Below are 47939 nucleotides of genomic sequence, written 5' to 3' on the forward strand. Positions count from 1 at the left end.
ACGACGCTTCCATCTGGTTCGCGAGCTCGAGGACCTCCTCGCCCGCAGCCGTCAGGCGGTAGCCCGAAGGCAGCTTTTCGAACATCTGCGCCCCGAGGCGTTCCTCAAGTTGAGCGATGCGTCGCAGCACGGTCGAGTGATACACGCCGAGGCGCTCGGCGGCAGCCCGCACCGAGCCGCCGCGCGCGGCGGCAAGAAAGTAGCGAACGTCATCCCAGTCAATCATGGTGCATTCCCGCGCCGCCAGCTGCGCCTTCCGAAGCCCATTCTAGCACGCCGAGCTGTAATGTGCGCGACTGTTGCGGCGTTCAATCGTCTGACTGGATCGTTTTCGCACCACCGATGTGCACGATTCCGCACTCACCGCCCGACTTCGGCGATCCCATGTTCAGGCTCTCGGGTTGACCCACCGTACAGCCAAAGACCCGAGATGGCGAAACGAAGGACGCACGACATGAACAGACTGAATGGAAAGACCGCCGTGATCACCGGCGGCGCTACCGGCATCGGCCGCGCCGCTGCAAAGCGCTTCATCGAGGAAGGCGCCTTCGTCTTCATCTTCGGCCGCCGGCAGCAAGCGCTCGACGCCGCTGTGGCGGACCTCGGGCCCAATGCCCGCGCGGTGAAAGGCTCGGTCTCGGATGAGGCCGACCTCGACCGGCTCTACGCTGCGGTGAAGGCCGAACGCGGAAGCCTCGACATCGTCTTCGCCAATGCCGGGGCTGGAGGCCCGCTTCCGCTCGGCCAGATCACCGCCGAGCACATTGACGAAGCCTTCGACACCAATGTGAAGGGTACGATCTTCACGGTCCAGAAGGCGCTGCCGCTGATGGGCCCGGGCGGTTCGATCATCGTGACCGGATCGAGCGCCGGCACCACGGGCGCCCCAGGGTTCACTGCCTACAGCGCGAGCAAGGCGGCAGTGCGCAACCTCGCGCGGACCTGGGCGGAGGACCTGAAGGGGACCGGCATCCGCGTAAACGTGCTGTCGCCCGGGGCGACGGCGACCGAACTCGCGAAGGAAGCGCTGGGCGAGGAAGGACAGAAGGTCTTCGCCTCGATGACTCCGCTCCAGCGCATGGCCGATCCGGCGGAAATTGGGGCGGTGGCTGCCTTTCTCGCGTCGTCGGACAGCAGCTTCATGACTGCCAGCGAGGTCGCCGTCGATGGCGGCCTGGCGCAACTCTGACGCCGGCGCGTTCCCGCACCTGGCCCCGCACAACGAAGGATAGAAGATCATGGAAAAGCTACAAGGTAAGATCGCTGTCATCACCGGCGGAAGCAGCGGGATCGGGTTGGCGACAGCCAAGCGCTTCGTTGAAGAAGGCGCGCACGTCGTGATCACCGGGCGACGAGAGAAAGAACTGAAGGAGGCCGCAGCCTTCATCGAGAGAAACGTTACGACGGTCGCAGGCGACGTGTCGCGCTTGGAGGATCTGGACCGGGTCTATGCCGTCGTGAAAGAGAAACACGGCCACATCGACATTCTCTTCGCGAACGCAGGCGCAGGGACAATCGCACCGCTCGCGGCAGCGACTGAGGCCCATTTTGACCAAACCTTCGATGTGAATGTGAAGGGGTTGTTTTTCACGGTACAGAAGGCGCTTCCACTATTCAGTGACGGCGGTTCGATCATCCTGACCTCTTCGGTCTCCAACGTGTTGGGGCTGCCAGGGTTCAGCGCCTACGCAGCGAGTAAAGCGGCGGTGCGAAACTTCGCGCGCGCTTGGACACTGGAGCTGAAAGATCGCAAAATTCGCGTGAATTCAATGAGTCCCGGACCAATCGAGACCCCGGCATTGGCGACAACGACGGGCCTTACCCCCGAGCAAGCCGAGCAAGCGGCCGCCCAGTTTGCTTCACAGATCCCAATGGGTCGCAGGGGCAAGCCAGAGGAAATCGCGGCTGCCGTCACGTTCCTTGCATCTGACGAAAGCTCTTACATCACCGGCGTAGATTTCGCCGTTGATGGAGGCATGGCCCAGGTCTGACCTCGGCATCACACAAGATCGGAGAAACATCATGAGCTACACAATTATCGGCTTCGGCAATGTTGGCCGAGCCCTCGCCAAGGCATTTGCTCGCAAGGGCATCGAGGTATCCGTCGCGACCACGCGCGACCCGGAAAGCTTTGCCGCGGACGCGGCCGCGATCGGGCCTACGATCATCCCCAAAAAGCTGGCGGACGCGGTCAAGGCGGACATTATCTTTTTGGCAGTCCGTTTCGAGTCCCATCCGGATGTCGCGAAGGCGCTGTCCACCTGGAAGGGGAAGACCATCGTCGATGTGACCAATGCCTACGGCGTACCCCCTGAGAAGCTGGGAGGACAGCCTTCTTCCAAGTTCATCGCGCAGGCTTTCCCCGGTGGACGACTGGTCAAGGGCTTCAACCATTTGGGCGCTGCCACCCTTGAGCAAGATCCAGCAGTGCATGGCGGCAGGAGAGTCGTGTTCCTGGCGAGCGACGATGACGCTGCCGCAGCGGAGATTGGTACGCTCGCGGAAAATCTCGGCTTCTCGCCGATCAAACTTGGCGGGCTTTCGGAAGGTGGGCTGCTGGTCCAGGCGCGCGGAAATAGCTGGGGTCATCTGATCTTTAAGGACCTGGTCAAGTTCGACCGATGAACACGACGTGCCCACCGGCAGGGTCACGATGCACGGACCGGACCGAGCGTGATCCGGTCCGTGCGAAATAGGGAAATTCCCATGACTATCGAGAAGACCATCCAGACCGTGAGGGACTTCTTCGCCGCGATCGGCCGGGTTTGGTCGTCGGCTCCGCGAGGGGAAAGATCAAGGCCACGAACAAGACGTTCGAGGACGACTGGATCTTCGCCATCACGGTCCGGGACGGCAGATTGACCAACATCCGGGAATACGTCGACACACAAGCACTGGCACGCGCCTCGCAGATGGACGCGTCCGGATCGGCGTAGCGCTTGCCGTCTGCGGCCATCGAATGGGGTGGACGGCGGATCAGCCGTGGATCGCCCCTCGCACGCTGGCGCTCGTCGAATGCTCAAACGAAAGGAGATCTCGATGTACGACCAATCCAAGCTATCCGAGTTGATCCGGTTCGCACGCGCGGATGCGGGCTTCACCGTCATCGACGTCTACCCGGGCGACGGCGACTGGACCCGCGTCTTCTCAGACATCGTGGGACCCCAAGGACGTGTCTACAGCTTCGTGCCGGCCGAAGTCGCCCACTTCAAGGACGATCCGGTCGGCCGCATGCGGACGCTCGCGAAGGAGCCGGGCCGAGAGAACGTCGAAGCCGTCTCGGCGGACCTTGTGGCGATGCCGGAGGTCACGCAGCCAGCGGATGTTATATGGCTGCATCTGTTCTATCACGATCTCCACACCGCTCTGATTCAAGCCGGGGGCGCGACGGCGGCCGACTTCAATCAAGCCGTCTACGAGCGGCTGAAGCCCGGTGGTTCCTACGTTATCGTGGACCACGCCGCCGCCGTTGGGGCCGGCACGAGCGAGGCACAGTCGCTACATCGGATCGAGCCTGCATCCGTTCGCGAGGAGGTGGAGGCGGCCGGTTTCATCCTGGACGCGGAAAGCACCATGCTGGCGAACAAGGACGATCCGCACTCGAGCAAGGTGTTCGATCCTTCGATCAAGGGCAAGACCGATCGCTTCGCCTTTCGGTTCCTGAGGCCCTGACAGTGAGTCATCCGCCCCACAGTGGCTCAGCTCCCGCAAGCGTGAAAGCGTTGCCCTTTCCACACGAGGGCCTTGGCTGTCCGTTCTCTTGAGCAAAGGTGCTGGTGTAACGCAGCCCTACTGAAGAGGAGAAAATTAGTGTCAACGCGGATCGGAGAAGATTGTGAGCTATGCGATTGCAGGATTCGGTAAGGCAGGCCAAGCCTCGCGGCAGATCTGCGGGTCGCCTAGTCTAGAGTCTATCGGCGCTATCGGCGACCTAGGATCCTTCACTCCCACTCGATTGTTTCTAACCCAAGTAGGTCATTGATCTATCTCGGTTTTTCTTATTTGTGACGCGCAACGCCGACCTATAGGCCGCCAAAATGTTACGCTTTTGATTTTAAAGCGAAAATCGCCGCAAAAAATATTTTGAGGTTGCACCAACTATCGGGACCAATCGGGCGATTTTTTGCTCCTGGCGGAGTCCGAGGGCGGCACCATAGAGTTTCGAAAGTACCGTCACCACTCCAACAAAGGTATTTTTCGTTGGAAATCAATGATCACGGGCAGGCTCATAGACGCGGCCATTTTATTGTTTTTTATGGACAATAATCAGAAACTTTCCCGCTGGCCGGATGCGCGACAGCGGTAGGCTTCGGCTGCGGTAGGGGCGCTTCAGTTCGATTTGGTGTCGAATTCGACCTTGCATCGCTGGCCGGCGGGCAAACGGTTGCCGGCATTGGGCAGCATGATGCGCACGCCGAACGTCCTGCTGGCAGCGTCCAGCACCCTGTCGATCACCTGAACCGTGCCGACCTGGACTTCATCGCGCGGCTCGCTGACGGTCACCTTGACGGCGAGGCCAACGCTGAACTTGCTGTATTCGCTGTCGGCGACGAAGGCTTCTACGCTCAACGGGTCGAGCTGTGCGATCGTGGCCAGTTTCCCGTTCTGGTCGAGGTATTCCCCGGCATATAGCTTGCGCTCCATCACAATGCCGTCGATCGGGCTGAAGATAACCTTCTGGCCCAGCACCGTTTTTGCTCGAGCGAGTTCGAGTTCGAGAATGCGCTTGCGCGTTTCGGCGAGGGCCACTTCGCGCTTGGAAACCTCCATTTGCGCGACCGCTTCCTCGACGGCATCCTTCGAGGCGACGTTCAGACTGGCCAACCGCTTGGAGCGGTCCATGCGGCTTAAGGCCAGTTGATAGCGTGCCTGCTGAGCCTCGATTTCTGACGTGTTGGCCGCCTGTTCGGACATCAAGTCAACCGTTGACAGCTCGGTGCTGGCATTCATCCGGGCCAGGATTTGACCCTTCTTGACGATGTCGCCACGATCGATCAGTACCTCCTCCAGAAGGCCAGGTACAGGGCTGCCTACACCCACCACGATCGAAGGGTTGACGACGCAATCGAACGCCGCTGCATGAGTTGCGCCAGCCAGAAACACGGTGCCTATGGAGAAGATAGCTCGCAGCATTTAACGTGGCTCCCTGCCCGCCGCGGCCTCTCCAGCCGCCAGCCCAAGTCTATTCGGATTTGCCGGAGAAGGCGAGCAGCACACCCAGCCGCCGGTCCTGATCGAGAAGGTCCTTGCGCTCCGATGCGTGCGCGCGTTCGGCGCGCATCTGCGCCACCCGAAACAGCGCAAGCGCGGCGCGGCGCCTGAACCAGCCTTGACGCCGGCTGGCCCACTCGACAAGGCGTGGCGGCGCGAGATCGAGGATCGGATCCTCCAGCGAAAGAATGGCCCGCGTTGACCCCCGGTCTCCCTTGCGCGCCGTCCGCCCCTCCATCTGCCGGTCGATCCGACGGGCATCATGGCGCTCGCTCAGCACGACATGAAGCCCACCCATTGCCAGCGCCTCTGGATCGACCTTGATGTCCACGCCGCGCCCGGCCATGTTGGTTGCGACCGTCACCGTTCCGACACGACCCGCGCCCGCAATGACATTCGCCTCGTCCGCGCTCTGTTCGGCATTCAGCACGGCATGCTCGATGCGGGCGCGGTCGAGACACGCGCTGAGTTCCTGCGACGCCGAGACCGAACGCGTGCCGATCAGTACCGGCCGTCCGAGGGTCCGCATCGTCTCAACCTCCTGCACGATGCGGTTCCATTTCTCCTCGCGCGTCGCACATACAATTGGCGCGAGCTTCGCGCGCCGGGGCGGCACATGGGTCGGCACGGCGAGAACCGACAGCCCGTAGACGGCGCCCAGTTCGCCTTTGACCTCGTAGGCTGTGCCGGACATGCCGGCGAGGCGCAGATAGCGACGAAAGAAGCGCTGATAGGTGATCCGCGCGGCGGTGCGTTTGCGCGGCGTCACCTTGCAGCCCTCCTTGAATTCGATCAACTGATGAAGGCCATCGCTCCAGGTGCGGTCGGCCATGATGCGTCCGGTGAATTCGTCGACGATCTGGACTGTCTCGTCGGCGACCAGATAGTGTTCGCCGCGTCGGAAAAGCAGCAAGGCGGAGAGTGCTTGCCTGGCCGATTCCTCGCGTCGGATGCGGTTGCGCCAGAATCCGTCGGCCGCCTCAGCGCGCGTCCAGAGCCTGTCCTTGCCTGCTTCCGTCAATTCGATACGGCGCCGGTCCGGCAACAGCAAATAGTCGACATCCTGCTGAAGGTCCTCGACCAGACGAAACGTCTTTTCCGCCCAGTCGCGTTCGTCGACGGAGTTGCTTTCCTGGGAGATGATCAGTGGCGTACGCGCCTCATCGACCAGCGCGCTGTCGGCTTCGTCGACGATTGCCAGGTGCAGACCGCGCATGACCGTTTGCGAATTCTCATTGCCGACCTGGCCGAAGCCGCTGAGCTTGCGGTGCAGCAGCCCGGTTCTTTGGCCAAGCGCCATGCGATCGCGCAGGTAGTCGAACGTAACCTCTTTGTTGCTCGCATAGACAATGTCCGACGCATAGATTCGTGGCCGCCCTGCCCTGTCGCCACTCTGGATCAGGCCCGTGGTCAGGCCGAGAAAGTCATAGACGGGCTTGAGCGTCGCAAGGTCGCGTTCCGCCAGATAGTCGTTCACGGTTATGACGTGAACCGGCGTGCCAGCCAGCGCCGCTGCCGATGCGGCGAGACCGGCGGTGATCGTCTTTCCTTCGCCGGTCGCCATTTCCGCCACCCGCCCGTCAAGCATTGCGAGGCCGCCCAGAATTTGAACGTTGTGGTGGCGCAGTCCGAGCTTGCGCCAGGATATCTCGCGCACGATCGCGAAGCATCGTTCGATGTTCGCCTGGGTGAGGCCGCCGCGACGCATCACCCCGCGGAACGCCGCGACCCGCTCGAGAAGCTCAACTTCGGTTATGGCCGCATAGTCACGCCCCAGGACCTCGATGCGAGGCAGTGCGCGATACATCCGCCTGAGCCTCGCTCGCTCCCGTAGCGGCGAGGTCACGCCGACCAGCCACTGATCCAGCCAGTCGAGGAATTTCGGCGCCGGGTCTTCCCGCTCGGCGCCGAGATCGAGGGCGGGAAGCAAGACGCCGGCCGGTTGCCCGGCCGCAGTCAAGCTCCTACTCCACTACGCTCGAGTGATATCCCGGTCGTCACCTGGTCAAGCCTGCTGCCCACTATCCTCGGCCTCGGCCTGCAGCCCGGCATCCGCGCTTCGTCCACCGCCTTTGTGCGCCGGCGATTTGCCGTTTTCCCGTTTCGCTTTGGCGACCTCTGGTGCCGGTTCCGGTTTGTCCTCCACATCCAGGGCCGGGGCAGGCATCCGCTCCAGCATGTTGGCGAAGTGCCGCAAGGAGTGGAGGTGAAGATAGGTGCACTCCAATTCGTCATTTCCGAACAAGGCTTGCAGGTCGGCGACATCGATCGCCTTCAGCTTCTCCCGGTCGACCGTCATGAAGCCGGCCAGAGAATGGCGCTCGCCGCTGTTCAAATTGAACTGCGCCTGCATCGGCTGCAGCAACCCGAGCGACTTCAGACGATCGCAATATTGCTTGGTGCGCTGAAAGCGCGATTGATAATCCTGAAGGAAGCCAAGCACCTCTTTCAGGTAGCGCGTCTGCTGTCCGTCGCTGTCGAACAGGCGCTCGCCGCGGCCCTCCCGGTTGATGCCTTCAAAGCTCTCGTCGATGTTGAGGATGAACGTTCGGCCGCCGGCATCGGAAGAGAAAACAAACGGATAGCGCCGAACGAACGCCGGAACATACTTGCCGCTCCAGTTGCCGGCATCGTCGACATAAAGGTTTTCGGTCTGCTTCACGCCGAGAATGACCGCAGGCATGATCGAGTGTTCGGTGCCCGCGAAAACGATCGGGTACTCCGCCGCTGCCTGCGCGAATTCGACAGCCGTCACCGGTACCGAATTCACGTTTCGGGCGAAGCTGTAGGAGTGACCCGCCTTGATTGAAACATCTCTGTGGCGGTCTGAGGTCACCGGCTTTGCGTCTTGGTAGAAAAGAAGTTGAACAGTCATGAGAACTCTCCTCGAGGTTAAAAACGCCAATCGTCATTTCTACAGTATATATCGGCACTGAATCCGGAGTGTTGTCTTTCATTTATTTGTATAAGTAAATAATTATCGAATTTTTTGGTGCACTCATCAGGCGATCTAGTTAACTTAATCCAAATATTAACTCCTCCGGTAGCGCAGGTCATACCTTGTAGACCCGCAGGAAAACCTGTCTGATCCAGCGATAGGTCCGTTCGTAAAGTGGGACATTGCCGTGAAAAAAACGGACGTAGATTCGCCCGCCGATGCGGTCGATCTTGCTTGGATTGGCCAGCGCCAGTTCCAGATGCATCAAATTGGCAAGCACCCGCTTCTGCGCATGATCGGTCGGATCGAGTGAGAACTGGCCACCGCCCACCGTGCTCAATGCGGCGTTCGGCAAAGTCGCGGTCAACGACGGCACTTCGCGTATGATCTTGGCGGAATGGGAAACCGACAGGTCTTCGACGAAGCGCACGTCGACGAACTCCGTATGGTTGCGAACCAGGTCGGCGTCGCCCTCCGGGATCACGGCGCGCAATGTCGGCTGGTCGAACCGCGTCACATAGGCCAGCGTCTCGCCACGGCGCACAAACTTGCCTTCGAGATCATTTGAAGAGGGAACGATCAGCGTTCCACTTGCCTGAGCCCGGACTGTCAGCGCCTCGGCACGGTCGCGGGCCAGGACCAGGTCGGCGCGCGCCAGCCTGAGTTCTTCGGCCACCACTTTGGCGTTGACCTTGTCCAAGACGTCGAGCTTTTCGAGGCGGCGCTCAAGCTCCCCGACCCTCAAATCCAGCAGGACGGTCCGCGCCTCCAGCATAGGGTCTTCCAGCCGCAAGATCGGGGCGCCTCGCTCAATCCGGGCGCCGGGCGTCGCGACAATTTCCGCCACAACGCCATCGACACCGGCATTGACGACGCCGTCGCCCGGCAGCCAGACGACTCCCTGCGCGGCGGTCGCGTAGGGTAGCGGGATGACAAAGAACGGCAAGGCTACCAGTGCGAGGCTGGCTGCAACGACGGCGAAGGCCCTCCCCCTCGTTTTTCTCAGGGATGGGCTCGTGAACAGGAACCACAATTGGCGCGCCAGCGGCACGCCAACCATCAGCACCAGCGCCCACCCAGCCATCATCATGCCGACGACAAAGTAACGCTGGCTGACCAACGTGACGATCGCCACCATGACGCCGATCCGGTAGAAGAATGACGAGACGCCGTAACTGAACAGCCAGAACTCTTCGCCCTGTGCGGTTGCCGGCGTTTCGGCGCTTTCGATACCGAACAGATAGTGCTGAACCAGATAGCCGAGATATTTGGTCGCGCGCTGACCAAGGTTCGGTATCTCGAGAATGTCGCTCAGGACGTAATAGCCGTCGAAGCGCAGCAGTGGATTGCCATTGAACAGCAAGGTCGAGACGCCGCCGATGAGCATCACGTTGAATGCGAAGGCGCGCACCAATCCGGCCTCGGCGTTCAGCCAGACGATCAGCGCCAGACAGGCCAACAACCCCTCGACGACAATGCCTGCCGCACCCACCAGGGCGCGCTGCCACTTGTCCCGGAATGCCAGGCTCTCCGACGCGTCGACGTAGGGCACCGGCATGAATACGAGCAGCATCACGCCGATCTCGTGCACTTCGCCGCCCCAACGTTTGACGGCGTAGGCATGCCCCAGTTCATGCAAGGTCTTGATAAAGGGGTAGGCGATCAGGATCAGGACAATATTCTCGGCCGAGAGAACCCTGTCAGTCACGTCGCCGGTCAGCGCCTGCCAATTCATCGCAGCAAGGAAAATCGAATAGCCAACCAGCGCGAGGAAAGCGATGCCGCCCAACCAGGATAGGAACGGCCGCACCAGCGGATAGGTCGCGTTCAGGAACTCGTTCGGATCGAACAGCCCGACGCGAATAGCCAGCGGATTTGCGAATTTCGACAGAAGTTTACGGTTGTGCTGTTTGCTGGCGCGGTCGGCGATTTCCTCAATGTCGGGTGGAATGTCGCCAAACAGCACATCCGAGGCGTGAAGCTGCCCCAAAAGGCGGATCACCGCGTCCTGAGTTATGATCTTTTCGTGGAGGCGTTCGCAGGCGCTGTCCCACACTTCTTGCATGGTCCGCCGGCCGGTCATCAGGCTGATGATAAAATAGGCCTCCGGCGTGAAGCGATGGAAGCGGCCTGAGGTCCGATCCTGCATTACATACCAGACCTGGTTACGGAAGATCGTGCGGTGGATGCTCACTTGGCTCCGCAGCCGCGGCTTCAATTGCGCGACGCGATACCAAGACGAACTGAAATAGCTCCCGTCCATGGTCAGCCCGCCCAGCGCCAGAGGGTCAGGCGCAGCCAGTCGATCATCTTCTGGGTGTAGACGAAGAACAGCAGCCGTTCATCCACATGGGTCTTGCTGACGCCCTCCATGCCGGGGCGCAGCCGCTCGAGGGATCCGGCGAGCGAAGCTTCGACCATGAACGAGTTGCGGCCGTTGCCCTGTCGCGAGACAGACGTAATCTGTTCGATCTTGTATGGCAGCGGTTCCCTCGGCAACGCGCTGACCCGCAACTGGCCGGTTTGGCCGATCTTGATGTCGTCGATGTCGCTTTCGTCGACTTCCAGGACAACGCGGTAAGAATCGAGCGGCGCGATGTGAAACAATTCCTGGCCACGCTCGACCGCCGCGCCGACCGACTGCGACAGATCGCCGGAGACAATGAATCCATCAAACGGCGCCACCAGCCGGGTGCGCCGCAGCTGTTCGTCAATCAGCGACAGCTGCGCGTCCGCCTGCTTGATCTGAGCCTCGATGATCTGGCTTTCGGCACGCTCGCCACGCGCCAGCGCGCGGTCAAATTCCGTTTCCTTCTGAGCCTTGGTGGTGACCAGCCGCAGCCGCTCGAAATTCAGATCCTGATCGTCAAGCTGCGCCAGCACCTGATCCTTGCGCACCGTTTCGCCTGCCTTGGCGAATTCCGACAGGACATAGCCGCTGAATGGGGCAACGATGGTTCGCTGCACCGAACCTCGAATGACAGCAGGCGCAGTTACCGCATAGGGCGAAGTGGCGACGCTCAGATAGGCCGCTATCGCCACCGCGGCCAGCGTCGCAATCTTGCGCCCGATAAAGCGCGGGCCAAGCAGCCTCTTGATCTGGATCCAGCCCGCTTCGATCGCCTTGGTGAAGATCGTCCGGTCGTTACGGCGTTTCTCCTCGAGCACCGGTCCGACCACGGCCGCGACTGCATCGCAAAGATAGATCGTCTCCTGGTCAAAGCTCGCGTCGGCGGGCCGCAGGAAGGTGAGCGCGCCCGTCATCGTGCCGTTGCTCTGCAGCGGCACGGTCAGGGCAGCGCCGTTCTTGTACTGGCGTGTCAAGGCTTCGTGCGCGATGCTGACTCGATATTCCTGACCCTGGCGCGGTGGCGCGACGACCACGGCGCGCTGGTCGATTGCCTCGTCCATCGCCGCCGCGATGTCGCGCATGAAGCTGACCTTGCCGTCGAATGCCGCCGAATGCGACACCGCCGCAACGCGCGTCCAGCGCCGGCGCATCACGCCGACGGCGACCGGGTCGCAGTTCAGCCGCATGGCAAGTTCGGTGACGAGGGCGGTGCAAGCGCCCTTGTACCGCTTCTTCTCGATCACCGCCGCCAACATATCGAACGCAAAGCGGCTGCGCTGCGCGGCCTGTTCGCTCTGATCGCTCATGCCACGGCGCAGATGCACCTCCACCCAGCCGCAAGCCCACTGGATCTTGCGCATGATGTCGGTGAAGGCAGCGTCGTTTCGCTTCACGGCAACGGCACAGGCTCCGAACAGATGCCCGTCGATGAGGATGGGTGACGCGATGATCTGTGTGTTGTCCGCCGGACCCGATACACTGACGCCCTGACGCTTTCCCGTGGCCATCTCGGCGGCGGCGAGAAGTCCACTGACCGGCGACTGTGAGTTCGGCCATGCAGCGGCCAGCACATAAGGCCCGGTATCGGCTTCCCCGAGCACCAGGGCTGCTGCCGAGGCATCGGCAATCTGGCGGCACAGAAGGCCCAGCCATGCACCGATGAACTCATCCGACGTTCCGGCCGCACGGAAGCGTGTCCACAGCGCCTGGTCCAGAACACTGTAGCTGACGATGCCGGCATCATCCAGCATCCTGTGGGTATCACCTTCAAGGATGCTATCGGCCATGGACACCCGTTTCGAAGCGGCGCGCGCAGTTCGCGAAATGTGTGAACTGCGCCGCCATCATTGTCTCATCGCACTCCAAACAGACTGGACAGGCGCGACAGCAAACCCTTGCGGTTGCTCCATTCGGCGAGACCATTGAGGTCGTCCGAAGTTGCGTCGCCATCGTCCTGATCCGCGTCGGGCGCTGCATCGTGCGGACGGTCCTGCTGCCGACCTTGTGCGGCAACAAAGGTTCCGCTGGCCTCGTCAAACACCCAGTTGAGCGGGCCGCTTGGCTGCAGGCCGGAAGGAGCCCCGGTCAGCACGATATCGTCGGTCTTGGCACTTGCATCGGCGTCAGACCTGGAATGCGCCGCCGCCGCACTGCGGGAAGGTCTTGCGCTCGGTATCGTCGAGACCTCACCAACCGCTTCGGCCGGCGCGATACCAGCGCTCTGGAGTAATCCATGCTCCTGCGCGCCGACAAAGACGCCCAGGCCATCATGGAAGAGCTGCGTGTCAGTCAGCTGACCGGCAGATCCGGCCTTCGGCAGTCGGCGCTCGCCGGCGGCCAACTCAGCCGACATCACGCCCGCCTCGCCCTCATCGTGATCCAAGCCCGCCTGATGACCGATTTCGTGGATCAGCACCGACAGAAGGTCCATCCGTCCATCGGCGGCGCCGCCCGGCAACGCCGTCAGGTGCCCGGAGGCATCGAGCTGGAATTCGCTGCTGTCGAGAGGCGACAGGTCGACGAACCAGCCCTGTCCGGCCGCGTTGCGGTCGATCAGCACCGCGCCGAACACCGATTGTGCCAGCGCCGAGCCAGGCAGATCGGTGATCTGGACATCCAGGTTCGACAGCTTGGCAAGTTGTGCCGCGTCGAGTTGGCCGCTGCCCGACCAGATCGCCACCGCCTGCGCCAGCATCGTCTTGGCCTGATCGATGCCGACCGCCGTTGCCGTGTCCGCAGCCTGGCCGAGCGAAGCGAGCGCCAGCTGATTGGAGCTGGTGCTGAACGCCGACGCGTTGGTGCGAATCTGCAGCCGGTCGAAAGACGCCCCTGCATTGCCTGTCACCAGACCGAACTCGCCATCGGCAACGGCTGCATTGAAGCCATAACTGCCGACGAATGCGCCGTTGACGGCGATCGAAAGGGCAGCACCCCGTATGGTCAACTGGACGTCATAGTCCGTCGTTGAACTCAGCGTGCGCGCGAAGCTCTGATCGATCACCGTGCCGCCCTTCGACGTCACGTGTCCGACCAAAACCTTCTGGCCGACCACATCCAGGGTGACGAACTTGTAGTTGTTGGCGCCGTAGTAGTCGAAGACGATGCCACCGGTTCCGGCGGTCTTCAACCTCGCCGTCAGTTCCAGATAGGCGTCCGCCCCGATCGCCGGGCCGACATCCAGCAGATTGGTGCCGGCGCCGGCTGCCGCATTGAGCCTGCCGCCCGAGAGCGTCCAGCCTTGAGCCGCGGTCTTCGACATCGGATAGGTCGGCGGCCCGTTGAACTCGGCTGCGTAATCGAGCGTGATCTGCGGCGGCAAGACCTGGACACGGAAGTTGTCCACCGTACCCTTCGAGCCGCTGTTGCCGACACCGACGAGGCCCTTGTTCAGCGCCACCGGCTGGCCATCGACGATGCGCGGCGCGAAGGTGTAGCTGAACCAATTCACGCCGGCCACGGTCAAACTCACGTTCGTGCCGTTGACTGCGAGCAGGACATCGTAAGCCTGGTTCGCTTTGAGTTGCACCGGCTTGTTGGACTTGACCAACTGATGCCAGCCGCTGGCGTCGCGGTAACCCATCTCGATCTGATCGTTCGAGATGTTGATGCCGGCATATTTGAAATCCGTCGGCGAATAATAGTCGAAGATGATGTAGGAGTTGGCCTTCCAGCCGCCGGTCGGCTTGTCGGCCGTCAAGGTCGCCGCGATCTCGTAGTAGATCGGCGTATAGGCGTCGAGATAGAGAACCGCGGCTGCCTGATCCCAGGTGCTTGCCGACTGAACGGTGAGCTTGCCGCTGGTGATGGCGAAATTGCCCTCGTCGACTGCCACGACCTTAGCATTGCCATCGTTGAAGTCAGCCGTGCGCAGCACGTCTCGCTTGCCGCCCGGGATGTTGCCGGCCTGGGGATCCGTCGGACCGCCGGTCTGATCCTGCCAGAAGCCATGATCCTTCTGGGTGATCAGGCCGATTTCACCTTCCACGCCGCCCATGAACATATGGACGTGGCTGTACTTGTCGTCTCCGTTGATGCTGCCAGTGTCAGCGGTGCGGGTGATGTCGACGCCGTCGCTGAATGCCTGCGCATAGAGGAAGTCGAACAGTTGCGGCGGCACCTGGCGGCTTACTGTCGCAATACCGAACGGTGCGAACGGCACCAGGTAGCTGTTGTACTCCCCGACCCAATCGATCAGGCGATCGCCACCGGTGTTGCCGATCAGGATGTCGAGCCCGGCCCCACCGAAAACGCGGTCCTCGTACATTGGGTGCGTCTCCGGCTGGTCGTTCAGCCAGTTGTTGGTCGAGAGTACATCGTCGGCGTTCATGAGGTCGTTGCCCCAGCCGCCATAGATATGGTCGCGGCCGGTGCCACCAACGATCCAGTCATTGCCCAGGTCACCGAAGACCGCATCGTTGCCATCGGTATTGCGTTGCGCAAACGCCGTCGGTGTGCCGTTCGGCGCAAAAGCGATCGCACCGTTGACCAGCGGCCCTTCATTGTCGACGAGGTTGAGGAAATACTGGCGCGTGGTAGGTGCCGGGCCGGCCTTCCATACCGAACCATCGTCGTTGAACATGATTGTCCGGCGCGGATCGTACTCGTCATAGAGGAAGAACTCGCCGAGCCGGCTCTGCACAGGCTTCGGTGCGTTCCACGGATCGCTGTCGGGACCGAACCGCAGCACGTCGCCAGGGTTCCATGGCCGCGAGAAGTCGGTGCGCACGATGCCGACGACATTGCCCGCCGCATCGAAGCGCTGCGTGTAGGAATCTGGCAGAGCTTCGCCGCCGCCGACCGCATCGTCGCCGGAACCGCCATGGATGAAGTCGTCACCCAGGCCGCCGAAAATGATATCGTCGACGACATTGGCGTCGAACAGCGGATTGTCGCCGCCCTGCGCGTTCGGCGTCAGATTGTAAGGGGTCAGGTCGACCGCCTTCTTCATCTTGCCGCCGACATTGATCGTCTCCGTCTGCACCTGTCCGGGCGTGTAGATGAACTCGTTGAGCACATCGCCCTGGCTGGTGCGCGTATCCGGATCGGTCGCCAGCAATGGCAGCACGCCGAACAGGCTTTCGCCGTAGGTCGCGCTGTTGCGGCTGGTGAAGATGCGGCCGTCGTCACCCAGGATGCCGTCCTCACCGGTACCACCTGAGATCCAGTCATTGCCCCAGCCGCCGATCAGATCGTCGTTCTCGGCATCGCCGAAGATCCGGTCATGGCCGCCGCCGCCATAGGCGGTGTCGTCCCCGGTCTCGCCATGGAACTCGTCATGGCCACCGATGTCCTGCTTGGCCCATAGGCCGAACTCGTTGCGATAGGCAGGATTGTTCGGGTTGGTTTTGGAGAACAGGTCTGGACGGAAGTCCGGGCCGCCCGGCGTGTAGTCGAGCAGATGGATGCCACGCACGACGAGGCGTTCGCCACCGGCACGCGCCGGGTCGTTCACGTCGTAATTGTACTGGACATAAAGCTGCTGCCCAACCGTGCCGTTCGGATTGATGTCGGTGTGATTGACGCCGACGATCCGCACGATGTTGCCGTTGTCACCGATCATGGAGTCGGCATCGCGAGCAAAGCGCGAATTGGCGAGCGTGCCGTCATTTGGCAAATTGTCGTCATTGCGGTCGATCTCGATGCCGGCGCCGCCGAAAATGTAATCGTCTCCGTCAGGCCGCGTATTCGGATCCGTGAGGCTGAAGAAGGACGAGGAACCGCCGATCAGATCATCCTGGCCGAGGCCGCCGAATATCTGGTCGTCGCCGCCACCGCCTTCGATATAATCTTGGCCGTCTGTCGCCGCCGCGAAGGAGGCGATCACCGTGAGCGGACCGATCGGATCGGTGACGCCGCCGGATGTGCGCGATGCGCCGACATGCGAGGTGCCGGCAAAGGCAAGCTCGATGCCGCCATCGCCCTGCACGACGTCATGGCCGAGCTGACCGAACAGTTCGTCATGGCCTTCGCTGCCGGCGATGTAGTCGTTGCCGAAGCTGCCGACGCCGGCCGTACCCTCGTCGAAGGCGAAAGTGTGCAGCGCCGCGTAATCGACCGAGTACTCGCTCCACCACGGAGCACCGTCCGGATCGCGATACCGCCGCGCGATGCCGTCGACCAGCAGCAGGCCGCTGTTGTCAGCATTGACCGTGCCGAGGCCGGCCGGCATCGGCCGGTCTGTACGGCTGTACATCAACGTTCCGGCCAGCGTCTGGAAGCGCAGGCTGAACGTGTCATCAAGCAGATCGCCGTCAGCGCCGCCCTGGCGCGACAGGTAGACGTTGTCGCCAAAGACGCGGTCGTCCTGCTGGTCGCCATCGAGCAGATCATGCCCGGCGCCGCCGACGATGACGTCACGGTCGAGGCCGCCGAACACAACGTCGTCGCCGCCATTCTGCAGTTCGGCCGATTTGATGCCGGTGACCAACACCAGCTCGGTCGTCTGGATACGCTGCTTCAAGGTCGACGGCAGGTTCGGATCGTCGACGAACATTTCTATCACACCATGATCGGCGAAGATGATGTCGTCGAAGTCGCCGAGCACGCCGGCAGCCGCGACCGAACTCGGCCCATAGCCGAGATGTGAGGCGCCATCGCCGAAGATCACGTCGTCGCCTGCATTCATCAGGTCACGAACCGACGACTTGACCGGCTTGATCGTCGTGCCGTTGGTGTCGGCATTCGGATTGGCCGAAGGCAACGGACTGTTGTCGACCGTGTCGATGAACAGCTGGCGCGTGAAGATGTTCACGTTGACGCCGCTATCGCCATAGATGTGATCCACGCCGCGATTGCCGATGATCAGGTCATCGCCGGAACCGCCGGCGAGGTGATCGCCAGCCTGGCTGCCGTAGATCGTATCGTTGCCCGCACCGCCATAGATCGTCAGGCCGACGCTCGGCAGGTTTGCCGACGGCGTGCCGGCGAACAAGGCGCTGGCGTCGATGATGTCGTTGCCGGCGAGCTTGTAGGGATTGGCGAGCGGGAACACCCACTCGTCATCCTCGTTCTCGCCGTCCTGCAGTTGCGGGAACGGATCGAACGGCTTCTCGCCGAATTCCATACCCAAGACATTGTGCGCCTGGCCGGAATACCAGATTCCGTCCTGGCTGGTGTCGCCATAGATGACCAGTGGCGAGTTCGGCCCGGCGCCGCCGGTGACGATAATATGGTCGCCACCGACACGCGTGCCACCGTCCAGCGTTATGTCGACACCGGCGACGGTCATCGCAACACCGGCTTTCGGCGTCAGCGCAACACTCTGCAGCGTTATCACGCTCGCAGTGAGCGCCTGGATGGTGAACGTGCCGGCAAATCCGCTCAGTCGCACTTTCTGGCCCACATAGAAGCCATCCGCCAGCCAGCTGCCGGCACTGCGTGTCAGGCTGTTGGTGGCGATGTTGACGGTCGCCGTGCCGGTGATGGCGCGCGGCTCCGCGACGTGCAGTGAACGCTCGGCATAGCTGTTGAACGCGTTGGGCGCGAGCACCGTGCCGGCTGGCTGGCCGGTGCGTGTGTTCGGTGCGCTGAGCACCAGCCTGCTGCCGTCACCCCATGTCAGCGCGGAGTTGCTCGGCGCCGGTAGCGTTGCATCGGAGATCGCCAGAATGGTGCGCGTATAGGTTTCGCCCGCAAGCTGGATCACCTGGCCAACCTGATAGCGGTCCTCCGACCAGTCGCGGCCGTCCTGACGGGTGACGATGATCTGTCCACCGGTTCCGGCGGCGATGTTCATCGGGCCGGTGCTTTCCAGATACATGTTGCCGCCGCCATGAACGAGCGTCAGCCCGCCATGCTGGCCTTGCACGTAGAAGCTCTTCACCGCGCCGTTTTGCGTCGCGAGCGGCGCGCCTTCGAGCGTAAGCGAGAAGCCGTCTTCCGATATCTCGATGATGCGGAAGTCACGCTTGCCGTTGGCATCGACCATCGTCACCAGATGTCCGGCGAGGTAGCCTTCAGCGGCCCATTTGACGTTGTCGTGGCGCGTGACGATGCCGCCGGTATAGGTCGGCTCGACATCGACTTCGGCCACCACGGTCTGCAGCACCGCATTGGTCACCGGGTTGATGCGATTGATGGTGCGCGGTGCTTCCGAGACCGGCGCGAGTTGTCCGCCTATGACGCGCATGACAGCGCCCGCGATCGCCACGATCTGATACTCGCCCTTCGCGAAGTCCTGGTTGATCGAGATGAAGTCTCCGACCGCAAAGCCGGCCCAGTTGCCGCCGTCGGTCCGCGTGATGATCCCGCCCGCTGTCGTCGTGGCCACATCCACCGGCTTGTTAAGCGTGATCACATCCTTGTCGAAGGCCGTGACGGTGTGCGCCCCATCCGCCACGCTGGCGAGGCTCGGTCCGCTCAGAACCAGGATCGAGTTGTCGTTGGGATCCGCACCTTCGGCCGGATTGGCCGGATTGATCAGCGCGTCATTGATAGCGACGATCGTCCAGATGCCCGGCAGGTTATCGATCTTCACCGTCTGGCCGACGAGGAAGCCCATCGCTTTCCAATCGAACCCGGTGCGCACGATGGTGCCGCCATTGACGCCGGATGGCGTTATGTCGAACGTGCTCGTCACCTGCACCGGCGGTGCGGGATTGAGCGTGCCGGAGATGACGAGCTTGTCGTTGCCTTCCCCGAGCATCAGGTTGACCACCTCGATGGTGCTCTTGGTGCTGTCGGTGCCGAAATCGCCGTTCTGGTCGACGCTGATGCGTCCGAAGCTGATGCCACCCGGGAAGAAGCCGGATTCACCGAAAGTCGGATCGCCGGTCACACCGAGCCCCAGGCTTAGATTGTCGGCCATGTTGAAGCCGGTGAGCGTCGTCGCCGTCATCACGCCGCCGACATCTTCCTTGCTGGTGTCGTTGAAGATGTTCAGGACGTCGATCTGTTGCGATTCCGGCGGCTGCTGGCCGATCGCGATCAGGAAGTCGTCGGCTTCGCTAGGCAGCTTGAGGCCGTTCTCGAGTGAACGGTCGGCGCCGGTGACGCCGCCCTCGACAGCCAAGGGTCCGCGCAGCTTGGACAGGTAATGGCCGGAAACCGGGAAGACCTTGACGCCTTCGCGGGTGATCGGCACTTCATATTCGGTGTCGGCGCGCAGCTCGACCGTTTGCTGCTGGTAATAGTTGGCCGGCGTGAACACGGCCACGGCCGCAGTGCGAACCACGCGCACATCGTTCAGCGTGTTGCCGAGATGCGGCAGGATCTGCGCGACATTGGTGCCGGTGATCTGGATCGTGGTGTCCTTGGTGTCGTTGTCACCGCGGATGATCGCGATCTTGAAGTCGCCGATCAAATTGTCGGCCGTATCGAACAGGCGGATCCACTGCCCTTCGAGGAAACCGAATGACAGCCAGCCATCATCCTTTTCGCCTAGTCCGGCGATGGTGATCCGGTAGGTCGGGAGACCTTCCTCCATGACCATCTCAAAGCGGATGTTGCCGGTGTACTCACCGTCCCGCGCCAGATCGGACAGGATGACGTCGTCCTTCGCGCCTGTCGCTGCCAACAGCCTGTCGACCTTGAAGAACTTTCCATCCGCATCGATCGAGGTGATGAAACAGTCGCCGCTGCCGGCGTCGGCATTGCCGATGCGTATCTGCTGGCCGACGAAGAAGCCTTCATCGACGAAGCTGCCGAGATCGGCACCGGTGCCACGCGTGATCTTGCCCAAGCCACCTTCGTTGGAGAAGACAAGATTGCCGTCGAATATCTGCGTAGGCCTGAGGCCGCCAATGATGCCGTATCCGGAGCCGGGCGTGACCGCGACGCCATTGACACTAACGACATCCGCCAGACCGTCCGTCAGGACCGCGACGCTGACGTTGGTCGACGGCGCCTTGGTCAGCCGGACCGTATAGTCGTCGGTGTCCGATCCATCGCCGTTGAGCAGCGTATTGCCTTCACTCTCCAGCACAACCGCGCCGGCGCTGTCATTGTCGATCACGTCGATGTCGACATAGCCCGGGCCTGAGCGCAGGTTCGGGAACACGTAGTTGTGGTTGGCGTCGACTGTCAGCGCCTGGTCGAGCTGGAAGAAGATCGCCGCTGTGTGCGGGTCCTCACGCGGGATGTCGTCGCGCGCTTCGATGCCGACGCGCACCGCATCGTCCCAGTTGCCGCTGTCGAAAGTGATGCGCCAGTAGCCGTCGGCACCCTTGAACATGCGATTGTCGAGACCGTTCGGATCGTCGACATCGTAGATCATGATGTTTTCGTCGCTGAACTCGTTGACGTACAGCTTAACGACGATCGTGTCGCCCGCGTCGGGCGCCTTGGCGAGTTGCACCAGGAGTTCGTCATTCAGTTTGGTCGTGGCATTGCCTTCGATGACCAGCGAGCGGCCATCCTCGGTGTTCGTGCCGGGCGTCACTTCGGTGACATAGATTCCGGGCGTGTCGTTGTCACGCAGGTCGACCTCGACGTTGCGTACGTCCGCCGCGTCGAAGGGATCGCCGTTCGGATAGGCCGCGGCCAGCAGTGCCGGCGCGACACCGCTGGTGTCGGAGATGACGCTGTGCTGTACGACGACCACCCGGTCGCCCTCGGCGCGCAAATCGTCGGGCGCATAAAGGTACACGTTCTGGGCCGTGTTCCAGTTGGTGCTGTCGAAGGCCAGCACGATCGAGCGATCGTTGATGATCGTCGCAACGCCGTTGATGGTGATGACATGCTGGAATTCGCCGTCGGTTCCGACGAGGCCGGGATCCAGCTTCGAAAGCCAGATCGTGTCGCCGATGCCATTCGGCAACGGTGCCGGATTGATCGGCGTGCCGTCTTCTTCCTGTTGCGGCGAACGTGCCGCCGAGATCGTCACATAGACGATCTGGCCGGCCAGCGGCGCCACCGCCAGCCTGACGGTGTAGCTGTCGACATTGCGCGGTCCGCCTTCCCGAACAGCGGTGAAGCCATCCGTTTCGTCGATGCGGACGATGCCCTCCTGCGGACCCGCCACGTGATAGTCGAAGCCGTCGACAAGCACGCCATCGTATAGTGGATCGCCCGAGGTGACGAGGTGGTCAACAGCGCCGGAGGCGCCTTCGAGTTCGCGCGTGATGATGTCTTCCGTGACATCGCCCGTGACATTGATCGTATCGGAACCCAGACCGCCGATAACGCGATAGGCTACGCCGAAAGCCGTCGATTGAACGAAGAATTCGTCATCGCCTTCAAGTCCGTCGACCTCGACCACTTCGATCGTGGTGTAGCGAACATTGACGCCGGCGCCGAAGATGCCCTTTTCGGTGATGGCGAAATCGTCGGCGAATTCCGTGCCGAGGATAACCAGCTTGTCGAAGCCGGTGCCGCCGTCGACCGAGACCGGCGCGTTGACGTTGTATTGCACTTCGTCCTCGCCGCCGCCGGCGCGGATGTCCGGGGCGCGCGCGACAGAGAAGCCTAGCCCGATGATCGGCTTGGCAACGCCAAAATCGTCGAGCACGATGACGTCGTCGGTATAGTCGTGAGGCGTCGAGTCAGCGTCGGCGAAGTTGATCACGCCATCGCCGTTGGTGTCGAGCGTAACCGCCGGCAGGTCGTCCTGGTCGATCGTGCCGTCACCGTTCCAGTCCTGATTGGCGACCGCCGCGATGGCGAACGCGCGGACGATGAACAGGTCGTTGTTGTCGTCGCCTTCGAGCCGCAGCTCGGCCTGGTTGGCATAGACCCGGAATTCGTCGTTGCCCGTGCCGCCCTGCGCCACCATCGGCGCACTGATGCCGGGGCTCAGCCAGCCGCGTGTGGTGGCCACCATGTCGGGGAACACGTCCTGGTCGAGCAAGCCGCCGCCGAAGAACGGCGTGACGCCGTTTTCCGCATCGCCGGTGCGCTTGGTGCCGAATATCTGGCCGATGTTGAAGGAATCGTCGCCGGCGCCGCCCTGCAGCGAAACAATCGCCGTGGTGTCGTCGGAGTAGAAATTGTCGTTGCCGCCCTGCCCCTCGATGGTGATCCGGCCATTCAGCGCGGTGTCGTAATTGATGCGCGCGACCTCGTTCGAGGGCTCGTTGTCCTCGATCGTGTCGGCATAGGTCTTTGGCTGTCCGTAGACCATGGCGACGTAGGCCGGACGGTCGGCGGCTTCGTGCGGCAGATAGTTGGCGCCGCGCAGCAGGAAGATGTCGTCGATCGGCTTGTTGCCGCCGACCAGACCGTTCTGCGACGAATCGTAGCCGAAGATGGTCAGTTCATCGACACCGTCGATGGAGCGCCCGCTGTCCAGGATGTTGATGACGTAATTGCGCTGGAAGTCGGTGCCTGCGGTGCCCTGCCCCGGATTGTTGGAGCCAAGCGTGTAGATCTCATAGAGATCGGAGCCCGACACGCCGTCAAGCGTGAGCGTATGCTCGGCCGCCGTCTGCATGTTCGGAGAGGTTTGCGTCGCGGTATCCTGGAGGTAGTAGACGCGGAAACGGTCCTCGCCATCGACGTTGTTCACATTGAGGTTCTGACTGCCATAGGCGCGCGTCTTCGAGCCGAGGAAGACATAGCCGGCGCTGCCCTGCGTGTTGGTGCCGCCGGCACCCGAGGTGTCGCCGAAGTTGATCGTGTCGACATCCGTGTTGCCGAAGATTCGGGTCAGCACGGTCGGTCCGGTGACCGAGTTCGCCGTCAATGTCGGCGTTGCCGAGCCAACCGGCGCGCCGATCGTCTTGTTGCCAGGCACCACGGTTGCGTTGGCGATGATGCGGCCACGCAGCACCATCACGGTGCCGAAGGCGACATCCAGATTGACGAGCGCATGGATGACGTCGTTGGTCGCCGACACGTCGCCATAGATGTCGATGCTCTTGGCCGCCAGCGTCTCGCTGTTGGAATCGAGCGTCACGTTATCGCCGACGCGCAGCAGCACGGAACCCTTTTCGGCGAAGATCTGGCCGTGTGCGATCGCACGCGGCGCATCGGGCTGGAAGGTCGGGAAGGTCGCGCCGTCTTCGGCAAAGCGGGCGCTGCCACTGTGCAGCAGGTCGAGGTTCTCGCCCTGAACCGAGGTCTCGCGCACAGTGATGCGGATATCGCCATCGTAGGCGTGAGCCAACACCAGCCGCAGATTGCCGGCGGTGCCGCCGGGAGCCTCCGGCGCTTCGGTTAGGTAAATGTGGGTGCCGGCTTCAAGTGCGACGTCGTCATCGCTGGAACCGCGTGATGAATCGATCTCGAGGTCGTTGGCAAAAGCGCCGATGGAGCCATTGCCATTGGCGTCCAGGTCGATGGTCTGACCCATCACGTTGGCAAAGTCGTCGCCCGCGCCGTTGTTGCGTGAATCCAGGATCGAGCCTGCGACGGTCCTTAGCGACACATCGCGGATCGTGTGCACGGTGTGAACATGCATGTCACCGACGACTTCGTCGAGGAAGATGCCTAACGTCGAATCCGCGGTGGTATCGAAGGCGCGCAGCACACCAAGTCCGCCGACGCCATTGCGGTTGTCAACGTTGATCTCGAGGAAATTGCTCGGTTCACCAATGCCGCCCAAGGGGGAATTGATGTCAAGCAGTGTGGGGCTGAGCACCTGGGCGGCCACTTGGAAATGGGTCGGATTAAACAGCCCCACGCCAGAGGCCATGGTGATGTTGCGACCGGAGACATCGGCCTCGACCAAGGCCGGGTTGCCGTTGTCATCGCGCGCATCGAGGATGCGCCGCGGCGAATACAAAAGCACATCCGAGGCATTGGAGCGAATGCGCTCGATGCGCATGTCACCGGTCTTTTCCGTCAGCGCGATATAGCCATTGGTCAGCACGTCGATGTCGCCATTGCCGGCGATCTCGGTGATGCCAAGTACGTTGACGGTGGTCGCCGTGGGCGCCGGATTGGCTGCCGCGACGATGATGTCACCGCCCGCAACGACCGAGCCCGCCTGCACCCCGGCCAGCGTGCGCAGGCCGGTTACCGGGTCGAGGCCTCGGAAATCATAGGTCGACGCAATCTCCGTGTTGCCGGTGGCGAAGACGCCGCGGCTCAGCGACGGAATTGCGCCTGCATCCGGCCGGAAGAAATTGTAGTAGGTCTGTCCGCCGGCGGGCAACGCCGGCGCCTTGACCAGCAGGCCGCCTGACAGACCGTCGCCGAACTGTTCAAGGCTAGCTTGCAGCAGCACATCCGCCGTATTGCCGGCGTTGATCCGGTCGATCTCGACGATGTAGAAGCCGCCGGCCGGCGCCTCGCGCAACAGCGCCTTGAGGTCGAGGCTGATGTTGCCGAGCGCGTCGGCGGTGAAGGTTTCAGCCGAAATCAGGCTGTGCAGATCGGTCAGCGCGCCTGCCGGCGCCAGATCGATGGCCGTACCGGCCATCGCGTTTGCCAGCGTGGTCGCCAACTTGACGCTCTGCCCATCGGGCGAAGCGATGACGTAGTAGTAGCCGCCGTCGATGAGCCCGCCGATGGTCGTGGTCACGGCATCGTAGCGCACCAGCTGGCCGGTGTAGAAACGGTTCTCGACTCCAAGGAATATCTGGTTAGTCAAGCCAGCGACACGGCCGGTGTCGAAGCCTATGCCGAGCGGCAGGCCGGAGCTGTCGACGATGTCGATATTCACCCGTGCACCGGTCGCGCCGATGTTTTCGTCGGCGCGAATGTTCAGGATGTGCGTACGGATCAGCGACTGGCGGCCATCACTGCCTGGGACACCGCGATCGTTGGTGGCGAACACCGATCCGTCAGTATTGACGATCGACGTCGTGCCGATCGGGTTGTCGATCGTGCCGTTGATGTAGATGTCTGAATGGCCACCGGTGTCGGTGATTTCAATCAGCGTCGGCGCGACTTCGCGCACCACGTTGAAGGTCAGTGTCACACTCTGCGACGGGTTGAGCCATGCCAGTGGCTGCTCGTCGGTGACGACATCGATATTGTTGATAATGATGTCCTTGTCGGACTCGTTGCGGATCGACACGCGCTGCAACGTATCACGGAACGTCCAGGTACCGCCGGCGCCGATCATCGAGTTCGAGTCGAACACGACGTCGCCGGGACCCGGATTAACGATGTTGTTGACGACAATGTCGTCGCTCTGGATCGTGTTGCCTTGGCCTTCGGTCGCACTGCCGCCGCCCGCGGTGTCATTGACCGACACTTCGACCGCGACATCGATCTCGCCGTCGGCGCCGATGACCAGTTGCTTGATGACCAGTTCGGGTGAACGGCCGGAAAGGATCAGCACGTCGGAATTGAAATTGATCGATTGCGGCCTGTCATCCGGGCTGCTGCCGCTCGACCCGCCGGCGGCGAGCGAGCGCTTGCTGTCATCGGCGTGATCCGTCTGCGAGATCGAGCCGTTCACGGTCGAGGCAAACAAGGCCAGATGCTCGGCCGAGCTTCCAGGCTCCTGCGGATAATCCGGATGTCCAAGCACGGCATCGCCGTTGTCGCGCGGACCGGCTGTCACCAACGCGCCTGCCGCACCGAAAATTTCGGACGAGACGTCGGTATCGTTATGCGCGTCGGAATCGACGAAGCCGAACAGGCCCGTCGATCGGGCATAGGATTTCGCATCCGTGTCAACATTGTCGTAGCGGGTGATGAGGTCAACGCCTTCCCAACCCGTCAGGTCGGCGCCTGCATTGACTCGCACCTGCGCATTAGGCCGTGCCGTGATCGTGCTTTCGGCCTCGCCTTCGCCATAGAATCCGGCGCCGCGCCCGTCGCTGCCGGAGAAGACATGGAAGTTGTCGACCCGCGCCGCGAGCGAGGTCCGCCGCGCGCTGAGCACCGCATTGGCCGCCAGCGAGACGATCGCGTCGGCCTGATCGGCGTCCGGATCGGCGTCCGGGGAGCCAATGTTGACATGCGTGACGGCGTCGCCGTCACCGCCGAAGCCGACGCCGGAGGCGGTCGATTTCGCCGTCACATCGACGGATGCATTCGCCGTGGCCTTGGCCAACTGACCGGCAAGAACGATGGCGTTCGAGCCGATTGTCGAAACCGTATTGTATTCGATGCGGACCTCGGTGCTCGGGTCGGCCAGGCCGACCGCACCGCCAGCGCTCGCCTGCGAGGAGGCGCTGGCAATGGCATTGCTTGCCGAGGCAAGCGTGAAGTTCTTGCCCGCCACGATGCGCGTGCCATCACTGATCGTCGCCGTGCTCGTGATGTCCTGGAAGCTACTCGCGTCGGCATCACCGACGGCGACGAAGCCGCCCGTGCCGTTGACCGCGTAGCTGGACGTATTGGTCGTCGCCGACGCGCTGACAGTCACGTCGCCCACCGTCGTGATCTGCGTCGCGGAGATCGTCGCCGAGACATTCGGACTGCTGAAAACGTCGGCATCATTGCCGTTGACTCCAACGAACCCGCCGCCGGACCCCTTCGAGTAAGCTGACGATACGCCGTCGCCCGATTGCGGTGCGATTTCGCTGAGCGGAACTTCGCCCGGACCGAACAGGAACTGGCCCGGCGCCGCCGATGTGGCGCTGTCATTGATGTCGATGCGCAGTTGCTGCTCGCTGTCGCCGGCTGCCGAGATGTCGACCGCAAGCGCAGTAAGGCTGTGATTGCCGTGGGGGCCAGCAATTGCCGTCGGCGTCAGAATGATCTGACTGCCGCCGCTCGGCGCATTCCACAGTTCGAACGTGTTGTCGCCGACGCCGCTGACGCCGCGCACATAGTAGGTCTTGCCGTCTTCGAGCCCGCCGATCGGCAGATTCTTGGCATTGACCAGCGAATGCGTATCGCTGGAGCCGACATTGAGCGCCGGATTGGCGCTGAGACCCTTGTTCGGGTTCAGCGCGATGATCGGCTGATCGAAGTCCCTCGTCAGCGTACCTGCTGTGACGATGTTCTTCTCAAGAAGGGTCAGCGTATCACCGGATACGCCGACGATCGTGTACGTGCCGGAATTGACGAGGCCGCCGCTGATGAACAACGTGCCGTTTCCAAAGCCGTTGTCGGCCCAGTTGAGGCCGTCAGTTCGCTTGATCTGGTCGCCAGCGGCATTGCGAATGAACTGCACCTGTTCGGTGATAGCGTCGTTACGCTTGAGCTGGATCGTCGAGGAGTTGACGACATGCACGCGATAGGTCTGGCCGTCGACCAGGCCGCCGATCGCCAGACCGGTTCCTCCGCTCGCATTCTTGACGTCGTAGACAACGTGCTCGCCCTCGGCGAAACCGTGCGCCAGCGCATTTCCGTTATCGTCGAAGAAACGGATGTTGTCGGCGTTGGCATCGGCGATCGGCGATCCGTCGGGATTGAGGCTGCTCGAATTGACGTCGACCTGACGACTGACGAAGGTGCGCGCGTCCGGTGCCTCGTAGGTCACCGCCGTGCCGTTGACGAAGCCATGCCCGGCGATGGTTATGCTGTTGCCCGAGACATCGTCCGGCTGGAAATTCTTGAGGTAATTCTGCGGGTTGACCGCCTTGTCGAAGCTGTTCACCAGCTTGATGTGTGACCCGTCGATAACCAGCACATAATAGAGGTTGCCCTCGGTCAGCCCAAAGCTGTCGACTGTCTCGTCCGGTCCCGGATAGTAGCGGACGGCATCGCCGCTCAGGAAATTATGGCCACCCGCGAACTCGATGATCTCGGTGTTTGGATCGATGTCGGCGGCGTTAAAGACGGAGCCGAAATAGAGCGTGTTGGGATCTGTCACGCCTGCATTGACGACATTGATCACGCTGTACTGACGGTTCACCGCCGGATCGGCCGGATCCGGCCACTTGAGGCCGGGAATAACGGCACCGCCGCTTCCGGCATCATATTCGACCGTATCGCCGGTCACCAGTCCATGCCCGTTCACGGTGATCGTGTTGGCGGTGCCGTCGACATCGACGATTTCGTAGGTCGGTTGCTCGCCGGGGATCGGCGAGGCGGAGGCTTCGACCAGGATATCGCCGGTCGCGTTGATCACCACGCCGGCGCCGATTGAACTCGCGACCGTCGGGTTAACATGGGTTTCCGAATCGGCGTCCCCAACCGCGGCTATGCCGCCTATTGTGGACCCGACTACTTTCGAGTCGCCTTCCGTCTGGGCCTGGGCCTTGAGCCGCACATTGCGTGCCGATTGGATCGACGTGTTGTTGCCGATCGAGGCGCTTACCGAAGACGGGCTCGCGGTCGCGGTCGCGCGATTGACGGTGATCCCTGCCAGAAGGCCTCCGCCGGCTGTTTCGGCTACGGCAAGCGCACCATTTACGGCAAGCGCTTCGATCATGATGTCGGTAACCGAGACGATGTTGGCGTTCATCGCGGCGTTGCTCTGGCCATTGGCCTCGGCTTCAGCCAACGAAGCACCGACCGCAGCCGCCCCGAATGAATTGGCCTCGGCATTGGCGACGGCATAGTTGCGAATGCGCGACTTGATGTTGATGTCACCGGTGATGGTGAATGCGCCGCCGGCGCCGATCGTGGTGTTGGCAACCGCATTGGACCTTGCGGTCGGCACCGAGCCCTGGCCGCTGAACAAGCCACCGCCGGAGGCTTCCGCAAAGGCCTTCGCCCCGCGGTCGGTCGCCGTCTCGCCATCGTAATTGTGCGACGACAGCATGACGATGCCGCCAGCGTGAATCGTCGAATTGCCCCCGATCAATGCGGCCACCGTCGGGACGACATTGACTGTCGCCAGGCTGGTGCCGGCCGCCAGTGCGCCGACCGAAAGTGCGAATATGTCGCCGGTCGCATCGTGCAGCGTCCACGCCTCGACCGTGAGGAGGCCCGTTGCCTTGATGTTGGCGCCGCCGCCAACCGATGCCTCTACGTTCGGCTGAACATCGACGAAAGCGAAATTGAAGGTCAGCGCGCCGAGCCCGGCAGCCAGCGCAAAGGTGTCGGAATCCACGTTGATCGTCGAGTCCGCATGGACCGTGATGGCCCCGACAGCGTCGATCTGCCCAATCTGACTGCCCGCGCCGATCGTAGCCAGGACTTCCTTGGTGTTGTCGTCGTCATCGCCGATGGTGACGTCGCTGTAGGACGCACCGACGGCCACCGCGCCGGCTTGTATGCCGGTCGTCAGCACGTCAAACGTCTGGTTGCTGCTCGCCGAGACCGTAAGGCTGGCCGCGCCGTTGACCACTGCGTTGTCGAGCAAGCCGGCCTGAACGCGGCTGGTATCGTTGACCACCGCGACCGATGCACCGAGGCCGACGAAACCGGCCTGCAAGGCGACGGTCGTGACATCGATATTCTGGCCGAAATGGCTTTCAACGCGGATGGCATTGCCAGCCTTGAGGTTTCCGCCGGCCTTCGCTCTCACCTGGCCCGAGACATTGACGACGGAAATCGATGCGCCCAGGCCGACAAGACCGGCGCCCAGGCTGCCGACCAGGATGTTGGCTTTCATCTGTTCACGCGCGTTCACGACGATGTCGTGCCCAGCCTCGACCGTCGCACCGCCTTCGACGGAGGCGGTGGTGCCGCGCTCGTCGGTGACGGCGGCGGTCAGCTTGTTGGTCAGGGCGCCTGAGGTCAGTGCGTTGGCGCCGACCTTGTCGCGGGCGCCTTCAACACCGGCCTTGACCCGTGAGTCGGCCGTGTTGCTGTTGGCGCCGCTGCCGAAGCGGCCCAATTCCCCAGTGATGCCTGCGACGCCACCGTCGGCCTGTTCGCCGGCCTCGTCATTGGCGGTCTTGGAGCTTCCGTCGTCCTTCGTCGCGTTGCCGCTGCCACCCTGGTTGTCCTCGTAGGAGTCGGTGAACGCCTCGCCGATCGACCAGACCGATATGGACGCGCCGAGCCCGGCGACGCCGACGCCGCCGCTGAAGGCGAACCCACGCAGAACCTTGATTGCGACCGCATTGACCGAGACGTCACCGCGCGCCCGCACCATGGCGTTGGCGTTGATCGCGGCAACCGTATCGTTCTTGATGCTGCCGAAGTCGATGCCGCCGGCCAGACCGACGAAACCGGCGCCGAGAGCGCCCGCGAAGGACGTGACCCGAACCTCGTTGGCCGCGTTGACATAGACGCCTTGTGCACCCGACACCGTGCCTGGGTGGGCGAGGTAATCTGCAGCGCCCTGATTGATGTCGGCGCCGACGCCGATCAGCGCCTTGGTGTCGGAATTGAGCAGCGTCACGGTGACGGAGCCGGCCAGACCGACGTAAAGGCCGGCGGCACCGGCGACTGTAACGTTGGTGACCTCTTCCGAGGATTCCGCCTGAACGATGACTCCATGCGCCTCGGCCGTGCCGAAGCCGCTCGGATTGCTGCCGCCGACGATCGTGCCGGTCAGCACGCCGCCGATGCCGGTGCCGTTGCCGGACGCGTCGATACTGGCATTGTCGCCGATCGTCGCTTCGGTGAGCTTGTCGACATTGACGACCGCGACCGATCCGGCGGCACCGCCGCCCGACAGGCCGATAGCGACCGCACCGGCGACCACCACCACCTCGGAATCGTCCTTGGCCATGACCGCGACGTCGCCGCCGGCGACAATCGTCGCGTTGGCGCCGACGCGGGCATAGGTTTCGGTGTCGAACGACAGCACCGAGACACCGCCCGCCAGGCTGACCGTGCCGCTGAAGGCAAGGCCGGCGGAGACGACGATGACTTTTTCCTTGGACGTGGCGATCACCGCAACATCATTGTTCGCCTTCACATCCGCGCCGTCATTGATCGTCGCGAACGTGTCAACCTTGATCACCGACACGTCGACGCCGGGCGCGCCCGCGCCCGCGCCGCCGAAGGCCGCACCGGCCCCGACACCGACATGGCTGAAGTCGCTCGCCGCCGCAACCAGGACGGATTGTCCTGCATTTCCGGGGCCGGCCATGTCCTGGTTGATCTGCGCATCAGCTCCGATGAACGCCTTCGTCTTGGTATCGACGACGTTGACCGCAGCACCAACAGCCACGCCGACCGAACCGCCGCCGCCGACGGAAATTGCAAAAGTCTCGACATCATCCTTCGCCGAGGCCGAGACAGCCACGCCACGGAAACCGGTGTCGACCGACGCGGTCGCAACCCGGTTCTGGGTCAAGCCCGGATCTTGCTGGACGTCGTCGCCACCCTCCTGGTCGAGGTTCTTGAACTGGGTGAGGCCCGACGGCGTACCAGCCTCCAGGCTGCTGGCGGTCGGCTTGTTGCCGCCCTGCGGGTCGAAGCTCGACATAGCCTGGCTGCCCGCATAGTCGACGGTGTAGCGGCCGGTTCTCGCCGCGACAGTGCCGTGGCCCTCGCCGGTGACGCGTGCGCCTGCGCCGATGAAGGCATCAGTCACCTTGTCGACAACAGCAACGCCGGCCGCGACGCCGACACCGGCGCTGCCGCCGATCGCCACGCCGCCAACGATCAGGTCCATCTCGGTCTCGTCGATTGCTTGGACGAGTACGCTGCCGCGTGCCCGCACATCCGTCAGGCCGACGATCGGCGCCAGCGGATCCGATCCGATGAAGGCGCGGGTCTTCAGGTTCAGCACGAAGACATCGGCCGTCAGTGTGACGCCCGCGCCGCTGGACGCGCCCGCGGCCACGGAGAACGAACCTATGTCCTCGTTGCCGGTTGCCTCGACCGTCACATTGCCGTCGACGTCGATGTCGGCGCCCGCTTCGATCGATGCAGTCGTCGTCTTTGTCAGCGTCGACACATTGACGCCGGCGCCAACGCCAGCACTGCCGGCGGAAACCGCGAGCGAACCCGCGATTGTCAGGATATTGGTTTCGTCATTTGCAAAGACCGAGACGCCGGGATCGTTGGCGAGCGTCTGGCCGGAAACCTTGCTGTTTGCGCCGATGCGAGCCGTCGTTGTCTCGGTCAGCACTGTCACGGCGACCGAACCGGCGACCGCCGCCTGCGCGGAAGCCGCGCCGGCGGCGGCGATGATCAGCACCCCATCGGTCGAATTCGCCGATACGGAGAGGCCGTTTGCGCCACCGGTGACCACGTCGGCGTCGCCATAGAGCTCCGCCTTCACATCGTCGAGATGGACAAACACCGTTCCGGAAATGCCGATGCCGGCGCTTTGGCCGAACGCCGCCGCGCCAGCAAGCAGGAACACGTCCGCGTCGCCGGTCGCCGTCACGGAGACATCTCCGCCGGCGCCCAGATGCGATTTGTTCAGCGTGCTGCCGGCCTCGACGAAGGCTTGGGTCGATGTGTCGAGGTAAAGCACGCCGACAGACGCAGCGACGCCGGCTGAGCCGCCGGCGCTGCCGCCGAACGTCGCCGCGATCGAAGTGATGTCGTCGAAGGAGTCGGCATTGATGACGATATTGCCGGCAGTCGTATCCAGATCCGCCCCACCACCCATCCAGGCGCTCGTGTTGCGCGTGATCACCTGCACGTCCAGGCCGATGCCGACGCCGGCATTGCCGTTCAGCGTGAGGCCGATGCCACCCGCCCCGCTGACCACGGTCAGCAGGTCCGTTGCCTCGATCTTGATGCCGGTTCCGGCCTCGAGGTCGGAGTTGTCGTTCACCGAGGCGTGCGTCTCCATGAAGATCACGTTGACGCTGGACGAACCGCCGATGGCAAAGCCGCCGGACGCACCGGCGATGCCGGCGGCGAAGCTGGTGACGGCCAACGAGCCGATGACCGGCAGGTCTTCCGAGATCGGCAGCAGTTCGGCATGCGAGGTGACGTTGATCGCGCCCTGCGCTCCGGCGTCGAGATTGATGCCGGTCTGAGCCTTGGTGTTGAGATCGTTGACGATGTTGACGGTGACCGCGATGCCCACGCCGCCGCCGCCGCTGCCGGTGCTCAAAGCCGCACCGCCGGCCAGGTTCTGCATTTCATTGAGACTGACGGCGCCGATCTCGATATTGCCGGTGTTGGCGTCGAGATCGACATTGTCGCCGACCGATGCCAGCGTGTTGACATCGAGATAGTTGACGCCAACCGAGCCGCCGATCGCAGTGTTCTTCGACACCGCGCCGGAGAGGGCGCGCGCCTGGAACGTGTTTTTCTCTCCATTGCCGGTCGCGGCGCGGACCTCGATCGATCCGGCGGTCAGATCGGCGTTTGAACCGATCATCGCGTTGTTGTCCAGCAGCACGATGTTGAGGCCGATCGCGGCGGCAACGCCGGTGTTGGAACTGGTGTTCGTGGACGTCGCGGTGGCCAATGCCCGCGCGTCGGTCGTGCTAATCGCCTCGACCTTCATCGCGCCTGTACCGGCGATCGTCACATTGCTGGCGATCTGCGCCTGGTTGTCCGCATCGAGGAAGTTGACGGCGATCGTCGCGGCCACATTGGTGCCACCGGAGCCATTGCCGCCCTGCGTACCCTTGCCGGTCTGCCCACTGCTGTTGCCATCGGCCTGGCCAAGGCTGCTGCCGCCGCTCTGCGAGGGCGTCTTGGTGCCGCCGCTCTGGTTCTTGGCCATCTCGGTCTGGTTGGTCGTCTCCTGATCGGAGCTGGCACTGTCCGTTGTGCCATCGGACTTCTTGGTGGATTGGCCCTTCGAGCTCGCCTTGGACTCTGCCTTGGTGTCGAGTGTCGAGGTCGCGGTGATCGTCACCGTGCCAACGTTCTGGAAATTGCGGCCGAGGAAAGCGTCGTTGGTGACTTCGCCGATATTCAGTGCAATCGACGCGCCGACGCCAACGCTGCTGCCGGCGGCTTCGCCATCGGCAAGCGTGTGAACCGTACCGGTGTGCGAGGCTTGCGCGGCCAAATTGCCCGTCAGCGTGATCGTTGCGCCGCCGCCGGTGCCGATGTGCGCATCCGTATCGTTATCGACATAGGCAACAGCGATCGCGCCGCCGATGCCGGTAGCGCCTTCGGCGCCAGCCTTGGCCGTCGTCGTCAGCGTATCATTGGATGTCGCGGTGACGGTGAAATTGCCTGTCGTCCCGCCAACCATCCCGCCGTTCTCGATGCCGGCAAACGTGGTGTTCAAGCCGATGCCGAGCGCGATCGACGCGCCGACGCCGACGCTGCCCGAGCCGCTTCCGGCCCCGGAGGAGGTCGCCGTCGTTGTGGTTACGGTCGTGTTGATCGCCGTGAGCAGAACATTGCCGCCGGTCAATGTAACCGTCGCGGCGCCGCTTGCTGGCTGATCGGCATGGTCGAGACCAATCACGCCAAGCGTGTCGGTATCGGCGAAGCTCAGCGCGAACGAACCGGCCACGCCAATATCGCCGCCGCTGGCACCGGAGGTCGACTCGGCGCCGAAACGATGCGTCACGTCACCGCCGACGTTCTTCATCTTGGCTTCGGCTTTCACCCCGTCGGCCGTAATGATGCTGCCAGCCCCAATCGACGCCTCGTTGCGCATCGTCGCGATATTGATCGCCACTGCGACACCGACAGCGGTGCCGCTGTCGCTCGTCTTTGCGGTGCCATCGGCTTTCGCCGTCGCATCCATATTGTTGGACGACTGCAAATTGAGTTCGCCGACGCCAGCGCCCTCACCGGCAACAACCGTGCGCCCGTCATTGATCGACGCCACCGCCAGTGACGACGAGACATTGAGGGCAAGCGCTGCCGCGACGCTGACATCGCCGCCGCCGCTCCCACCTGAACTGTTGGCCGACTTGCTGACGCTGTCGCCATCATTCGACTTGCTGTTGGCCAGACCGACTTCCTTGTCCCGTTGCTCGTCGGCCTTGGTGTTGCCGTCCTCGTCTTTCTCGGCGCCAGCGGCACTCGCAATCGACTCCGCCTTGCTGGAACCGTCATTGGCGGCCGACAGACTGATCGATCCGTTCGAACGAAGATTGCGGTTCGATGTCGAGAACGCACGGTTGTCCACGAAGGCAAGCGCGATCGCCGCGCCGATCGCCGTCGAGCCGATGGCATCGCCATCGGCCAGCGTCGTGCTCACGCCATGATTGCTGGCGCTGGCCGACAAATTGCCGGTGATGTCGAGTTCGCTGCCGGAACCGATGGACGATTCCGTATTGTTGTCGATGACGTCGATCGCCACCGCACCGCCGATGCCAACATCGCCGCCTTCCGCGCCCGCTTCCGCCGTGGTCGAAGCTGTATGGTCGCCGGTCGCAGTCATGGTGACAGCGTCGGCGGCAACGATGGTCGCGTTGTCGCGGATCGATGCCGAGGTGGAATTGTCGACGATGGTCAGGGCGACCGAACCACCGATGCCGAGTTCGCCTGCGGCGCCGCTCGCGTCGTCGGGAACCGCATCGGTCACGACGTTGGTGGTGGAATGGGCGGTGAGCGACAGATCCGCGCCATTCAGATTGATCGAGGCGTTTGCCGCGACGTCGGCGGAAGCCTCGGTGATGACGATATTGATGGCCAGCGAACCCGCGACCTGCGTCTTGGAGCCTTCGCCGGCGCCGGAGGTCGCCTGGGCGATGAAGCTGTCGCCGACCGCAATCGTGGCGCTCAATGACACCGCACTCGCCGACAGCGACGAGGCGCCGCCGAGATAGCTGCGCGTCGTGACGTCGGCAATGCTCAGCGCCACTGCAACGCCGATGCCGGTTGCGCCATTGGAGGAGGAATTCGTGTTGGTGCCGTCCGCCGTCGCCGTCACCTTGTCCGTCGATTGCGCGGTCAGCGTGATCGTGCCACCGGATGTGAGCGTGGAGGCCTGAACGAAGGCTTCGGTGGTCGGCCGATAATCCGACACCGTCACCGCGCCAGCAAAGGTGATATCGCCGCTGCTGGTCGTCGCCTTGTCGGACGTGATGCCGTCCTTATTGGGGTCCTTCAGGCGCTGCTCGGATTCGTTGTCACCGCTTGCACTTTGGTCCGATCCGCCTGCCGTCGACTTGGCGATCGTCGTGATATTGCTGGTCAGCGTTGCGCCCAGCGCGATCGAATTGGGCGTATCGCCGGCATTCGCGCCAATCGTCGAACCGCCCGAGACATTGGCGCGGGTCGTCGCATTGACTTCTGAAACCGCAACGCTTGCGCCCTTGCCGCCGCTACCGCCATCGGCCTCGGTCGTCATCGTCAAATTGCTGGTCGCAGTCAGCGACACCGCGCCCGAGACGCTGAGCACGCTGCCCGCGAGCACTTCGGTGATCGCGTCGCTGATCAGAACGGTGACGGAAACCGCCGCATCCTTCTTTTCATCGTTGTCGGAACCGGCATCGGACTCGTCCTTCGCGGTCAGCGTGACGGTTACGGTGCTCGACGCCGACAGGCTGACTGCGGTCACATTGGTGCTGCTGAACTTGACCCGCGCTTCGGGCATGATCGTTGCGATCACACCCGCGAGCGGCCCAACTTCGAAAGTCTCAGCCTCGACATTGGCGGTCGCGGTTGCGGTGAATTGAGCCGCGCCCGTCACGATGATCGTGGCGCCACTCAGGTCGATGATTACCTCCGGGGTCGCGAGATACGCGCCACCCGTGATTTTTCCATCGTCCGCCGCCGCTGCTGTCAGGGTCACCGAACTGGCATTTATGGTGCTGGAAACGCTGATCTTCTCGGCATTGACGGTAACTGCGCCGGCAGTCAGCGTCCCGGAGATCGTCACCTCGTCCTTGCCGTCCTGGCCGTTAATGATGAGTGCGGTTGAACCGAGGTTCACCGCATTGTTGATGGTCAGGGTATCCTTTGAAAAAATAGGAAAGCCAGAATCATCGCCGAGATTGATGGTCAGGCTGGAGCTGGGCTTGTTGAAAGTGATCGACTCGAATGAACCTAGGAGGCCTGACGACAGCGTCAGTGTCGCGCCATTGTCGATCAGAGTCGCTCCATCGTCGGCATTGCTGGTCGTGATGACACGGTCCGCAACGACACTGTTGTCGGTGATCGGTTCGAGCCCGTCATAGCGGAGCACGACACCGTCACGCGTGATCGTGCCCGACGTCGGCCCAGTGGCTACATACTTCACCGAGGCGAAGGTGCCGCCGTCGAGAACCATGCTGTCGAAGCCGGCATCGCCGCCGGCCATGACGCCACTCAATTTTCCAGCAGCACCAACAAAAAAGGTGTCCTCGTTGCCAGCGGAACCGATCAGGTTCTCGACCGTAACGAAGGACACCCCAGCAACATCACCCGAACCGTCGCCGGTGAGATGCCAGTCGGTGTCCTGCGGAGGCCCGACCACAGCGTCGCTGCCGGCGCCGCCACTCAACACAACCCTGCCAGCCAGAGCGGGGTCGATCTCGCGCAGCACAAAGCTGTCGTCGCCCGCGCCCGCGTCAACGGTCAACGAGACCGTCGGAGTTGTGAATTTGTAGGTGATCAGATTGTTAAATGCTCCAGCGTCAAGCACCGACAGACCGTCACTGGAATCATCTGAACTGCCGATGCGGATCACCCGCGCTTGCCCGGAAGTGTCGGCATAAATGCGCTGGCTGGCCGTCGTATTGTCCTCGACCGCGCCGACGTTTGCCAGGCCAATGCTATGGGTCAACGCCCCGGCTTGCGCGGCAATGCTGCCTGACAGGCCGGTGTCGGTCGCCAGCCGCACGGCGTCGAAGCTGCCGCCGGTCATGGCAAGCGTGTCGTTGCCGGCACCACCGTCGAAACGCACGTCGAGCGCCGCCAGGAAGTCTTCGCCGAAGTCTATGGTGAGCTTGTCGTCGGCAGCGGTGCCGCGCACCACGATATAGTCGATCTGTTGCGCGTTGCGCTGGTCGACCAGCGTACCCGTCTTGTTGTCATAGATCTGGATCGCCTGGATCAGATTGTCATAGCGCAGCGAATAGTCGGCGCCGGCCAAGTCGTTCATGTCGACCGCGAAAGGCAAGATGTCGGCCGACAGCAGATAACGCGGCTCAAGCGCCTCAAGCGCCAGGTTCGGCAGATCTGATGTCTTGCTGGGCCGTCGGGCTCGCCCCGGCGAGCGCCGCAGCAGCGAACTCGCCAACCACCGACCAAATACGCCAGGGATTGGCGTCTCTGCTTTGCTGGCTAATCTCTTCTGAAATGCCTCAAAAAAAGCCGACCTCGACAAAATGTTCATTTTGTCCCCCCTGATATACCAGTTTGGGCTAATTTACCGAAATCTAACGTACATCCGAAAATTCTTGAGTGCAAGGCGATCACGAAACCGCGACGAGTCTATGTTTATGTAAAATTTGCGACAATATGAACCATACGCATATATCTCGACAAGACACATGATTATCCATGTATATATTTCGGTCGCCACTAGCATAACTCTCAGTCATCTAACATGTATATCTCGTAATATTTTTTTACACATATTTTAAGGTGATATTGTAGAAGACACAATTCTCCCACTTGAACCATTCTAGGCCATGGCCTTGAAATTTCAGCACATGGTTTCCGCGACGGCAGGCAAGAAACCTGGAGAAGGGGCGGGGCACGAATGTCGCACCAAGCCATCATAGCCGCGGCGGGAAGGTCTGATGCACCAGAAGCGGCTTGTCGCACTTGCCGGATACGCGGTTCTGTATCTCGGTTGCGCGACTGCGGCACATGGACAAACGGCCGATAGTCTTTATGCGCAAGGCGTCAAGGCCCGGCAGGAACAGTATTTCGAAGAAGCCGCCGGGTTGCTGAAGCGTGTCCTTGCTCTTCAGCCTGCAAATACCGACGCGCTGGTTCAGCTGGGTTTCACCGAACTGGGTCTCAATGACCGCCGGCCGCGCGGAGCGCCTTTTCGCAAGCGCTGTCCATAGCGCCTGCTTACACCGACGCAACGTTTGGACAGGCCCAGGTCGAGTTCAGAGCTGGCAATCTGTCCAAACCCGCCTATCTGCACGCCTTTGTACGCCAAGGCTCTACACAGATCAGAGGACGCTTTGCATCCGCGCACAGCCACATTTCAGTGCCGTCGGACTGTTTTGGAAAGGCGACGCTACGTGCCGAACCTATGCTATTGCCGTCTACCCCTCACGCCCACTCGATTGTTTCTAACCCAGCTAGGCCGTTGATCTAGCTGGGTTTTTCTTATTTGTGACGCACAACACCGATCAACGGGCCGTCAAAAAGCTAGGTTTCTGATTTTAAAGAGAAAATCGATTAGAAAATATTTTTGAGATTTCGCCAACTATCGGATCAATCGGACGATTTTCAACCTCTTGGCACCCAGCGGCATGCGCGCTCCAATCTTGAAAAGTACCGTCATCGATGCACTTTGAGGTCGACAGTTTGTGCCGCTATTACTCCTCGGCAAGGTGGAGAGCCTCTTCTTCTCGGCGAAATAGATGTCCAACAAAGTGTCGACGACGAGGTTCGTTCAGGCCTTTGGTAGAGGCCTTTTTTTGCTGATACCTGGTTGTCTTCCCTTTTTTCAGTGCCTCACAAGCCTGGCGGACAAGAAACCAGGTCGCAGCAATGCTGTCTCATTGAGATTGGACCAGCATGCCAATGAGCTTGTTGCGCAGATGCGAAATCGCTTCGTCGAACCCCGACAGCGAAGCTTGGGCAGATCGAGGTCGCCAGCGATGTCCAGAGCACCATGCACAATGTCCATATCTCCGGCACCAAGCCGGCTAGCGAACGTCTATCAAGGACCGCTCCTTCGCCCGCTTTGAGGTCTCGTTGCCCGCAAGGTAGACTGCTCGCATGACCTTCAAGCTTATCTTCCTCGGGACCTCGGCCAGCGTGCCCTCGGCCGAGCGCAATCACCCGGCGCTGCTCGTTGAAGCCGGCAGTCAACGGGTGCTGGTCGATTGCGGGGAAGGCACCCAGCGTCAGCTTCTGCGCAGCGGCGCCGGATTCAGGCGACTTGATCGCCTGCTCCTCACGCACGCGCATTTCGACCACGTGCTCGGGATTCCAGGCTTGTTCTCGACGCTTCGGCTCCGGCAGAGCAAGAACCATGTGACCATTTATGGTAGCGCAGACACTCTTGACGTCGTCGCCCGCATGCTCGCTGGCCTTTGGGGTGAGGGACGCGCGCCGATCCCGCTGCAACTCGTGCCGCTTGCCCCCGGACGCGTGTTCGAGGTGGATGAGTTCACCGTCGATTGCTTTCAAGTTCGCCATCGCGACACCGACAGCTATGGCTTCGTCTTCGAGACGACGGCGCGTCGTCACCTCCGTTCGGACCGCTTGGTAGCTCTCGGTGTGCCAGACGGTCCGATCCGGAAAGATTTGGCCGAAGGCCGCTCAATTTCTCTTCCCGACGGCCGAACGATTGCTCCCGAAGCAGTCCTCGGACCACCCGAGGCTGGCAAGAAGCTGGTCATTGTAGGCGACACCGAAACCACTGATGGATTGGCCGATAAGGTGAGCGGCGCCGACCTGCTTGTCATCGAAGCCACATTCCTGCAACGAGATGCAGCGATGGCGCGCGACTACGGACATCTGACAGCCGCGGAGGCAGCATCGCTGGCAGCGACCAGCGATGTAAAGCAGCTCGTTCTTACGCACATCTCCGGCCGCTATTGCGACGAAGAAATTCTCGCGGAAGCCGTTCAGGCGTTTGCGAACAGCCTTATCGCAACGGATTTCACCACCCTCACCGTTTAGTGGCAGGGCCATGACATTCAGAATTGGCGTCATCTCGGACACGCACGGCTTGCTGAGGCCGGAGGCGGCGCATTGCCTGGCCGGGGTCGACCACATCATTCATGGAGGGGACATCGGTAGCCCTGAGATCATCACGGCGCTTCGCTGTATCGCGCCGGTTACCGCGATCAGAGGAAACGTGGACACCGGTGGCTGGGCGCTGCCATACGCGGAAACCGAGCTCGTACGTCTTGCCGGGCGAGCAATCTACGTGCTTCATGATCTCAAGACGCTGCAGATCGACCCGGTTGCCCAGGGCATCGACTTGATCGTGTCCGGTCACTCGCATGTGCCGGGGATGGAGACAGTGGATGGCGTGCTTTATTTGAATCCGGGCAGCGCTGGCCCGCGACGGTTTAAGCTGCCTGTCACCCTTGCGACGGTCGACATCACTCGAGACAGCATAGGGCCTTCGATAGTGAGCTTGGCAAGCGGCTGAACGAATTCAGCGCGCACTACGCCGCACTTATATCCGACTGTCTCCTCGATTTTTCACAAGATGGCAGGCGCGCCGCAACGCGGAGACACGCATTCTTCGCGACTTGTTTAACGGGAGTTCTCGCCGCGTGCGGTGATGGACTGATCCGTCATTTCTGGCGAAACGCTGAGTGGAACGACACAACCAGCGGGCCTAGAATGTAGTCGAGCGCCGTGCGTTGCTCGGTAACGATCATGACTGACGCCGGCATGCCCGGATAAAGCGCGATCTGTGGGGCGGCCGCCAATTCCACGGGATCGACCGCTACGTCCGCGAGATAATAGGGAAAGCCGGTCTTGGTGTCGGTAATGCGATCCGCCGAAATGCGGGCGACGCGTCCATGAATTATGGGTATCGAACGCTGCTTGTATGATGTGAAACGAACTTCGGCGGCCATGTCGGGACGCAGGTTCGATATATCCTCGACGCGAACCTGTGCCTGGACGATCAGTGAATTCTCGGTCGGCACGATGTCAAGGATGGTCTGGCCCGGCGCCACGATCGCACCGATCGAGAAAACGCTGAGATCCATCACTTGGCCATCATAGGGCGCACGCACTTCGGCCCGGTCCATGGCGGCTTGGGCGGCGAACATCTTGGGTATGAGGTCGGACAGGTTCGATTGCGTATCGATCAGCATGGCCGACAACTTGGTCCGGCGCTCATTCGTCAATTGTGCGATCTGGCTCTCGAGTTCGGCCTTGCTCTGTAGGGTGCCGCCGATGGCGCCGAGATTATCGTCGATCAAGCCCTGCAAATCCGAGGCCGACCTTTCCAGTTCAAGGATGCGTGGGCGGGTAGTCAAACCGGCCTTGAGCAGCTTCGACAGGCTGGCCTTCTCGCCGATCGTCGATTTGAGCTGGGCCCGGTAGGATTCGACCCGAGACTGCTTGCCCCGTATCTGCTCCTCGAGCTCCGCAATGCGCCGTTCGAGGATCTGCCTTGCGCCGGCCATCGAGGCGCGTTGGCTTTCCAGGTCGGTGATCTGGTTTGCCATTGCGTCCTTGAGGTAGTCCTGGTGCTCCTTGAGGATGTCCTTGGGAAAGGCAACCGCCTGGCTGCCGTCCAATTCGGCACGGATCCTGGCATCGGTTGCGCGCAACAGTGCATATTGCTGGGCATAGAGATTGAACTCGGACCGAATCCTGGTGTCGTCCAGCTTCAGCATTATGTCGCCCTTCCTCACGACGTCGCCATCCTTAACGCGGATCTCCTTCACCGTACCGCCGTCGAAGTGCTGGACGCTCTTGCGATTGCCTTCCACCTTGACGATGGCATCGGCGAGCACGGCACCGTTCAGAGGGGCAAAGGCCGCCCAGCCGCCGAAAATGCCGAAAAAGGCCATTATGATCAGCAGGCCAATATAGGCCGGCACCCGGATGGAATCCGGAGCCAGGATGCCGGACTCGCCAGGCAGGCTATGGTAAGTGAGGGCACTGTCGCTCATCGATCTCTCCGACCACAGCTCATTGGGTCGCCACCGCCATTGGAGCCGCGCGCTGGTTGAGCAGCGCCACGATCTCGTTTCTCATGCCGAACGCCTCGACGGCGCCATCGCGCAACAGCAGGATCTTGTCGACATTCGCCAAGGTCGAGGGCCGGTGCGAGACGATGATAACAGTGCTGCCGCGGCGCTTGAGCTCGATCGCGCAGTCGCTCAGCGCGCGATCGCCATCGGCGTCGAGATTGGAACTCGGCTCGTCGAGAATGATCAGTTTCGGCGTTCCAAACACCGCCCGGGCAAGAGCAATCCGTTGCCGATATCCTCCCGACAGCACGGCGCCGCCCTCCCCGATCTGCGTCTCGTAGCCCTGCGGCAGTCGGATGATCATCTCGTGTACGCCGGCGAGCCGCGCGGCCTCGATCACCTCCTGGTCGACATTGGTCTTGAAGCGCCCAATGTTGGCGGCGACGGTATCGGAGAAGAGTTCGATATCTTGCGGCAGGTAGCCGATGTGATCACCTAATGCGTCGTGCCCCCATTGCGACAGGTCGGCGCCATCCAGCCTGACTGTGCCGCGACTGGGTTGCATGACGCCGGCAAGGTGGCGCGCCAGGGTCGACTTGCCGGCACCGGAGGGGCCAACGATTCCGAGCGCCTCGCCTGCTTCCAACCGAAACGACACGTCGCGCAGAAGCACTTTCTGCTGGCTTTGAATTGCAAAGCTTACCTGCTCGACGGAAATCATGCCGCTGGGCTTCGGCAGGTTGAACGCTCTCTCGTTGCGCGCGCCCCCGTCGACCAGTCTCTCGACCCTTGCCAACGCTGCCCGCGCCAGGATCAGGCTGCGCCAGAGGCCGACGATCTGCTCGACAGGCTGCAACCCCCTGCCCAGCAGGAGGCTCGCCGCGAACATGGTGCCGCCGGTAATCTGCCGTTCGATGACCAGATAGGCGCCGAGGCCGAGGATCAGCGATTGCATGGTGAGCCGCAGGAACCGGATGAGGCCCGACATCAAGGCGGCACGGTCGCTTGCCTCCGCCTGGCGCCGCAGCGCGAGGTTGCGGTCGCGCCCCCAGCGGCGGATGAGACCGTCGATCATCCCCATGGCGCGAACGACTTCGGAGTTCCTGAGGCTCATCTCGGTGAAGTTGTAGTTGTTCGTCGCCAGCTCGTTGGCCTGCTTCAGCGGCGAGCGCACGAGATACTCGTTGAGCACGGCCATGCCGATCAGGAGCAGCGAGCAGCCCAGTGCGAAGAAGCCGAGCCACGGATGCAGCAGGAAGATGATGCCGATGTAGATGGGCGACCATGGCAGATCGAACAAAGCGTGGATGCCGCTGCCGGTGATGACCTGCCTGAACGCATCGAAGTCGCGGATCGGCTGGCTCGGCGAGGAACCGGGCGATGGGGCCTCGACGGACGCGGCGAGGATCTTTGCCGAAAGCAGACGGTCGAGCCGGGCGCTGGCACGCGTCAGGATCCAGGCGCGGACCAGGTCGAGACCCGCCAGCGAAAGGAAGGCTGCCAGCAACACCAGGGTCAGCATCACCAGCGTGGTTTCGCTGCCGCTGGTGACAACCCGGTCGTAGATCTGCAGCATGTAGAGGGGGGAAGCGAGGTAGAGCAGGTTGATCGCGAGGCTGAACGCCGCCGCAAGCAGGAAATAGCGGCGGCATGCCCGAAGCGCATCCTTCACAATTCGAGACTTGCTATCCACTTCCAGAACCCCACTCGATACTCGTCAGGTCAGGGAGCCGCCGTAGCCGGCGGCCCTTTTCGCTCAGACCACGAAGTCGCTTGAAATCGCTCCATTGCCGATGCCGGTCAGCGTGAATTCCGCCGGATTGTACGAAACGACGGTATGACCCTGGCCATCATCGGCAAGCTTGAAGGCGTTCGCATCATAATTGCCGACCAGATGCAGCGCGGCGCCGTGGGTGCCGTCCGAAACGGTCAGCGTTCCGCCGCTGCCATCCTGGTTTGCCTGATAGACGGCCGTCGTTCCCGCACCGAACAGGATATCGCCGAGGTCCAGCCTGTCATCATTGGTGATGCCGCCGATCCGTCCGCTGTAGTCGAAGGAATCGTCGAGTTGCAGCGTGCCGGCAGCGTCGTGTCCGAAGGTGACGTCCGTCGACGAGGCGCCGCCGAATTCCAGCTTCGACAAATTGCCGATGGTGGCATCGCCGTCGCCGGTAACCTGGCCGTGGATCACGATGTCGCCGCCATTGGCCCAGAGCATGCCTGAATTCGCCAGGCCGCCGGCGACCGTCAAGCCGCCCGAACCCGTTGCCTCGAGCGTTCCGGAGTTGGTGACGACGCTGCCACCGGTATCGATGACCAGCGCGTGCGAGCCGGTGGCGATAATGGTGCCCTGGTTGTCGAGGCTGAGCATGCCGCCGCCCAGCTGGCCGGCGCCCGAGATCGTGTTGTCGACGTTGACCAGAGTGACGTCCGGCCCTGTGCCGGAAATCATGTTGGCGGCGCTGTCGGACAGCAGGATCTGCCCGCCCCCCTGCAAGGTCACGCCGTGCTGGATGACCTGCAGCAGCGTATCGCCGCCGGTCGAGTCGAGCGAGATGAGGCCGCTGTTGTTGATAATGCCGCTGAGCGGCAGCAACGCGCCGTCGCCGATCGTCATGGTGCCTGAATTGTTGACCATCGGCGTCTGGTCGAACACGAAATTGCTGGCTGTGAGTGCGCCCGAATGCACGCCGTCCAGCGTGATCGACTGTCCGTCGCCGAGTGCGATCACCGCATTGCCGTTGGCATCGTCGGCGATATGCGTCTGGAGGTCCGCGAAGTCCGCCAATCCGTTATAGCCGATGAGATCGATCTGGTCGGCCGCGGCATCGAAATTGTGCACCGTGTCGGCGCCGATCGGTTGCGAGAAGACGAAGAGATCGTTGCCGTGCGAGCCGGTCAGCACGTCGTCGCCGGACCAGGCAAAGATCGGCGAACCCGGTGCGTAGGCCTCGACATTATCGGCGATCGATGCGGTGCCCGTGGTGCCGTCGGCATTGATCCAGGTCATCTCGACATCGAGCACGGCTGCCCCGGTGAAACTGGCCGGCGTGGTAACGGTCAGCCCGTGCAGGTCGTTGGTCTGGATCGTCCAGCTTCCGTCGGCATTATGGGTCGCGCCATCGATGGTCCAGCCCGAAGGCACGTCCTTCACCGTGACGGCGATGAGCGCGCCCTCATGTGATGGGTCGGTGAGGGCAAGGTTGATGGGCTCGCCGGAGGTGCCGGCGGGCAGGTTAAAAGCTGGAGTACCGACCCCAGGGTTTCCGGCTATGTCAGTCCAGAATGAGGTACCGGTGCCACTGGACAGGACTTGGACGGTATGCGCGCCACCGCCGACTGGCTTCGTAACATCCAAGGTGTAGATGTCGTGCCCGGTGCCGTCGATGCCGACATGTATGAAGGTCCCGGCTGTCGCAGTTGCGCCTACCAGCGCGATGTCATTGATGTCGAAGCCCGAGACCGCCTCACTGAAGGTGAAAGTGATCGTCTGCTTGGCACCGTTGTTGTCATGCGAAATGACGACCGTCGGCGCCGTTGTATCACCGCCCGTCACGTTGATCGTCGCTATTGCCGTGCCTGTGTCAGTGCCGCCGTTGGCCGTTCCGCCGCCGTCCACCAGTGTATAGGTCACGCTCTTTGCGATGGTTCCGCTGATTGCGTTCGCATAGAGGATGTGATCGGCAAGGGCCTGCGCGGCCGCCGCGGTGGCATTGGCATTGAAGGTCACGACCAGATTCGACCCGTTCGTGCCGCCGGTGAAGGTACCAATGAGTGTGCCACCATAGCTCACACTATTGCCGCTGACGGTGATCTGGCCAGCGCCGGGCGCCTGATTCTGGATGGTCAACTGGTCCGTGGCCGCGCCGTTTGCCGTGAACCCGACAGTGAGCGAGCCGCCGCCGAAGTTGGCGGAGTCGATGTCCGTTATCGTCGCTGCTGGGGCGATGGCTGTAGCGGCGGACCCCGCCGTGTAGTTCAGGATTGTGGATGTCCCGGCCGTTCCGCTATTGAGATCGATTGCCGGGGCGTCGTTGGTGCCGAGTATGTCAATGTGTACTGAAGTGTGAGTGCCATCGGCGCTGACCACGTCGAAATTCTCGGTGTAATGCTGACTGGCGACCAATTCATTGTGAGCAGAAGAGGCGGTGTAAGTCCAGGCACCGGCCGTGTTGATTGCAAAGGTTCCATAAGTTCCAACATTGGCCGTCTGGGCGATGAAAGTCGTTGAGCTGTCGACGTCCGAGATAGTGAGCGTGCCTGAGGTCGAGATGTTTGCTGCAGCGTTGGTCTCGGTCAGGTTGACCGAGGCCGACGACAGAACCGCTGCATCGTTGGCGCCGTTGATGGTGACGGTCAGAACTGCCGTATCGGTCAGGCTGCCGTCGCTGACGGTGTAGTTGAAGGTGTCAGTGGTCGTGCCGCCCGTATTGAGCGCCTGCACCGTCGCGTCGTTCTCGTTGACGACATAGGTGTAGCTGCCGTTGCTGTTGAGCGTCAGCGTGCCGTGCGCGCCGACCAGCCCGCCACCTACCAAGCCGGCCGAGCCCGCATTTTCGACTCCACCAGTGCGGATGGCGCTGACCGTCAGGCCGGCGCTGTCGATATCGCTGTCGTTGGTGAGCACGTTGCCGGTGCCGTTGTTGCCGCCGGACGCGTTGAGGGTGCCGCCCTTCTCGGTGGCCGCGACAGCACCGAGGATGGCGCTGGTGTCGTTCACACCAACCGGCGCATCGTTGGCGCCGTTGATGGTGACGGTCAGAACTGCCGTATCGGTCAGGCTGCCGTCGCTGACGGTGTAGTTGAAGGTGTCAGTGGTCGTGCCGCCCGTATTGAGCGCCTGCACCGTCGCGTCGTTCTCGTTGACGACATAGGTGTAGCTGCCGTTGCTGTTGAGCGTCAGCGTGCCGTGCGCGCCGACCAGCCCGCCACCTACCAAGCCGGCCGAGCCCGCATTTTCGACTCCACCAGTGCGGATGGCGCTGACCGTCAGGCCGGCGCTGTCGATATCGCTGTCGTTGGTGAGCACGTTGCCGGTGCCGTTGTTGCCGCCGGACGCGTTGAGGGTGCCGCCCTTCTCGGTGGCCGCGACAGCACCGAGGATGGCGCTGGTGTCGTTCACACCTATCGGGCCGTCATTGGTGCCGTTGATGGTGACGGTGACGTCCTGCGTGGTGGTGGCGCCGAAGTCGTCGGTGACCGT

At 62.2% G+C, this 47939-nt stretch carries 17 protein-coding genes and 1 pseudogene (1 of these 18 cut by a window edge); 8 read left to right on the top strand and 10 right to left on the bottom strand.

What is annotated here, in order from left to right; all coding sequences use genetic code 11:
• Positions 1-226, bottom strand: the beginning of a protein-coding gene (locus tag FJ527_RS15500; protein WP_140617578.1) for a LysR family transcriptional regulator. Its footprint begins 671 nt before the window's first position; only the first 226 of its 897 coding nucleotides appear in the window; its start codon is at positions 224-226; the stop codon falls past the left edge of the window.
• A gap of 228 nt (positions 227-454) precedes the next feature.
• Between FJ527_RS15500 and FJ527_RS15505 the strand changes: the two genes are divergently transcribed.
• The 5 genes and pseudogenes from FJ527_RS15505 (at position 455) to FJ527_RS15525 (ending at position 3672) form a co-directional block, all read left to right on the top strand.
• Positions 455-1189: an SDR family oxidoreductase gene (locus tag FJ527_RS15505; RefSeq protein ID WP_140823524.1), complete on the top strand. Its 735-nt coding sequence runs from the start codon at positions 455-457 to the stop codon at positions 1187-1189.
• Positions 1190-1238: 49 nt separating this feature from the next.
• Entirely contained in the window at positions 1239-1991 is a 753-nt protein-coding gene (locus tag FJ527_RS15510; RefSeq protein ID WP_140727226.1) for a glucose 1-dehydrogenase, read from the top strand.
• Positions 1992-2022: 31 nt separating this feature from the next.
• A complete protein-coding gene (locus FJ527_RS15515; RefSeq protein WP_015319206.1) occupies positions 2023-2625 on the top strand; it encodes an NADPH-dependent F420 reductase in 603 nt (200 codons plus the stop codon).
• Positions 2626-2765: 140 nt separating this feature from the next.
• Positions 2766-2936, top strand: a pseudogene (locus FJ527_RS15520) (nuclear transport factor 2 family protein); the annotation flags it as partial.
• A gap of 103 nt (positions 2937-3039) precedes the next feature.
• A complete protein-coding gene (locus FJ527_RS15525; protein ID WP_140823525.1) occupies positions 3040-3672 on the top strand; it encodes a class I SAM-dependent methyltransferase in 633 nt (210 codons plus the stop codon).
• 657 nt (positions 3673-4329) lie between these two features.
• Here the strand turns inward: FJ527_RS15525 and FJ527_RS15530 are convergent.
• From FJ527_RS15530 to FJ527_RS15555, 6 genes are all read right to left on the bottom strand, one after another.
• The gene (locus FJ527_RS15530) at positions 4330-5133 is read right to left on the bottom strand and encodes an efflux RND transporter periplasmic adaptor subunit (protein WP_140617581.1); all 804 of its coding nucleotides are present in this window, start codon (positions 5131-5133) and stop codon (positions 4330-4332) included.
• A 49-nt stretch (positions 5134-5182) separates the two neighbouring features.
• A complete protein-coding gene (locus FJ527_RS15535) occupies positions 5183-7171 on the bottom strand; it encodes a prepilin peptidase (RefSeq protein ID WP_140617582.1) in 1989 nt (662 codons plus the stop codon).
• Between the two features lie 45 nt (positions 7172-7216).
• On the bottom strand, positions 7217-8116 hold the full coding sequence (locus tag FJ527_RS15540; RefSeq protein WP_246677723.1) for a SapC family protein: 900 nt from the start codon (positions 8114-8116) through the stop codon (positions 7217-7219).
• Positions 8117-8264: 148 nt separating this feature from the next.
• On the bottom strand, positions 8265-10367 hold the full coding sequence (locus tag FJ527_RS15545; protein ID WP_210241250.1) for a peptidase M50: 2103 nt from the start codon (positions 10365-10367) through the stop codon (positions 8265-8267).
• Between the two features lie 47 nt (positions 10368-10414).
• A complete protein-coding gene (locus FJ527_RS15550) occupies positions 10415-12286 on the bottom strand; it encodes an HlyD family efflux transporter periplasmic adaptor subunit (RefSeq protein WP_140617585.1) in 1872 nt (623 codons plus the stop codon).
• A 65-nt stretch (positions 12287-12351) separates the two neighbouring features.
• On the bottom strand, positions 12352-38175 hold the full coding sequence (locus tag FJ527_RS15555; protein ID WP_181166364.1) for an LEPR-XLL domain-containing protein: 25824 nt from the start codon (positions 38173-38175) through the stop codon (positions 12352-12354).
• A 505-nt stretch (positions 38176-38680) separates the two neighbouring features.
• On the opposite strand from FJ527_RS15555, the gene FJ527_RS15560 reads away from it, so the two are divergent.
• The 3 genes from FJ527_RS15560 (at position 38681) to FJ527_RS15570 (ending at position 41229) form a co-directional block, all read left to right on the top strand.
• Positions 38681-38953, top strand: a complete 273-nt coding sequence (locus FJ527_RS15560; RefSeq protein ID WP_140617587.1) for a hypothetical protein — start codon at positions 38681-38683, stop codon at positions 38951-38953.
• Between the two features lie 889 nt (positions 38954-39842).
• Positions 39843-40751: a ribonuclease Z gene (locus FJ527_RS15565; protein ID WP_140823528.1), complete on the top strand. Its 909-nt coding sequence runs from the start codon at positions 39843-39845 to the stop codon at positions 40749-40751.
• 10 nt (positions 40752-40761) lie between these two features.
• Positions 40762-41229 carry a metallophosphoesterase family protein gene (locus FJ527_RS15570; protein WP_140823529.1) on the top strand — a complete coding sequence of 156 codons (468 nt, stop codon included), beginning with the start codon at positions 40762-40764 and terminating at the stop codon, positions 41227-41229.
• 148 nt (positions 41230-41377) lie between these two features.
• Here the strand turns inward: FJ527_RS15570 and FJ527_RS15575 are convergent, their stop codons facing one another.
• From FJ527_RS15575 to FJ527_RS15585, 3 genes are all read right to left on the bottom strand, one after another.
• Positions 41378-42715 (bottom strand): HlyD family type I secretion periplasmic adaptor subunit, encoded by a 1338-nt coding sequence (locus FJ527_RS15575; protein WP_140823530.1) that lies wholly within the window; start codon positions 42713-42715, stop codon positions 41378-41380.
• A gap of 19 nt (positions 42716-42734) precedes the next feature.
• Positions 42735-44429: a type I secretion system permease/ATPase gene (locus FJ527_RS15580; protein ID WP_140823531.1), complete on the bottom strand. Its 1695-nt coding sequence runs from the start codon at positions 44427-44429 to the stop codon at positions 42735-42737.
• A gap of 63 nt (positions 44430-44492) precedes the next feature.
• A partial coding sequence (locus FJ527_RS15585; protein WP_140823532.1) for a VCBS domain-containing protein occupies positions 44493-47939 on the bottom strand: 3447 nt, incomplete at its 5' end.

The organism is Mesorhizobium sp. B2-4-18 (genome assembly GCF_006441385.1).
GTDB classification, from domain to species: domain Bacteria; phylum Pseudomonadota; class Alphaproteobacteria; order Rhizobiales; family Rhizobiaceae; genus Mesorhizobium; species Mesorhizobium australicum.

Bases quoted from the DNA above. Each gene is read 5' to 3' on its own strand.
- FJ527_RS15505 (WP_140823524.1), top strand. From the start codon at position 455: ATGAACAGACTGAATGGAAAGACCGCCGTGATCACCGGCGGCGCTACC.
- FJ527_RS15570 (WP_140823529.1), top strand. From the start codon at position 40,762: ATGACATTCAGAATTGGCGTCATCTCGGACACGCACGGCTTGCTGAGG.
- FJ527_RS15565 (WP_140823528.1), top strand. From the start codon at position 39,843: ATGACCTTCAAGCTTATCTTCCTCGGGACCTCGGCCAGCGTGCCCTCG.
- FJ527_RS15510 (WP_140727226.1), top strand. From the start codon at position 1,239: ATGGAAAAGCTACAAGGTAAGATCGCTGTCATCACCGGCGGAAGCAGC.
- FJ527_RS15560 (WP_140617587.1), top strand. From the start codon at position 38,681: ATGCACCAGAAGCGGCTTGTCGCACTTGCCGGATACGCGGTTCTGTAT.
- FJ527_RS15515 (WP_015319206.1), top strand. From the start codon at position 2,023: ATGAGCTACACAATTATCGGCTTCGGCAATGTTGGCCGAGCCCTCGCC.
- FJ527_RS15525 (WP_140823525.1), top strand. From the start codon at position 3,040: ATGTACGACCAATCCAAGCTATCCGAGTTGATCCGGTTCGCACGCGCG.
- FJ527_RS15550 (WP_140617585.1), bottom strand. From the start codon at position 12,286: ATGGCCGATAGCATCCTTGAAGGTGATACCCACAGGATGCTGGATGAT.
- FJ527_RS15575 (WP_140823530.1), bottom strand. From the start codon at position 42,715: ATGAGCGACAGTGCCCTCACTTACCATAGCCTGCCTGGCGAGTCCGGC.
- FJ527_RS15530 (WP_140617581.1), bottom strand. From the start codon at position 5,133: ATGCTGCGAGCTATCTTCTCCATAGGCACCGTGTTTCTGGCTGGCGCA.